Source organism: Variovorax sp. Sphag1AA (genome assembly GCF_014192575.1).
Classification (GTDB): Bacteria; Pseudomonadota; Gammaproteobacteria; order Burkholderiales; family Burkholderiaceae_C; genus Variovorax.
Genome location: NZ_JACHYC010000010.1, coordinates 1 through 55,155, shown reverse-complemented (window position 1 = coordinate 55,155; position 55,155 = coordinate 1). Strand labels below are relative to the sequence as shown.

Below are 55,155 nucleotides of genomic sequence, written 5' to 3'. Positions count from 1 at the left end.
GACGCCCGCGCCCAATCAACAGGTGTTGCTGTTGCTGCGCCTGCCGCCAGAGCACTACCGACCCGAGAACGCCTATTCGGGCGGCTACGGCGACGGCCCTGCGCATGGCGCACGTCGCCGCATGGCTGCCGCGCTGGCTCGCGATCACGGTCTCACCCTCGTCACCGACTGGGCCCTCCCCCTGCTGGGCGTGGATTGCTTCGTGATGATCGTGCCGGACGATCAATCGCCCGAGAACGTGGCCCGGGCCCTGTCGCAGGACCCGCGCGTCGCTTGGGCGCAGCCGATGAACGTGTTCCGCGCCCAGGGCCACGACGATCCCCTGTATCCGTTGCAGCCGGTGGCGCAGGCCTGGCACCTGCTCGACCTGCATGAGATGTCGACCGGGCGCGACGTGCGCGTCGCGGTCGTCGACAGCGGCGTCGATGCGCAGCACCCGGACCTCGCCGGTCAGGTCGCGCTGAAGGAGAACTTCGTCGACAACCACCGCGACGTCCCGGAAGACCACGGCACCGCCGTCGCGGGCATCATCGCCGCGCGCGCCGACAACGGCCTCGGCATCGTCGGGGTGGCGCCGAACGCCCGGCTGCTTGCGCTGCGCGCCTGCTGGCAGGAGAGCGCGCAGGCCACCCTGTGCACGAGCCTGAGCCTCGCCATGGCGCTGCACTTCGCGATCGCGCATGACGCCGCCATCATCAACCTGAGCCTGAGCGGGCCGCCCGACCGGCTGCTGGATAGGCTGCTCGACGTGGCACTGTCCCGCAACATCAGCGTCATCGCGGCCGTCGACCGAAAACTGCCCGACGGCGGATTTCCTGCGTCGCATGCCGGCGTCGTGGCCGTCGCCGACGACACCGGCGTGCCGGCCTTGCACGGTGCCTTGGTCGCGCCGGGCCGCGATGTGCCGACCACCCTGCCCGGCAGCCGATGGAACCTCGTCTCCGGCTCCTCCTATGCTGCGGCCCATGTGGCAGGTCTGTTCGCGTTGATGCGCGAAAGGTCGCCGGCCAACACGACCGCGCCTTCCGTTGCCAGCGTCGTCTCTTTTCCCGGTGGAGGAATCGACGCCTGTGCCACACTGGCACACGTCGCAGGCGATGACGCCTGCGTGCGAACCGTGACACGCTCGATGGCACCCTCCAACGTCCGTCAGTGACATGCCGACCGCCGGTTCGCGTGCGGCGCTTTGTCCCTCGTTGTTCTTCGTCTGCGGCATGGCGTGCGCGCAAGTCGGCGGGAACATCGCTTTCCTCTCGGACTACCGCTACCGCGGCATCTCGCTCAGCCAGGAAAAGCCGACGCTCCGGCTGGGTGCCGCCTACGACGATCCGAGTGGCTGGTTCGGCGGTGCATCGCTCACCGAGGTCATGCTCTACCGGCCCCGCTGGCAGGTGCAGGTGCTCGGCTACGCGGGCTACGCGGGCCGGCTCTCGGAACGCATCGGCTGGGAAGCGGGCGCCACGTTGGTTCACTTCGGCACGGACTCTTACTACGACTACCAGGAAGCGTTCGCCGCCCTGAGCGGCGAACACTGGAACACGCGGCTGCACTACTCGCCGGACTACTTCGGGAGCGGCATGCGCACCGCCTACGGCGAATTCAACGTCGGTCTGCCCATCTCGCCCATCGTGCGTGTGACTGCCCATGCCGGGGCGCTGATGCGGGTCGGCGGGACATCCACGGAAGGCAGCCGCGTGAGCCTCGACGGAAGCCTGGGAATCGCGGTTGCGCGCGATGCGTGGGAAGTGCAGCTCGCCTGGGTCGCGGGCGGCCGCAGCGCCGTCTATCCGACGGCCTATGGGCGCGCATCGCAAGGCGCGCTGCTGCTGAGCGCGTCGCTGTCGTTCTGACGCGCGAGCGCGTGAACCTTTGGGGCCCGGCTCGGAATACACCGAGCCCCGACCCGAAGGAGTTGCAATGAGAGCCAATCGCCTGAAGCTGTACGGGCTCGCGTGTGCGGGCACACTTTTCCTCGCTGCCTGCGGCGGCGGGGGCGGATACGGCGGGCGCAGTTCGGTCATGCCGGGCTTCGCCGCCCCGCCCGCCATGGGCAACGCCACAGGCATGAGCTTTGTCGCGACCAACCTGGTGTCCGACCTCCCTGTTGCAAGCAACCCCTACGGCAGCACCAGGAGCGACGCTCACCTCATCAATGCATGGGGCGTGGCTTTCAATCCGCAGGGGTTCGCCTGGGTCACGAACAACGGCACGTCGACCTCGACGCTCTACGACGGCAACGGCGTTCCGCAATCACTGGTCGTCGCGATCCCGCCGGGTGGCGCCGGCAGCGCGATGCCGACCGGCATCGTCTTCAACGGCCATCCGGACTTCAAGATCACGCAGGGCGGAGTTTCGGGTGCGAGCGCCTTCATCTTCGTCGGTCAACGCGGCACCCTGTCGGGCTGGTCTCCCGGTGTCAACGCGACCAATGCCGTCACCGTCTTCGACGGCGGCAGCGCGGGCACGGTCTACACCGGCCTTGCGATTGCAAGCCAGGGCGCGTCTGACTTCCTGTATGCGGCCGACTTCCGCCATGCGAGCGTCGACATGTTCGACTCGACCTTCCAGCCAGCGACCGTCGCCGGCAGCTTCCTCGATCCGGCCATTCCCACCGGCTACGCGCCGTTCGGCATCCAGGCGATCGGCGATCTGATCTACGTCAGCTATGCCAAGCGGGATGCGCAGGCCTCGGGCCCGCTCCCGGGCGCGGGCCTCGGCGCGGTCGACGCCTTCGACACGTCGGGCCACCTCGTGCGCAGGATCGTTCCGCCGGGCGGGGCGGTCAATGCGCCCCTGGGCATGGCAATGGCGCCGGCCGGCTTCGGCCCGTTCGGCGGTGCATTGCTCGTCGCCAACAGCGGCGACGGCACCATCGGCGCGTTCAACGCCGCCACCGGTGCATTCATGGGAACGCTGTCCACGTCGACTGGGAGTCCGATCGCGATCGATGGGCTGCACGGAATCGCCTTCGGGAACGGTCTCGACAACCAGCCCACGAGAACCCTCTTCTTCGCCGCAGGGCCCGGCGGAGGAACCCACGGGGTCTATGGCCGCATCGACGTCCGTTGATTTCGCTGCTACTGTCATCGAGGAGCACTCACCATGAAACATGCAATCGTGATGTTCATTTCCGGCGTGTCGCTTGCCTTCAGCCTGTCCGCACTGGCGGCTGGAGGCGGAGGAGGTGGTGGAGGCGGCGGTGGCGGTGGGGGCGGCGGCGGTGGAGGAGGCGGACCGGGCGACCTCATGGCGAATCCGGACCCCGACTTCAGGGCCGGCATGGACGCAGTCCGCAAGGGCGACTGGAAGCAGGTCGAAGCCCGCATGACCGTCTACGTCGCGCGCAGCCCCGGCGACGCCGACGCGTGGAACGAACTCGGCCACGCGCACCGAAAGCTGGGCAACATGGATGCGGCGTTGAGCGACTACGACAAGGCGCTGAAGATCGACCCGAAGCACAAGGGCGCGCACGAGTACCTCGGAGAGGCCTATCTGCAGATGGGCGACCTGCCCCGTGCCGAGCGGGAGCTGAAGGTGCTCGATTCGCTTTGCTTCTTTCCGTGCGAAGAGTTCACCGACCTGAAGGGCGAGATCGCAAAGTACCGGAGCAAGCAGTCGAAAACCGGCTTGTAATACCAGCCATGCGATGGTGTGCCGCGACCCTCATGCTTGCCGGAGCGCTATGCGCTCCGGCAGCCGCGAGCGTGCCGCAGGTCGAGATCCAGACCAACGGCCAGGGCGACGACATCACCGTGACCGCATCCGCCGAGATGCTGGTGGACCCGCACACGGCCTGGGCCGTCATCACCGACTACAACCACCTCGCCGAGTTCATCCCCTACATGCTCAGCTCCCGCGTCGTGCAGCGCGATGCCGACCGGGTCGTCATCGAGCAGACGGGCGTGTTCAGCTTTCTTTTCTACCGGCAGCCGGTGCAGGCGCAACTGTCTGTCGTCGAGTCCCCTCCGCGCCGCGTCATCGCACGCGCCGTCGGCGGAAACCTCCGCGAGATGGAGGGTCACTACACCCTCGAGAAACTGCCCACCGGCACAGTGCGCCTGAGCTATTCGGCGCGGTTGGTGCCCGACTTCGCGGTGCCGCCCGTCATCGGCAAGGTGGTGGTGCGCACGGTCCTGGCAAATCAGTTCAGCGCCATGGTCAAGGAGATCGAGCGCCGCGACGCCGAGAAGGGACGCTGATCGCTTCTATTGCAGCGCGACGCTGAATCCGACGGTCGTGATGCCCTCGGCGGAGCGCGCGAACACCGTGCCGTTGTGCATCACCGCCACCGCCTTCACGATCGACAGCCCCAGCCCGTGGTTCTCGCCGCTGTTGCGGCGCGATGTGTCGATGCGATAGAACCGGTCGAAGAGCCGCGCGAGCTGGTCGGGCGCGATCGGCGCGCTCGGGTTCGAGAAGCTCACCTCGGCCGCATGGTCATGGCTTCCGATGCGCACCAGCACCTCCGCACCGGGCCGTGAGTGCTGGATCGCGTTCTGCAGCAGGTTGGTGAGCGCACGGCGGAACAGCGATGTCTCGATCGGCGCGACCGCATCGCCTTCCACCTGCACCGTCATGCCGGCCTCGTCGAGCAGCAGGTCGAGGAACTCGACGGTCTTGCCGACCTCCTGCGCAATCGACGACGCCACCAGGCCGCGCGCACGCACGCCCTGCTCCGCACGCGCGAGGAACAGCATGTCGGCGACGATGGCGCGCAGGCGCTCCACCTCTTCCAGGTTCGATTGCAGCACCTCGCGCAGCTCGGGCGCGTTGCGGTCGCGCGCGAGCGCGACCTGCGTCTGGCCGATCAGGTTCGCAAGCGGGGTGCGCAGCTCGTGCGCCACGTCGTCGCTGAAGGTCGCGAGCTGCGCGTAGGCCGCATCGAGCCGGTCGAGCGCGGCGTTGAACGAGACACCGAGTCGCGCCAGCTCGCGCGGCAGCGCGGGGAGTTGCAGGCGCAACGCCCGGTTGTCCGGGCCGATCCGCTGCGCCTCTTCCGAAAGCCGCTCCACCGGCGCGAGCCCGATGCGCGCGATCCAGTAGCCCAGCGCCGCCGCCAATCCCGTGCCGGCCAAGGTCAGCAGCAGCAGTGCGGTCTCGAAGGTGCGCAGCGTGTCGCGGAAGGGCTGCGCATCGACGCCGGCCATGAAACGCACCGCCGGACGCGTCTCGGTCGCGGGCATCGTCTGGCCGTGCACGCGCATGCGGCGCGTCTTCGTGGAATCCGGTATCCGCACGACGGCCGTGTCCTGGCCCTCGTCGAGCGCTGCCATGACATCTGCAGCGTCATCGCCGAAGCGATAGGCCGGGTCCTCGCTCCACATCCAGGTGCGGGTGCGCGGGTCGGCACTGCCGAGGGTGTCGAGCTTCTCGCGGATGCGTTCGCCGAGGTTCGTTGCCCGGCCGTGCTGGAGCATGTACGAGATGTCCTCCAGGCGCGCATCGATCTGCGCATGCTGGTGACGCAGCAACTCGCCCGCGAGCACGTGGTGCAGCGCGAAGCCGAGCAGCGCAAAGCCCGCGAGTGCCGCGGCGGCGAACATCAGCGCCAGTCGGGTGGCGATCGAGTTCTTCATTCCGGCTCCGTACCGCCGCGGTCCTCCAGGACGTAGCCCATGCCCCGGATGGTGTGCAGCAGGCTGTGGCCGAAGGGTGCATCGATCTTGGTGCGCAGGCGCTTGATGGCGACTTCGACCACATTGGTGTTGCTGTCGAAATTCATGTCCCAGACCAGCTCGGCGATCACGGTCTTGGACAGGATCTCGCCCTGCCGCCTGGCAAGCACCGCGAGCAGCGCGAACTCCTTGGCCGTCAGGTCGATGCGCTGGTCCTGCCGCCAGGCCTTGCGGCTGATGAGGTCCACGCGCAGGTCGCCCACGCGCAGCAGGGTCGATTCATGGGTGCGTCCGCGCCGCGTGAGCGCCTGCAGCCGCGCGAGCAGTTCGAGAAACGAGAAAGGCTTGACGAGGTAGTCGTCCGCCCCCGCCTGCAGGCCCCGCACCCGGTCGGCGACGCCGTCGCGCGCGGTGAGCATGATGACCGGCGTGTTCTTCACGCTGCGCAGCGACTTCAGGATCGAGAAGCCGTCCAGCCCCGGCAGCATCACGTCGAGCACGATCACGTCGAAGTCGTAGTGCAGCGCCATGTGCTGTCCGTCGATGCCGTCGAAGGCGAGATCGACAGTGCAGCCCTGCTCGGTCAACCCCTGTGAGAGGTAGTCGGCGGTCTTGCGTTCGTCTTCGACGATCAGCACTTTCATTCGGCGATGGCTCCCACGGGTGCGTCGGGTGCGTTGGGCGCATCAGGCAGCCGGCGCTGCCGGCGGGCTTCCTTGCGGCGCACGTACCAGTGGTGCGCACGGTCGAGGTAGAGGTAGATCACGGGCGTGGTGAACAGCGTCAGCATCTGCGAAAGGATGAGCCCGCCGACCATCGCGTAGCCCAGCGGCCGGCGCAGCTCCGAGCCCGAACCGTGCCCGAGCATCAGCGGCAGGCCGCTGAGCAGCGCACACATGGTGGTCATCATGATCGGCCTGAAGCGCAACACGCAGGCCTCGAAGATGGCGTCGCGCGGCGACATGCCCCTGTCGCGCTCGGCGTGCAGGGCAAAGTCGACCATCATGATTCCGTTCTTCTTCACGATGCCGATCAGCAGAATGATCCCGATCAGCGCAATCACGCTCAGATCGTACCCGCCGGCCATCAGGATCAGCAACGCACCCACGCCCGCCGACGGCAGTGTCGAGAGGATCGTCAGCGGATGGATGTAGCTCTCGTACAGCAGCCCGAGCACGATGTAGACCGACACGAGCGCGGCCAGGATCAGGTAAGGCTGCGTGCGCAGCGAGTCACCGAAGGCCTGCGCGGTGCCCTGGAAGGTGCCGCTCAGCGTGGCTGGCACGCCCATCTGCGCCTGCGCGGCATTGATGGCGTCCACCGCCTGCCCCAGCGACGTACCCGGCCGCAGGTTGAACGACAGCGTCACCGCCGGGAACTGGCCCTGGTGGCTGATCGCGAGATAGCCCGTGTGGCTGGTGTCCAGCTTGACGAAGGTCGACAGCGGCACCTGCTGGCCGTTGATCGGCGAGGTCAGGTAGAGGTGATCGAACAGCGTCGGATCGCGCTGGAGTTCGGGCGTGACCTCCAGCACCACGTTGTAGCTGTTGAGCTGCGTGAAGTACTGCGCCACCTGGCGCTGGCCGACCGCGTCGTAGATCGTGGCATCGACCATGGCCGGCGTGATGCCGTAGCTCGATGCGCGCTGGCGGTCGATGGTCACCATCGCGGTCGGCGCGGCGTTCTGCTGGTCGGAGGTCACATCGGTGAGCCCCGGCAGTTGCCGCAGTTTCGCGAGCAGCTTCGGCGCCCACTGGTTGAGCTCGTCGAGGTTCGAGTCGGTCAGCGTGTACTGGTACTGCGTGCGCGACAGTCGGCCGCCCACGTTGATGTCCTGCCCGGCCTGCATGTAGAGCGTGATGCCCTGCACCGGCGCCAGCTTGGGCCGCAGCCTCGCGATGATCTCGTCGGCACTGGCGGTGCGCCCTTCGTCCTTGGGCCTGAGGCCGATGAAGAAGTTGCCCGAGTTGAAGGTGCTCGCGCCGGCCTGCATGCCGAAGCTGGTGATGTCCGGATCGTCGCGAATGATGTCGGCGAGCTTGAGCATGCGGTCATGCATCGCCTGCGACGACGAATCCTGTGCGGAGTCGGCCGAGCCGAAGATGAAGCCGGTGTCCTGCTGCGGGAAGAAGCCCTTGGGGATCGCGATGAAGAGCACCACCGTTGCAGCCACCGTCGCGATGAAGCTCATCAGCGTGATGAACGGATGCCGCAGCACCACGGCAAGACCACGTTTGTAGCCGTTCAGCATCGCGTCGAAGCCGTCCTCGAACCACTGGTAGAGCCGGCCATGCTTCTCGTGCTCCGAGTGCGGCTTGAGGAAGCGCGCGCACAGCATCGGCGTGAGCGTGAGCGAGATCAGCACCGACACCACGATGGTCAGCGTCACCGTCACCGCGAACTCGCGGAAGAGACGCCCGACGATGCCGCCCATCAGCAGCAGCGGAATGAACACCGCGATGAGCGACACAGAGATCGACACGATGGTGAAGCCGATCTCGCCCGCGCCCTTGAGCGCAGCCTCCATCGGCGGCATGCCCGCTTCGACGTGGCGGTAGATGTTCTCCAGCATCACGATCGCGTCATCCACCACGAAGCCGACCGCGATGGTCAGCGCCATGAGCGAGAGGTTGTCGAGGCTGTAGCCCACCACGTACATCACCGCGGCCGTCCCCAGCAGCGCGAGCGGGACCGTCACGCTCGGAATGATGGTCACCGTCAGGTTGCGCAGGAAGACGAAGATCACCGCCACCACCAGCGCGATCGACAGCAGCAGCGTGAACTCCACGTCCTTCACCGATGCACGGATGGTCTGCGTGCGGTCGATCAGCGTGTTGACCGTCACGCTCGGCGGGATCGAAGCCTTGAGCTTCGGCAGCGCGGCCTGGATGCGGTCCACCGTCTCGATCACGTTCGCGCCGGGTTGCTTGGTGATCGCCAGCATGATCGCGCGGCCATCGCTGATGTTGCTGTCCTCGCTCGCGCCTTTGCCGGCATAGCCCCAGGCGGAGACCTTGGCGTTCTCGGGCCCATCGACCGCCACGCCCACATCGCGCACGCGGATCGGCGCGCCGTTGCGCCACGCCAGCACCATGTCATTCCAAGGCGCGGCCTTGAGCAGCTGGTCGTTGGTGTAGACGTTGAACGCCTGCCGGTCGCCGTCGATGGTGCCGGTGGGCTGGCTCACGGTGGTGTTGGCGATCACGCCGCGCACGTCTTCCAGGCTCAGGCCGACCGCCTTGAGCTTGGCGGGATCGATCTGGATGCGCACCGCCGGCTTCTGCACGCCGAAGATGTTGACCAGCCCCACGCCCTGAATGCGCGAGATCTGCTGCGCCAGCACGTTGTCGGCGTAGTCGTTGACCTGGATCAGCGGCAGCACCTTCGACTGCACCCCCAGGATCAGCACCGCCGAATCGGCCGGGTTGATCTTGCGGAAGCTCGGAGGGCTGGGCAGGTTCTGCGGCAACTGGCCGCCGGCGGCGTTGATGGCGCTCTGCACGTCGAGCGCGGCGGCGTCGATGTTGCGGTCGAGGTCGAACTGCAAGGTGATCTGCGAGAGCCCGAGCGAGCTGCTCGAGGTCATCTGCGACAGCCCCGGGATCAGCGAGAACTGCCGCTCCAGCGGCTGCGCAACGCTCGCCGCCATCGTCTCCGGACTCGCGCCCGGTAATCGGCCCGTGACCTGGATCGTCGGGAAGTCGACCTGCGGCAGCGGTGCCACCGGCAGCAGCGGCCATGCGACGAGGCCGATCAGCAGCAGCGCCGCGGCGAGCAGCGACGTGCCGATCGGGCGCTTGATGAAGGCAGCGGAGATGCTCAACGCCTTTCTCCTTCGGCCTTGTCGGCCTTTGCGACCTCGGCCGGGCCGTTGATGCTGCCGCCCTGCTGCCGCTCGGTGATGCGCGCGCCAGGCGTCAGGCGGTACTGTCCGTCGGTCACGACGCGATCGCCGGCGGAGAGGCCCTTGGCGATCACTGTCTTGCCGCCGATCGTGTCGGCCACTTCGATCGGCTGCACGCTGACCTTTTCATCCGCACCCACGACGTAGACGAAGAAGCCGTCCTGGCTGCGCTGCACCGCAGCCGAAGGCATGGTGAGCGCATCGGCGCGCTCGCCGAGCACCAGCCGCGCATCGACCGACTGGCCAGGCCACAGCTTGTGCTCTGAGTTCGTGAACTGCGCCTTCATTGCGATGGTGCCCGTCGTGGTGTCGATCTGGTTGTTCAGCAGCACCAGCTTGCCGGTCGCGAGCACCTCGTGCGTATCGCGATCGATGGCGTCGACACGCAACGGCTCGTGCTGCGTGTTGAGTGCCTTGTTCACGGCCTGGAAGCTGCTCTCGGGCAGGGTGAACTGCACAGCGATCGGGTCGATCTGGTTGATGACCAGCAGCCCGTTGGCGTCAGCCGCGTGCACGATGTTGCCCGGATCGACCAGCCGCGCGCCGACGCGCCCGCCGAGCGGCGCGGTGATCGTCGTGTAGCCGAGCTGCACCTGCGCGAGATGGATCTGCGCATCGTCGCTCTTCACCGCCGCCTGCAGCTGGTTGACCAGCGCGCGTTGCGTGTCCAGCGTCTGCTGCGTGGTCGCGTCTTCCTTGATCAGGTCGCCATAGCGTTGAAGGTCGGCGCGCGCATTGGCGAGCTGGGCTTCATCCTTGGACTTCTGCGCAAGGCTCTGTTCGAGCTGCGCCTGGTAGGTGCGCGGATCGATGCGCGCGAGCACCTGCCCGGCCTTCACGTCCTGCCCTTCCTTGAACTCCACGCTGTCGAGCTGGCCGTCGATGCGCGTGCGCACCGTAACCGACGCAACCGTCATCACGGTGCCGACGCCGGTGCGCGCGATCGGCACGGTTTCGCTAGCCACGCGTGCCGTGCTCGCAGGCACGGGCGGCGGGCCTGCAGTCGGCGCAGCGTGCGGCCGCCACATGCGCCAGGCGCCCGCGGCAATGATCAGCACGGCCACCAGGGCGATCGTGCCGGAGAGCCACCGGCGCCGGGGCGGCTGGGCTTGGGGTGTAGGGGTATCCATGTCGTTCATTCGTTGGTCGAGGCCGCCGGGCCGGCTGCGGCGGAGGTGGCCCTCGGACTCGCGCCCGAGCTGGCCTGGAGCTGGCTCGCGTCCCAGCCGCCGCCGACGGCCTTGGTGAGCGCCACGCTGGCGGCGTATTGACGGCCCTGCAACTGCAGTGCGGTTCGTTCGTTGTTCAATGCGAGCGCCTGCGCGGTGATGACTGCGAGGTACGGCGCGGTGCCGGCGCGGTACTGGCTCAGGGTGACGCGCTCGGCATTGCGCGCCGAGCGCACTGCGCCGTCCTGCACCCCACGCTCTTGCGCGAGCAGGCTGAGCGCAGCGAGGTTGTCTTCGACTTCCTGGAAACCGGACAGCACGGTCTTGCGGTACGTCGCTGCGGACGCATCGAAGACCGCACGCGCCTGCTCGACCTGCGAGGCACGCAGGCCGCCGTCGAAGATCGTGCCAGCGAGCGCGGCGCCGAGCGCCCAGACCCGGTCGGGTGTCGCGAACCAGGGCCCGAAGCCCGAACCGCTGAAGCCGCCCGCCGCCGAGAGCCCGAGCGTCGGATACCGCGCGGCCTGCGCAACACCAATGCTCGCGTTTGCCGAAGCGACGCGGCGTTCCGCGGCGGAAATATCGGGCCGGCGCTCCAGCAGCTCCGAAGGCACCACGGCAGGCACCTGCGGCAGCGTGAGCGCAAAGCTCTCCGGCGCGATCGAGAAGCCGGCCGGCGTCCGGCCCAGCAGCACCGCGATGGCGTGCTCCGCTTGCCGGCGCGCGAGTTCGATGTCGATGGCTTGCGCCTGCGTCGATTGCAGCGTGGTGTTCGCGAGCTCGACATCGGCGCGCGAGGCGACGCCGCCGCGGTACTGGCTCTGCGTGATCTGCAGCGACTTCTGATAGGCCTCGACCGTGCGCGCGTAGAGCTGCTGCTGGGTGTCGGCCACGCGCAGCAGGATGTAGTCGTTGACGACCTCGGCCTGGACCGCCAGGCGCGCGGCGGCGAGATCGGCCTCGCTGGCCTGTGCGCTGTCGCTCGCGCCTTCGATCCCGCGTCGCACGCGACCCCAGAGATCGGCCTCCCAGCCGGCCTGGAGCGACCATGCGTGCGAATTGCCGAGTTTCGGGCCGAGCACCGTCTGGCTCTGCCCCCGACCCACTGAGGCATCGGCCTCCAGTGTCGGGAAGAGCGCCGAGCGCGCGTTCTGCACAAGCGCCTGCGCTTCGCGGTATTGCGCCTCGGCCACGCGCACATCCTGGTTGGCGCGATTGGCCTCGTCGACCAGGTCGTTCAGGCGGGTGTCGCCGAATGCCGTCCACCAAGGCTGGCCGGCATCGACGCTGCCGGGCGCTGCGGGCTTCCAGTCATCGCCCTCCTTAAAGGCGGGCGCCGAAACACCCTCTGGCAGAGAGGGGCGCTGGTAATCGGGTCCGACAGCGCAAGCCGTCAGTGATGCGGCCAGGGCCAGACACAGTATTCGCATGCGGCCACTCTAGGTGGCCACCCGGAACGCCAGGCTGACAGCGAAATGACAATCCTGTCAGATTGGGCCGGTGTCGTCGATCGCGCTGGTCGAGCGCACGCGCTCGCGCAGCACGAACTTCTGGATCTTCCCGGTGGAGGTCTTTGGCAGCTCGCCGAAAACGATGCGCTTGGGCAGCTTGAAGCGCGCCAGATGCGGCCGGCAGAAGTCGATGAGCTCTGCCTCGGTGACCGACACGCCCGCCTTGAGTTCCACGAAGGCACAGGGCACCTCGCCCCACTTGGCATCGGGCAGGGCCACCACTGCAGCGCTCAGCACGGCCGGGTGGTGGTGCAGTGCATCCTCGACCTCGATCGAGGAGATGTTCTCGCCGCCCGAGATGATCACGTCCTTGCTTCGATCGGTGATCTTCACGTAGCCATCGGGATGCAGCACGCCGAGGTCGCCGGTGTGGAACCAGCCGCCCGCGAAGGCCTCCTCGGTGGCACCCGGGTTCTTCAGGTAGCCCTTCATCACGGCATTGCCGCGGAACATGATCTCGCCGATGGTTTCGCCGTCGGCCGGCACCGGCTGCATGGTCTGCGGGTCCAGCACCGTCACCGCCTCCTGCAAGGGATAAGGCACGCCCTGCCGGCTGTTGAGCCGCGCACGCTCCATGACGGAAAGCGCCTTCCAGCCCGGCTGCTTGGCGCAGATGGCCGACGGGCCGTAGACCTCCGTCAGGCCGTAGACATGCGTGAGTTCGATGCCCGCCGCCTCGCAGCCCTCGATGATCGCGGCCGGTGGCGCCGCACCCGCGACCAGCCCCCGGATGGCGTGGCCGATGCCCTCGCGCAGCTCGGCCGGCGCGTTGATCATCATGCTGTAGACGATCGGCGCGCCGCACATGCGGGTCACGTGGTGCTCCCGGATGAGCGCATAGACCTGCGCGGGATCGATGCGGCGCAGGCACACGCTCGTGCCCGCGGAAAGCGCCAACGCCCACGGAAAGCACCAGCCGTTGCAATGGAACATCGGCAGGGTCCACAGATAGACCGATCCGTCGGGCATGTTCCAGGCAATGGCGTTGCTCGCGGCGTTCAGGTAGGCACCGCGATGGTGGGTGACCACGCCCTTTGGATTGCCAGTGGTGCCGGAGGTGTAGTTCAGCGCGATGGCGTCCCATTCGTCGGCCGGCAACTGCCATGCATAGTGCGGGTCGCCTTCGGCGAGGAAGCTCTCGTAGTCGATCTCGCCCAGGCGCTGGCCGGGTGGCGCGCCGTCGTCCTCGACCTCGATCACCAGCGGCCGGCGGTTGCCCAGCGAGGACAACGCCTGTGCGACCACGCCGGAGAACTCGCGGTCGGTCAGCAGCACCCTGGCCTCGCCGTGCTCCAGCATGAAGGCGATGGCCGAGGCATCCAGGCGCGTGTTCAGGGTGTTGAGCACCGCGCCGCTCATCGGCACGCCGAAGTGCGCCTCGAACATGGCCGGTGTGTTCGGCAGCATCACAGCGACCGTGTCCCCGGGGCCGATGCCGCGCGCGGCGAGCGCGCCGGCCAGCCGCCGGCAGCGCGCATAGGTCTCGGCCCAGCTGCGGCGCAGGCTGCCGTAGATGAGGGCCGTGCGCTGCGGATAGACGTGGGCGGCCCGCTCGATGAAGCTCAGCGGCGACAGCGCGACGAAGTTCGCCGCGTTCTTGTCCAACCCCAGCGCGTAGGGATTGATGTGCGTCATGGTCTCTCCTGTTGGCGTGGCATGTAGAGCTTCGCGGACAAAGTTTTCACCAGATCCAGCAAAAGGTGACGAATGTTTGCAAGGGGCCCCCACGAATTTCGTCATGCCCGGTTTGCCCAGAATCAGCTTCAGGCTTCGCGCACCCGTCCATAGCATTCGCCTCCATGTCGCATCGGGAAAACGTTCCCTGCGATGGACTCAACGGAGACGCGAATGGCGTTGCGCATCGTCGGTTTCAGCGGCAATCTCGCCCGCCCCTCCCGCACCCGTACCCTGGTGCAGGCGGTGCTGGACACGGCGAGCGCTCGCGGCCTCGGGCAGACGGCCATCTTCGACCTGATCGATGCGGGAGCGACGTTCGGCCAGACGAGCGAGCGCGCGAAGGCGCATCCGGAGGTCGAAGCGATCCTCGACGCCATCCAGAAGGCCGACGCACTGGTGGTCGGCACGGCCGTCTACAAGGGCGCCTACACCGGTCTGTTCAAGCACCTGTTCGACCTGTTCGACATGACGGCGCTGGCCCGCAAGCCGGTCATCGTGACGGCGACCGGCGCAGCCCCGCATCACGCCTCGGTGATCGACTACCACCTGCGGCCCCTGTTCCTCTTCTTCGACTGCAGTGTGGCAACGCGCGGCCTCTATGCGCTGCAGCCGGATTTCGAATCGCCCGAACGGCTGGTTCCGGCCTTCCAGGCGCGCATCGATCGCACGGTCGACGAACTCGCACAAATGCTGCAGCCCGCCCGCAGCGCTTCCTGAATCCGCACTTCCATCCACCTGCATCCAAGGAGACACGCCATGACCACCAACCTCGACGCATTCCGTGAAGCCGGCAACCCGATGTTCAACGACAACAAGTTCAAGCTGGGCATCTTCGGCTCGAACTGTTCGAACGCATGCGCGATGACGCTGGCAGAGACGAGCTTCGAGCCGACCTTCGAGAAGAACAAGGAAATCGCCGAGATTCTCGAGGCCGCAGGCTGGGAGTGCATGGTGCCGATCGCACGCTGGCGCGGCTTCGGCGGGCCGAGCAACTTCAACGGCAATTGCATGGAAACCTACACCTGGGCCGCTTCGCTGGCCGCGGTGACGAAGAAGATCTTCCTGTTCGCCACGTCGCACGTGCCGACCATCCACCCCATCGTGGCGGCCAAGATGGGCACCACGATCGATCGCATTTCCAAGGGCCGCTTCGGCATCAACATGGTGTGCGGCTGGTTCACGCCCGAGATGGAAATGTTCGGCCGCAAGATGATGGAGCACGACACCCGCTACGAATACGCCACCGAGTGGGTCGAGATCGTCGAGAAGCTCTGGACCGAGCAGTGGTTCGACTACGAAGGCCAGTTCCTGTCGGTAAAGCAGGGCTTCGCGGACCCCAAGCCCTTCCAGAAGCCACGCCCGGTGCTCATCAGCGCCGGTTCTTCAGGCAAGGGCCGTGAGTTCGCCGCCAAGTTCTGCGACATCAACTTCTCGGTCATCGAGGAAGAAGGCCTCGACAAGGCGGCCGCCTGGGTCAAGGAAATGAAGAAGCTCGCCTGGGACCAATACAAGCGTGAGATCGGCACCTTTACCTACAGCTACGCCGTCGCGCGCGACACCGAGAAAGAGGCCAAGGAGTACTACGACTACTACGTCAACCAGAAGGGTGACTGGGAAGCCGCCGACAACATCTGCAAGGTCTTCGGTGTGGAAAGCGGCTCGTACTCGCCCGACTACATGGACAAGTTCCGCCGCAACTTCATCGCCGGCTGGGGCGGCTACCCGCTCGTCGGCACGCCGGAGCAGATCGTCGACCGCATGCTGGAGATGTCGAAGACCGGCGTCGATGGCTCGCTGATCACCATGGTCGACTACAACCAGGAACTGCCCTACTGGAACGAGAAGGTGATGCCGCTGCTCGTGCAGGCCGGTCTGCGCAAGGCGCCTGCGGCAACGCCCGCAGCCGCGAGCGCCAGCCGCCAGCCCGCGCTCGCCTGAGAACGTCGCGCTGATTCGTCAAACCTCTCTGGAGTTCGCCATGACGACCTCTCTCGCCGACAGCGCCCAGGTGACGTCGGAGTTCAAGCGCGCCATGCGCCGGCTTGCGTCCACCGTGACGATCATCAGCACCGCCGACGTCAACGGCAATCGCTACGGCATGACGGCGACCGCTGTGAACTCGCTGACGATGGACCCGCCGTCGCTCCTGATCTGCGTCAACCACAGCGCGAGCATCCATCCCGCCTTGATGGGCCGCGGCCGCTTCTGCGTGAATGTGCTGACCACCGAGCACGAGGACCTGGTGTCCGCCTTCAGCGGCCGGCTCAAGGGCGACGCACGCTTCGAGGTCGGTGAATGGCGCACCGAAGACGGCGGCATGCCGTACCTCGAAGATGCGCAGAGCAATCTCTTCTGCGACATCGACAGCGTGGTGCCCTTCGGAACCCACTCGGTGGTGATCGGTCGCGTGAGCGCAGTGCGCGTCGACGAAGGCATTCGCCCGCTGATCTTTGCCGACGGCAAGCTCGGCGCGACGCAATCGCTCACGGGTCATGTGCGCATCGCATCCAATCTCTCGACGTTGACGCAGTTCTTGCCGAACGACCTGCAGAGCTTCCTGAAGAAGCACCCGCTCATCGACGTGCATCTGGAGGAAAAGGTGAGCACGGCCGTCCTGAGCGCCGTGCAGGAGAACGCCTGCGACATCGGGCTCATCGTGGAGGGACCCAAGGTCAGCGGCCTGGAAGTGATCCCCTATCGCGAGGACCGCCTCGTGCTGACAGTGCCGCAAGACCATTCGCTGGCCGACAAGGCTTCGGTGAAGTTCGCCGAGACGCTGAACTACGACTATGTCGGGCTGCACACCGGCAGCCAGATCAACCTGCAGATCCAGCGCGCCGCGGCGGAACTCGACAAGGCGTGGCGCTGCCGGATGCAGGTGCACACCTATGACGCGCTCGCCGCGATGGTGCAGGCGGGCCTGGGCATCGGCATGCTGCCGCAGAAGATGGCGCAGCTCTATGCGAGCGCGATGAACCTCAAGATCGTCGAGCTCGATGAGCCGTGGGCCCATCGGCGCCATGCGATCGTGATTCGCTCCTACGAATCGCTCCAGGCGGCAGGCAAGCGCCTGATCGACCACCTGAAGCGCTCTTCGCAGTGAGTTGACGATCAGCCCTGCAGGTGCAATGCCATCGCAGGGTCGCTCACGCCGGCCTTGCCTGTTTCGACACGGCCGGCGAAGCGGCGCTCGAAGTTGTCGGCGCTCACGGTGAAGTCGTACCAGTGGCCGCTGGCGTCGAGGTTCCAGTTGAGCTGGCCGGTGGCGCCAGCGCCCACGTCGAGCGTCCAGGGGCCGTCGGTGCGATATGCATTGGCCTGCACCGTCACACGGCCGGCCGCGCGGCCGGTGTTGTGGACCTTGAGGTAGATCGCGCCCGTCGCCGGCTCATAGCAGACCTGCACCTCGGGCTTGAAGTCGGCTGAGTTCCATGCAATGGCGTCGCCCTTGAAGGTGCGGACATAGCCGTTGGTGCCGTAGACCCACAGCTCGTACTTGCCGCTGTCGGTAGCGCCGGGGTTCCACGCGTCCTGCAGTTGCTTGGCGGCTTCCACCGTGTAACGGCGCGGGATGAGGTCGAGATGCAGCTTGTCGTAGACGTGGAACACCGAGCCTTGCTTGCCGGAGTTCGCGAAGATCAGCGACACGGTGCCATTGCTCTCGACGCGCGCGCTGGTGTGCAGTTCGTAGGGCAGCGCGCGAGAGAGGCGCGTGCCGGTCTCCTGGTAGAGCGGCTGCGGCGTGGCGGGCGCGGTGGTCACGGACGTCGTCGGCAGCAGCCTCTGCGCCGCATTGATCGCGGCGAAGTTGCTCATGTCGGGCAGCTTGGGGACGGTCGGGTCGTTCGGGCTCACGAAGTCGAAGCAGGAGGTGAGATCGCCGCAGACCGCGCGATGCCACGGGCTGATCGCGTCCACCGTGATGCCGAAGCGCTGCTCCAGGAAGCGGCCCATCGAGGTGTGGTCGAACACCTGCGAGTTGACCCAGCCGCCCTTGCTCCACGGCGACACCACGTACATCGGCACGCGCGAGCTCAGGCCCCACGGGCGCGTCTTGCCGCTGATGGTGTCGGCTGCGTTCAGGTAGCTGCCCACGGATGCATCGAAATACTCACCGTCCAGCGCCACAGTGGACTTGCCCATGAGCGCGCCACTCGCGTCATACGACGGCACCGCCGGCATCGCCAGGTGGTCGAAGAAGCCGTCGTTCTCGTCGAAGGTCACGAAGAGCGCCGTCTTGCTCCAGACCGCCGGATTGGACGTCAGTGCTTCGAGCACGTCCGAGATGAAGTCGGCCGCACCGGCAACACCTTCGCTGCTGCCGGGATGCTCGGCCAGCGCCTGCGTGGGCAGCACCCAGGAGACCTGCGGCAGCGTGCCGTTCATCACGTCCTGCTTGAGCTGCGCGAGGAAATTGATCGCGCCGTCGGCCGTCGCGGGACCGCCCGTCAGGCCATGCTCATAGATCGACGAACCCGGTTGCGCGGTACGGAAGCTCTGGAAGGCGAGGCAGCCGTGCATGGCGCCCGTCCAGTTGTTGTTCATGTTCTGGTAGATGTGCCAGGTGATGCCCGCCTTTTCGAGAACGTCCGGCAGCGTGTCCCACTTGAAGGCGGTGTTGACGTACTTGTAGTTGTAGGCACTCGTGCTCGGATCGATCTGGCCCGACCCGTCGGCCTGCTGCGCCCGGCCCGCGACCCAATTGGAAGGACTCGGCCAGCAGCGCGAGTTGACGGGCTCGCCGTCGGCGTCCGTGCTGTTGATGCCCTGCTTGCGCAGTTCCGGGTTGAAGTTGGAGCCCGACCAGAACACGATGCGGTTCGGATCGGTGCCGGTCAGGATCGAGCAGTGATAGCCGTCGCAGATGGTGAAGGCATCGGCCAGCGCGAACTGGAACGGAATGTCGTCGCGCAGGTAGTAGCCCATCGTCGCCTGGTTCTTGAACTGGATCCAGCGATCCATCTTTCCCTGCTGCCAAGCGCCCTGCATGTCGGGGAAGTTGTGCGGCGTGCCGGACCCGATCAGGGCATTGGCGATCCGTGAATCGCGACGAAAGGGCTGGATCTCCGCGCCGCCGGCGGGGTTGGGCTGGAAGAACACCGACTTGCCGTTGGCCAGCGGAATCGGGAAGCGGTCACCGAAGCCGCGTACGCCGCGCATCGTGCCGAAGTAGTGATCGAAGCTGCGGTTCTCCTGCATCAGGATCACGATGTGCTTGATGTCCTTGATGGTGCCTGTCTCGACCGCGGCATCGGCCGCAAGCGCGCGCCGGATCACCGGCGGAAGCATGCTCAGCGCAGAGGCAGCACCGATGGTGCCGGCGGATTTGCGCAGGAAGTCGCGGCGGGGAAGTGAGTTCGTCATGGTTTTCTATCGCTTGAATTGGAAGGAATGGCGAGGCGTTCGGAGCGTCCTGCTCTGCGCTCAGGGCGCACAGCTCAGCACCGGGGCGGCCGGCGTCTGCGGCGTGGACGATGTCGGGGTCTGCGTGCCGGGCGTTGATGGCGTGGTAACGCCCACGCCCGAGTTGCCGCTGCCGCCGCCACAGGCGGCCAGGGTGACGAGGATGAAAGCGGCCGCGAGGCCACGCAGTGAAAAGACGAGGTTCATGGGGAGCTTTCCTTTGCGGTCGGTGAGAGATGACAAATGAACGGCGCGTGCAACCCCCTGCCCTGCGGCAGGACTGCTCCGCAAGGCATGGAATGAACGAGCTGGGGAAGAACGGCAGCGAGCCGATGCGAGAACTCTAGGAAGCGCTCATGACAGGCAAATGAAACAAGTTCATTCTGTTGATTGAATTTAATTGAGACAAACTCAATAGAATGAACCGCCTTCTCTTTCCTCCATGACCTGCATCGATCTCCCCTCCGCCGACTTCAGGCCCCATCACGAACCGCAGCACCTGATCCTCGACCTCGACGGCACGCTCATCCGCGAGGACGAAGCCCTGCCCGGCGCGGCCGAGCTGCTCGCGCGCTACCGGGAGCGCTGCGTGATCGTGTCCAACAACTCCACGCACACCGCCTCGGGCGTCGCGCGACGACTTGCACGAATGGGGCTCGCGGTCGACCCTGCGCAGATCGTTCTTGCGGGCGAAGTCACGATCGCGTTCCTGCGGCGATCGCATGCCGATGCGCGCATCCTGCTGGCGTCCAGCGATGCCTTGCGGCGCCATGCAATCGCGCAGGGTTGCACGCTCGTGCGTGCCGATGCCGACCTGGTGGTGCTCGCGCTGGATCCGCGTTTCAGCACCCGGCGCCTCGCGCTGATGGCCAACGAACTGCGGCGCGGCGCGCGCCTGATCGCGACCAACGCCGACGACAACCATCCAGGCCCTGCCGGCAGTGTGGTGCCGGAGACCGGTGCGCTGCTTGCGGCACTGGTGGCGGCCAGCGGCGTCGCGCCGTTGTCGATCATCGGCAAGCCCGGGCCGCTACTGTTCGAAGAAGGCATGCGTCGGCTCGGCGCTGCGGCAACGCGCGCGAACACGGTGGTGATCGGCGACAACCCCGCGACCGATCTGCGGGGCGCAGCGGCATTCGGTCTGCGCGCATTGCTCGTGGGCCCGCGACCCCAAGCCCATGCGGCCACATTGATCGAATTGCTCGATCAGCTGGGTGGTCAATACCTCTTCAACGAAAGCACGTCGAAGGTCTGCCGTAGCGTCTTCACCGAAGTCTCGTAGTCGGCGAGCGCCAGGCACGCGATCAGCGCATCAATGATCGCGAGCTGCGCGAGCCGGCTGGTCATGGCCTCGGTGCGGAAGCTGGTCTCGCGCGCCATGGTGAACAGCAGCACATCGCAGAACGCCTGGATCGGCGATTTGCCGAAGTTGGTGATGCAGATGGTGGATGCGCCCGCTTCCTTGGCCAGGCGCGTGGCGGTCACCGTTTCGTGGGTGCTGCCCGAATGCGACACGGTGAGCACCGCCACGCCGGGCCCGGTCAGCGACGCGCTGATCGCCTGCACGTGGGAATCGACCACCACCTTGGCATTGAGGCCGATGCGCAGCATGCGGTAGTGCGCATCCTCGGCAATGGTGGCCGCGCTGCCGATGCCGTAGATCTCGATCCGGCTGGCCTTGCGCAGGATCTGCACGGCCTGCTCCATCGCCTTGACATCGAGCGCGCCCTGCGTGTCGTGGAGCGTCTGCACGTTGCTCTGGAAGATCTTGCGCACCGTGGTTTCGACCGGGTCGCCGGGTTCGAGGTCTTCGTGGATGAACTGCACCGGCCGCACCAGTTCCTGTGCGAGCGCGATCTTGATCTGCTGGAAGCCCGTCGCGCCGAGGTTCTTGCACAGCCCGACGATGCTGCCCTCGCTCGACCCCGTGCGCTCGGCCACTTCGCTGACAGACATGTGCACCACCTCTTGCGGGTTCTGCACGATGAAGGCCGCGATGCGCTGGCCGACCGGTCCGAGCGAACTCCACATGCTCTCGATCCGTGCGAGCACGGCCGAAGGTGCGGCGGGTGGCGGTGAAGACTTCGAGTGAGCGCGCGACTGCGGGGTTTTCATGCCGAGAGCTTAGCGAATAGCGCCGCTCAATAGCCGGCATGAAGATTCGCAAACCCGCGAGACCTCACCTGCTGGCACCATCGAGCGCATGAAGCTCCAGAAACTCATCGGTCTTGCCATCAGCGCCTCCGGCCTCGCCATCGTCGTCTCCGGAATCATTCACTGAGGGCAACGCTCGCGGGCGCGCTCAGATGTGCATTGCGGCCAGAGCACCAACGGCGAGGCCGACGCCGGCGACGGCGCGCATGCCCCACTCCAGCCACCTTCTTCTGGTCAGCAAAGCCATGGCGGCCAAGGCGATGGATACCTGCAGCGCAGTCGTCGCTTGCGCCCAGCGGTGATGCTGGTGCATCTGCGCCTCCGATTTTTGGTCCCAATCAGTCGCGTCCGCCTCGAGTTTCTGCGCGATGAGCATGATTTCCGCTTTCTCCTGCTCGTAGCGCGACACCTTCGTTTGCCAGTCCTGCTTGCGTCCGTCGGGTGACATGTCCCTCGCGAACTCGGCGAGCGACTGCTTCGTGCTCTTCGCTTGGTAGAAGCTCCATTGATTGGCCGCTTCGGTCTTCTTCATGCCGGCGTTGTTCTTGTAGAGGCCCGCGTTGGCTTGTGTGAGTCCCCCCATGTACGCGAACAACGCTCCTACCGTCGCGATCACAGCCGTCCATACGGCGATCTGACTGGTCATGCTGCTGTGGCCGGACTTTGCCGAGGCTGATTCGGCGTGGTCGTGCGCACCAGCGTGCTCGAGTTCATGGTCGTGCGGGCCGTGCACATGAAAACCGCTTCCTGACATGGATGTCCTTGTTGTCGTGGGGAGCCGAGTATGACGCGTTGCCCTCTCAATCAGCGAAGGGTGCGTTCGCAATCAAGTGCTTATCGAACATGTTCGATCTGCTCAGAATGCCGGCATGACATCCACAGATTCCATCGCAAAGTTCGATCTTTCCAGGTCCGCGGAATATGAGACGCAGAGCCGCATCGCACTCGCAGGCTACGACGCATGCCATGAACTCGCGGCCTGCCTTCTTTCGGCCCAACTGGGGAGCGATGAAAAGACCATCCTCGTCGCGGGTGCGGGCGGCACGGGCCAGGAGATCCTGATCGCCGGAAGACTGGAGCCTGCCTGGAAGTTCGTCGCCGCCGACCCGGCGCCCGCGATGCTGGAGCAGGCCATGGCACGAATCGATGCGGCGGGCTTGTCGAGTCGCACACAAGCCTTCGACGGTACGGTCGACGCGCTCCCGAGCAACGACCGCTTTGACGCAGCGACGCTCATCGGGGTGCTGCACCACATCCCCGAGCAGCACGACAAGGACGAGATCCTGAAAGAGCTGAGCAAGCGACTCAAGCCTGGGGCGCCGCTCATCGTGGCGTGCAACCGATGCCCCTACGAGTCCCAACCGCTGTTTCTCAAGGCCTGGGCGACGCGCTGGCGCATGGCAGGCGCCAGCGAGGCTGACGTGGTCGCCAAGCTGGGCAAGATCCGTCAAGGCGCGGTTCCACCTGCCTCGGAAGCCGATGTCGAAGCGATGCTCGGGAAAGCGGGCTTCGTCGGGCCCTTGCGCTTCTTCTCGAGCCTCTTCTGGAGCGCCTGGATCGCGTTCAAGGCGGCATAGCTTCGCGATCCTGCAGGCCTCGTTACCTACTGCTTGTGGACATGCACGACGCCGGTCATGAACGGGTGCACGGTGCAGTAGTAGCCGAAGTCGCCTTCCTTCTGAAACGCGATCTCGTACTGGTCGTCGGTATCGAGCGCCTTCGAGCCGATGACCTTTTCCTGCCCCTGCGTGCTGGCCACGGTATGCGGCACCTCGTCGTGGTTGATCCAGCGCACTCTGGTGCCGGGCGCGACGGTGATCTCCTTGGGTCCGAAGGCGAACTTGCTGACGTCGACAGTCGTCACGGCGTCGGCGGCAACACTGGCCGACGGGCCCGCCGCAACGCATGCGACCAGCGCGAGCGCCGCGCCCCAGGGTTTCAAGTGGTCTCGATGGAACATGGTGCTGCGCCTCCTCAGCCTTCGAGCGGCCGGTCGACCATGGCCAGCTCGCTCTTGCCGCGGACCAGACTGATCTGCCGGGTGCCGAGCAGCTTGCCAAGTTCGCCGGCTGGAACCTTCACGGGTCCGGGCTCACCGATCCCTGCCTGGCCCGGCGTGGGCAGCGGATAGGCCAGCGACATCGCGGTGTGCATCGCGACGCTGCCTTCCACCTTCTGCAGCACTTGGTGGATGTGCCCGTTGAGCACCGTGACCGATCCGTACGGACGCAGCATCGAGATGAGCTGGGCCGAATCGGCGGTGCCCCATCCCCACGGCTCCCAGACCGTCCAGAGCGGGATGTGCGCCATCACCACGACCGGCGTCGAGCGCGACACGCCGGCGAGATCGCTCTTGACCCAGGCCAGTTGCTCGTCGCCCAGCCCCGCCAGCATGCCGGCCTTGAAATTCAGCGTGTTGGTCAGTCCGATGAAGTGGACGCCGCCCTGGTCGAAGCTGTACCAGGCACGTCCCTTGCCGTCGTGGTCGAAGAACTTGAGATAGCCATTGACCCCATCGTCGATGGTGTCGTGCTCGCCCGGTACCGTATGGACGCGGTCGACGCGAAGCTCCGTGAGGATTTCCTTGGCACTGCCGAATTCCTCGGGTTTCGACAGGTGACTGACATCGCCCGTGTGCACGACGAATGCCGGCGCCCGCGGCAGTGCGTTGATGTCGGCGATGGCATGGCGCAGGCTGCCGACGACATCGGGATTGGCGTCCTTGCGAAAGCCGATGTGGGTGTCGCTGATCTGGACGAAGGTCAGCGCACCCCCTCCAGCCGCTGGCGGTGCGCCGCCACCGGTGGCACCCAGGGCGTGCGGTATGCCGCCGCTCACGGTCCAGACGACGGCTGCGCCGCTCCATGCGGACAGGCACCTGAGGGCTTCACGGCGGCCGGGATTGTGCGTATTCATCTGCTTGCTCCTTTCAACGGATTGAAGGTCGTTGCAAGCTGCAATACGCAGGCAGGCCAGGATTTATTCCCGCATCAAAGCCTTCCGAAACGCAGCACGATGCTGCTCGCGGTCTTGCCGTGACCGCCGCCAAGCCGCGCCTGGAGCTCCGGCCAGGTCAGGTCAGGCGGCAGCGCGCCCGGCTCATAGTCGGTGGCGATCGCGGTGAAGGTGTAGTGGTGCCAGCCCGAGTTCGGCGTGGCGCACGGCCCCATGTAGTAGGCCAGCTCCTGCGTACTCTTGCCCCCCGTGTACTTGGGCGACGGCTTTGTCACTTCGTTTTCGGCGAAGCCACCGATCGCGGGATCGATGCCATAGGCAATCCAGTGGTACACGCCAGTGCCGCCCCGGCCTTCGGGGTCGTGCATGACGATCGCGATGCTTTTCGTTCCCGGCGGCACGTTCTTCCACGCCAGGGCAGGCGACACGTTCTCGCCGACGCAGTTCGGGTTGGCCTTGATGTTGCCGGCGTGACGCTGCTCGAGGGGCGAGTTGTCAGGGAACTGCGGTGCGTACAGCGTGAACGCCTTGTCATGGACGGGAACGTTGCCAGTAGCGGCGCACGCGGCGAGCGCAAGGACCGCAAGCGGCGACAGATGGCGTGCAAGGGATGTGAAGTGCATCGTTGTCTCTTCGTTGTTGTGATATCGGTGAGTTTGCTTCAAGCGTGAGGAGCAGCCGTCGCGCTAGAGCGTGCCGAACAGCGCCTCACGCATCGCGCGAGTGTCTGCAGACTCTTCCGTGCCGTCGTTGCCGAAGAACATCAGTCGCCAGACTGATTCGTTCTTGCGAAGGACGGTTGCATGGATGCCGAGCGGCTTCTCGTTCTTGAGGACACCTTGCGTCTCCAATACGTGATGGCCCTTGGCGATCGTCTGGGTGCCGACCGGCTTGATCTCCATCTTTTCCCGCACGTTGTCGGACCACTCGACGAGGTACTGCTCAAGCGAGTACTGCCGGGGTACTGGCTCCGATGCAAACAGCGCCTCGACGCGCGTCTTGCGATTGATGAAGAAGTAGATGTCCGTGTTCGTTTCGGTGGATTTCTTGACGGACGTTGGGGTCCACCCGGTGGGCAAGGTGACCTTGACGCCGGTGGCCGGATTGATCCACGAGACGGGTGTGCTCGCGATTCGCTCTTGCTCGTTGCCAAGCCCGATGAGAGCAATCATCCCCGCCGTGATCGCCACGCTGACCAATGCGGCGATCGCCTTTCGCATCCCTCCGATGGGGCGCGCCTTGACATTGAAACGACCCGCGTCGTAGCTGGCGTTGTTGCCGGCCTTGACCCGGGAATGCTGGTGATTCATGGTGAAGAGCGTCACCAGCGGGATCCCCAGGCCGAGCCCTCCCCACCACACACCCAGCTGACGACGGAAATACTGGCCGAACGACGGCCGGGCACCTCCCAGCGTGATGACCTTCAAACCCAGCAGCCACTTCCCGAACGTCGACCCTGTCCAGCCAAAGATGATGGCCTCGACGAGAAGCGAGAACGGCACAGTCAGGAAGCCCCACAAGCGGTCCGAGCCGGGTGTGTTCAGGGCCGCTGCGAATCCGGGCCTGTAGTAGCTGGCGACGGCCACCAGAGGCACTCCAACCACGAGCAGGTAGAAGTAGAAGTCGATCATCTTTGCCCAGAAGCGTCGCCAGGGGCCCGCCAGTGGCAAGGCGAGCACCTCATCACGGCGGGGCGAATCCGTGGCCTCTGCCCTTGCTGGATCAATGCCTGATTGGGGCAAGGGCGGCATCGATTCAGGAATAGATCGAATCGAAGGAGAGCCGACCAGCTCTTGCTCATCCTGCAGCGGTATCCAGGCCTCACGGCCGGAAGGCCTCACCAGCGTGGAGCCGTCCAATGCTCCCATGCTCAGCAACGTGCGAATTTTTTCGGGCGGCAGAGGACCGAAGTTCTGCGAGCCGCGCGAGTACCACCACTCATCTTGCATAGGCACTCCTCATCTTCTCGTTCTTGAACGCGGATCTATGCAGCGCTTCTGAATATCGGACTGGGCACGGCGTCACTAGTCCAGGGGCTGAAGGGCAGCCGAAGCGGACTGCGGATGCTCATCGGAAGGCAACAGCTTCGCAGCAAACGTCTGAGCCTTGGCGATGAGCAGTACACCCAGCGCGAGCTGCGCAAATCCGATTGCTCCGTCGATGTGCCGTCCGGGTTCCATCGTCGAGATGGGTTGGCCATTGCCAATCCAGAGCGCACACACGGACAGATAGCCCATGACCGGCGCCAACGCACGAAACGCGATGACCGTCATGCCGAGCACCACACATGCCACCACCAGTGCCTGCTTTGCCGGCAGTCGCAAAGTGTCCTCAAACTTGGTGCGAGGCACGAGCTTGTGGGCGATGGCCATCGGGAAGACCCAGCAGAGTGCGGCTCCCAGCAGATAGATGCCACCCATGAGATACGGTACCCAAACGACGCTTGGGTTCATGCTGCCTTCCTTCAATGCGCTCGCGATGGCAACTGCCTGGAAGGCAGAGATGGCCAGCCATATTGCGAACAAGCGGGAGGCGGTGCCTACGATTTGTTGTGGGGTCATGAGTCAGGCGCAAGTGCGCTCGGGTTGAGAAAGCGAGTTCTTTGGATTGCCGGCTGGCGGCAGTCTGGATGCACCAGTTCAACGTGGAGCGAGCATCAGGAAGTCGACACCTTGCGACCGCACGGACTGCATGTCGAACTTCGACAAGCTGGCCTGGCCAAGAAGAGAGATGCACTCCGCGCATGCAATTGCCGGCACGTTCGTGAGCTCGAACGGCCCCACCTTCATGGACTCGAGCATGATCGACTTCGCGACCACTTTCCGGCCGTCAGCCGTCGTCATGCGCACCGCCGGGTCCAGCACCTTGTAGACCGCACGCGAATCGCGCAACAGGCTCTCCTTCATGCTGGTGAGGGTTGCGCCGGTATCGACCATGAATGGCTTCGGCTTGTCCGACCCGATGGAAACCGGGGCAAAGAAGTGGCCCCCATAGACCGGCAGACGGAGGGCCGTGCGCTCTCCCGTTTTCTCGCCGGCAGCCTGGTCGATGGCCGTCTCGATGGAGATGCGCTGCGCAACGAAGTACGCCTGCTGTCCGCGCGCCTCGAGTTGACTGTCGTAGCCCTGCAGGAGCGAGAGTGCCTCGTAAGGCCGCTGCGACCGCACCAGCAGCCCGGCGAGCTTCCGACGCACGTCCACCAGCGTGGGCACGACCGACAGCGCCTTGTACGACCACTCAATGGCCTCTGGCGTGTGACCGAGCTTCTCGTGACTGTCCGCCAGATAGGAGAACAGGTCGTACGTTCCCGCACCGAGTTCGAGCGAGCGCTTGAACTGGGCGACGGCTTCGTCATGCTTGCCACGTTGATTCAGCAGGATGCCGAGACGACCGGCACCGACGGCGTCATCGGGACGAAGTCGCACGAAATCACGCAGGTTCTCTTCCTGGCACTTCAAGTCGCCGATGCGCATGCACTTGCCGGCCTGCGCCAGGAAGTCTTCCGCCGTCAAATTGGAATAGTTCAACCAGCGCTGCGTGTAGCCGCGCTCCAGGAGCGTGCTGAAGGTCGACGTGGCCAAGACCGCCATGGCGCAGCCGACGAAGACCTTCACGCCCTTGCTTCGGCTCGGCCCATCGCCCCAGAGCGACGCAATGCCGACGCCGATGAGAGGAATGAGCAAGGCTCCGAACGCCACTCCGACTGCATAGGGGATGGCCGCGTTCTCGGGAAGATGGAACTTCAGCGCAGACCAGACAAGGGCCGCAGCAAGCACGAGCGCAACAAGCCACCAGACTGCGGAGACAGGCTTCTCGCGCCTGCGCGCGGTTCGCATGAACCCGACGTCATCGAGGGTGCGGCCCGACAGCCGGCCACGAGAGAGTTCCGGCACTTCGTGAACGGCCTTCCAGGCCATACGGCCCTCGCGCCAGACGAGCGTGTCGGCGTCGATGGTCCCTGCGCGCAGGAGGTCCTCGATCTGCTCGGACGATAGAGGTCCGCTTCGGGCCTCTCCGTTCGCATACCACCAGCCGTGCGTCACCGGCGCCGCCGCGTCGCGTGGTTCCATTGCAGGCGCGCCGGGCTCTTGCATCTGGTCAAGAAATACCGGCTCGCGGCGCCCCTCGAAAGCGTCCATCTGTTTCCCTCTCTCCTCGCTCGCGCGGAATGTTACGGCAGGTAACTAGACGAAGCAACGGCGGGCATCCACTGCTGACAGGACGTTGTCAGTTGTGCACGCCTACAGTCCAATGCACACCAAAACAGCAACAAGCACTGTCAGGAGATGGACTCATGAACAACTTCTGGATCGGCGTGGTTTCGAAGGCGCATGTGCAGAACGGCGTGCGTGGAGGCTTCATCCAGCTCAATCACGGCAAGAAGGCTGCGGTGCAGCGACTGAAGGCCGGCGACATGCTCGCGATGTATTCCCCGCGGACCGACTATCCCGACGGCGCGGCGCTGCAAGCCTTCACGGCCATCGGCACGGTGGCGTCTGGCGAGGTCTACCAGGTGGAGATGTCACCGGACTTCAAGCCCTTCCGCGTAGACGTGAAGTTTCATGAATGCCAGGATGCGCCGATCAAGCCCCTGATCGACCGGCTGTCGTTCATTCGGGACAAGACGCACTGGGGCGCAGCGTTCCGCTTCGGCTACCTGCGGGTGCCGGAGGCGGATTTCCAGCTCATTGCCCAGGCGATGGGTCGTGCGGCGTGACCGCTGCGGCGTTCAGATTCATCCGGATCGCTTCCAGAAGCCGCCTGGAAGCGACGGCCTTGCGCATGCCAGCGACGCTGCCGATGCAGATGCCAACGGATATGACGAACACGATCGCAGCAAAGATCGGGTTCGACCCTGCGAAGTGATAGGCCAGAAGGCTGCCCAACACGATCGGCCCGATGCCCGCGACGTTCGACCCGGCTCTGTAGCAGGCAATCTCACCCGTTTCGTGATTGACCCAACCGAGCAGGCTTCGCCAATCGCCGGGGCGGTCAAGCAGTGCCGTGACAGTCATGCCGTCCTCGATCCGGGGAGAACCGGGAACCGCCACGCGCTCCTGCTTCACGTCTCCCGCCTGGAATCCGAACTCCGTGCGCACCACGCGCTTTCGCTGCGAAGTGGGGACGATGTCGAAGACACGGTCGAAAGTGATGGTGACCTCATTCATGGGCTCGGATTTTGCCGCAGCCCAAGGAAGGACGGCACTCGCTACAACGACAGCAACCGATGCAGGAACGAACGATAGCGGCGCAAAGCCATTCGCAGATCCTCGGTCGAGATCGAGTCCGCCTGAGTGACCTGTGCCTCGAGGCGACCGCGTTCTCCCCTGAAGGTCTCGCTCAGGCTGTGCAGGACCCGGTTGACCAGCTCGTCGGCGTCCTTCACCGCTTTGCGGGGATCGTCGACGAACCCGATCTGCACGGCGTCCCAGCCGCGACGGAAATCGTCGGCAGCGTCTGTCGAGAAGAGTGGTTCGAGGTCATCGGCGTCGCTGCTGCGAAGCGCGGCATGGCCCGGGTCGATCCTGGCATTCATCCGTTCGACCGGCGGCGCCTCGGTCTGGTAGACCTCCTCATCGACACGCCGCATCGCACCCGGGGGTGATGCTTGCAGGTCGTCAGGCGCGACGGCTCTTCCCGCGCGCGGCGCCTCGGCGAGCGCTGTTGCTTCTTCCGCTTCGAGCTCGGCGCTCTGTCTGCGCTTGGAATCGAAAATCATGATCGCACCTCCACCGGCCGGCCCGGCCGTATCGATTGAATGGGCGTTGCGCCGACGCGTTGCCCGGTCACTTCAAGCAAGTCGTCGAAGAGCGCGCGGTAGTGAACCACTGCCCTACGCAACTCCTCCGTGTCGACGTCGCCATCCAGATTGCGCCGGCGAATGTCCTGCGCCGCGCGATAGTGGCTGACCACGCCGGGATGATCGACCGAAATATCGGCGGCCCGGTGTTCGAAATCGCCCAGCGGATAGCCGCGCTTGCCCAGCAACTCGCGCACGAGCGAATCGGCCTTGTCCACCGCATATTGCGGGTTGTCGACGAAGTCGGCCTGCAGCGCATTCCACGCCGCGCTGAAGCGCGCGGCGTCCTCGGGACTCAGCGGAACGATCGTCAGGCGCTCGACTCGCGCCTCCCGACGCTGCAATTCGGCTTCGGCCTTGGTCCGGCTGTCATGCGCCTCCACGGCGCGGTCGTACTCGGAACCGAAGCGCGCGCGCAGCCGATGCGACTGTCTGCTGCGATGAACGCTGTACGCGACCAGCGCAACGAGCGCAACGGCCGCGACGATCGCGACAAGGATCCAGGTCTGGGGGGTCATCGTGTCCATGCGTACTCCCGGCTAGTGAGACAGGCCACCGAACGCAACGGCAGTGCCATGCAGTGGCGAAGCCATGCTGCGCCCCAGCGCGCCGCAGATATCGCGGCCCGGGAGGAGTTTCTGGCGTGAGATAGGGCCTACAGACGCGGTGCACTGCAGAGCCACAGCAGATCGGCATCCGCGCCCACGTATTTCCGAGCACCGGGCCGCGAATGAAGACGATGACTAGTTCGCGCGTTCGATGGCCGTCACCACAAGCTTCCCGTCCTTCCTGTCGGCCGTGAACCGCACCTTGTCGCCTTCGTTCAGTCCGTCCAGAAACCTCGGATCGGAAACCGCAAACACCATCGTCATGGCCGGCATGTCGAGATTCGTGAGGGGTCCGTGCCGGAGCGTGAGCTTTCCCGACTCGCGATCGACCTTGCGCACCTCACCTTCGGACGGCAACGCTTGTGCAGCGTCAGCAGGCTGGGCGACCACATGGTGCGCGGCATGCTCTTCATCGGCGCGAGCGATTGCGCCTGCGGACAGAACGCCAAACGCAGCGGCGGACAAGACGATCTTGATGATGTTGGTTCTCATGGTTTCGCTTTCATTGGAATCAGTGGAAATCAGTGGCCCTCGTGCCCACCGGGACGGCGGACCTGGAGGTTGCTTGCAGCCGGTGGATCGACCCTTGAGCGCGTCGGCTCGGGGACTTCGCCGCGGTACTCGTGAGCGACGGTGCCAGGTGGGTGCCTGTAGTTGCGCGGGTCCTTGTAGTCGCCGGGTCGAACGTTGTCCCGGACCTTCACGACGCTGAACATGCCGCCCATGGCGACGGGGCCGAAGGGCCCTCTGCCCGACATCATCGGCAACGTGTTGTCCGGAAGCGGCATCTCCATCTCGGCCATGTCGTGCATGCCCTTGTCGCCCATGACCATGTAGTCGGGCACGAGCTTCGCAATGCGCTCGGCCAGGCCCCTCTGGTCGACGCCGACCATCGTCGGAACGTCATGCCCCATGGCATTCATGGTGTGGTGCGACTTGTGGCAATGGATGGCCCAGTCGCCGGCAACCGCATCGAACTCGAAGGCGCGAAGCTGGCCGACGCCGATGTCCGTTGTCACCTCCGGCCAGCGCGCGCCCTTGGGAACCCAGCCACCGTCCGTGCCAGTGACCTCGAAGCTCGGACCGTGCATGTGAATGGGATGGTTCGTCATCGTCAGGTTGCCGACGCGGATGCGAACGCGGTCGCCCGTGCGGGCCACCAGCGGGTCGATGCCCGGGAACACGCGGTTGTTCCAGGTCCACATGTTGAAGTCGGCCATGGTGCTCACCTTGGGCGTCATGGCCCCGGGCTCCACGTCATAGGAAGCCAGCATGAACATGAAGTCGCGGTCCACCTTCATGAAGTCCGGGTCTTTCGGGTGCACCACCAGGCAGCCGTACATGCCGAGGGCCAGCTGCAGTTGCTCGTCCAGGTGCGTGTGATAGAAGTGCGACCCCGAACGCACGAGGGTGAACTCGTACACGAAGGTCTTGCCGACTGGAATCGGCGGCTGCGTGAGGCCCGACACGCCATCCATGCCGGAAGGGACGAGCAATCCGTGCCAGTGAATGGCCGTGGGCTCCGGCAGCTTGTTGGTCACGAAGATGCGCACGCGGTCCCCTTCGACCGCCTCGATGGTCGGGCCCGGGCTCGAGCCGTTGAAGCCCCACATGTTGACCTTCATGCCCGGCGCGAATTCGCGGACCACCGGCTCGCAGACCAGGTGGAACTCCTTGACGCCGTTGCGCATGCGCCAGGGAAGCGACCAGCCATTCAGCGTCACGACAGGGTTGAAAGGCCGTCCGTTGGGTGGCGACGGCGGAGGCACAGTGGATGCGGATGACTGAACGGCTGCTTCCGGCAAGGACGCGGCACCTACCCGACTGACTGCTGTTGCACCAAGCGCAACAGCGCCTGCGGCTCTGAAGAAGTTGCGACGATTGGACATTGACTCAGGTTCCTTCTCAGTGAGCCGACGAGCCGCCGGTGAGCGCCGTCTGCAGATTGCTATCGGCCACCCAGAAGTCGCGCAATGCCTGCACGTATCCCGTGACGCCCGCGACTTGCTCCCGAGCGTCTGTCAGAAGCTCGAACACGCTGATCAGCATGCCGTTGTAGCGAAGCATGTTTTCTTCGGAGATGCGCTTGCGAAGCGGCACCACTTCATCGCGGTAGTGCTTGGCCAGCTCGTAGGCTGTCAGGTAGGCCGAGTACGACTCGCGGACTTCCGATCGTGCATTCACGGCGACTTCGGCAGTGCGATTCACGGCCTGCATGTAGATCGCTTCTGCACGGGCCGCACGTGTCGAGCCGAAGTCGAAGAGCGGCAGCTCCAGCTCGATTTCGTAGCCGTTCGAGCGGGGGCGACCGGTCTCGCTCTTGTTCTGGTATCCGACCTCGAGCACGTTCACGAATCGCGTTGCCTTGGTCAAGCCGAGTGACTTGGCAGTGGCCTCCGTATCGCGTCTGGCCATGAGCACGTCCAGACGCTTCTCCAAGGCAACGCGCTCTGCATCGACAGGTTCAGTGGGCTGCTTCGGAAGGTCCGGCAGGCGCTCTGGAAGACTGAAGTTCACTTGGTCGCCGAACAGCCCGAGGAACCGCGTCAGTCGCTCCCTGTCTGCGGTCGCCTGATGACGTGCGCGCGCGAACTGCGCGGTTGCATCGGCATAGAACGCCTGCTCCCGCATCTGCGTGAGCTTGTTGAAGTTGCCAGCCTGCAGCATGCGCCTGGCGAGCTCGTTCGACACATCGGCCGTCTCCTTGACCTGCCCGTAGTACTTGACCAGTTCCTGTGCAGAAACCGCATCGAAGTACGCACGACGCACGTCGGCGGCCAGTGCCACGGCGTCTGAAGCCGCCTGGTATTGCGCCTGTTCGAATCGTTGCTGGCCCACGTGCGATGCGATCGGCATCGTCAGCAGGCCGAGCACGTTGAACAGCACTGCGCGGTCGATTTCCACATCGCCCCCACCGGAGAGACGGCCGAAGCTCAATACCGGGTTGGGAAGCCGGCCGGCCCGCACGTAGTCGGCTTCACTGATGCCCAGCTCGCCGAACTTCGCTTGCAAGCCCCGGTTGTTCAGGAATGCGATTTCGACAGCGGAGTCGGCCGTGAGCGGCTGCTTGAGGAGTTCCGCGACCCGGTCTTGCGCAACCCGACGGTCACTATCGGCACGCTGCAGTGCCACAGGTTGGCCTGTGCGCTCCTTCGTGAGTGCCGAGACGTTGTTGAAGCCGCCGTCCTCCGAAAACGAGGCGCAGCCTGCGAGAAACACGGATGCCGCTGCGAGCGGCAAGAATTTGACTGTGATCAGCCGGATGGGTTTGTTTGTCACTTCCAAGGCAATCTGAACCGCCGACGGTCGTCGGCCGATACCCGTGCACGCGAACGTGCACGAGCGCCATCAGACCTCGCGCGGAGGCCTTAATGCGTCAGATGCTTCGGGGTGGACGCTCCTGCCTGCCGGAAAGAAATTCCGCGGCCTGTGCACTGTGGGAAGGGAGTTCCGCTGTCGCGGGCGGCGCCTGTGGCAGCACGAGCGTCGCGGCCATGGGTGCACCTGCGGAGCAGCAGAAAGCGCAGACGCTGCATTTGTCGCCCGCATCGTGCGTGTGGTGCGAGGCGTGCTCATGGGCCGCGTGCGAGTGCGACGCGCCGTGGCCCTCGTGATGGCCGTGGTCGTGAAGGTCAACGGAGACAACGGTCGCGTGACCGGGCCCTGACCCATTCGCGCCAAGCATGGCCGCGGCCATCGCACCCCGCATCGGGAGCGCGAACACCAGCAAGACCAGGAGCCAGACACGAAAGGACTTCACGGCGCGAATCCTAGACCTTCCCCCCATGGGAAGGTCAACGCGCGTCCAGCTAACGTTTGGATGCACTGAACTTGCGCTCCAATCCCTAATCCTGAGTGGGCACGGTCAAGAATCGACAATTCGATCCGCGACAATCTGCGTTCTGCCCCCTGAATACCCATGCATCCCAAGACTTTCTCCATCCTCCCGGTGGTCCTCGCAATCGCCGCAACCACCCTGGTTCCCACCTCCGCGTCTTTTGCGGCCTCCCACGTCGCCAAGAAAGCAGTCCAAAAGAAGCCCACTGCCGATGCGCCTGCAGCGGCAACCGTAGCCGGCGAGACCGCCGTGGCCGGCGGCGCGCCGGCGCTCGCCGCCAAGGCATGGCTGTTGATGGACTTCGACTCCGGCGAAGTGCTGGCCTCGGCCAATGCTGACGAACCGCTGCCCCCCGCATCGCTGACCAAGATGATGACCAGCTTCCTGGTCGAGCAGGCGCTTCGCTCGGGCAAGCTCAAGAAGGACGACCTCGTCACGACCAGCCAGAACGCCTGGTGCCGCGGTTCGAGCACCGAATCGTGCATGTACCTGCCGCTGAACAGCCAGGCCACGGTGATCGACATCCTGCGCGGGATCATCATCCAGTCCGGCAACGACGCTTCCAAGGCCATCGCCGAGCACATGGCCGGCTCCGAAGAGGGCTTCGCCAAGCTCATGAATGCCGAAGCCCAGCGCCTCGGCATGACGCACACGCATTTCGTCAATGCCACGGGCCTGCCCGACCCTGACCACAAGGCCTCTGCGCGAGACCTCGCGATCCTGGCTCGCGCCATCATCCGCGACAGCTCCGACTTCTATCCGATCTACGCCGAGCGCGAGTTCAAGTACAACGGCATCAAGCAGGGCAATCGCAATGCCCTGCTCTACACCGATCCCACTGTTGACGGCCTGAAGACCGGTCACACGCAGGAGGCGGGCTACTGTCTCGTCACCTCGTCCAAGCGCAACGGGATGCGCCTCATCACGGTCATCCTCAACACCAACAGCGCACAGGCGCGTGCCGACCAGACCCGCACGCTGCTCGGCTGGGGCTACAGCAACTTCGAGAAGGCCACGCCGATCCAGCCGAACGCTGTCGTCGCGACGGCCAAGGTCAACTTCGGCAAGGCCGACACGGTTGCAGCAGGCCTGGCGACGCCATGGACTGTGACCGTGCCGCGCGGCCAGCAAGTGCAGACCTCGGTGCAGATCAAGCCCGACCTGGAAGCGCCAGTGGCCAAGGGTGCGGTGATCGGCAAGGTCGTCGCGAACTCGAACGGCAAGCCGGTGGGCGAAGCACCGCTGATCGCGCAGGCTGATGTCGAACGCGCGGGCTTCATGCTGCGCTCGTGGCAGCGTGTGACCAAGCTGTTCGGCAAGTGATCGCCAGGGGCGTAGCGCCCTTGGGAGTTGTCGCAAGGGCTTGACGAGACAGCGGCCGCCCTCCGGATCGGAGGGTGCCGCTGCAAACGCTGTCGGCAACTTCGTCGCGCGCGAATGTAACTTCACGTCGCGATTTGTAAATACCTCCAAATGATGAGGACCGGCGGCAGTCCACAGGTACAGCCGCACCCGGAAAGTAGCGACAACGCGACATTTTCCAGAACCCTCCGCTCCGCTTGCTACATATGTTTGCATGCGTAACAGCAGCTCGCTATGCTGTTTTCGCATTGAGACCACGCGGCAGGCCAATGCATGAGGATTCAGGTTCGGAACATCGCCGCAGTACTCGCGGCCTCTTTGTGCACGCTGCTCGCCGCGTGCACGACTGTCTATCAGCCGCTCGGGCCAACGGGCGGCTATCGCGACACGAAGCTGAGCGACAACCGCTACTTCGTCGAGTTCTCCGGCAACGGCAACACCTCCAGGGAAGCAGTCTGGAACTACTGGATCTATCGGTGCGCCGACCTGACGCAGCAGAAGGGGTTCGCCTACTTCACCGTCTTGCCCAAAGCGAAGACAGGCGCAGCGGACGATGAGGCATCAACCCTTCGAATGGCCAGCGATGATTCTCTGAATCGCGATCTCGTCGAAATGAAGGGTGGAGGCGGAGGGGGCGGCGGCTTTGTCTACATCCCGGGCGGCGGCGGCCAGATCACGACCTGGCGCAGCAGCGCCACGATCGTGATGTTCAAGTCGCTCGATGAGCCCGAGGCGGCGTATTCACTCAAGGCCAGCGTTGTCCTCGAATCCCTCAAGAGCTTCATCACCACGCAGGGTCGCGAACGCACGATCGCCTCGGAAGACCTCATCCGGCGCGCGATGGCCGCATCGATTCCAGCCTCGAATTCGACGTCGGCGGTGCCGTGGTCGGGCGGCGCGGGCGGACACGTCGAGATGAAGGACCTCGGCGGGCTCATCCCCCAATAGAACGAGAGATCCCATGAGATCAGCTTTCAGCGCCCTGGCGGTTTCGGCGCTCCTCACGACGACGCTGCCGACGGTCGCTGTCGCAAGCACGCCCGAAGAGATCTTCCGCGATGCATCGCCCAGCGTCTGGGTGGTGCTTGCAAACGGTGCCGACAACCGTGTGCTGGCCAGCGGCAGCGGCGTAGTCGTGGCGGCCGGCCGCGTGGTCACGAACTGCCACGTCCTGCGCGGCGCTGCATCGATCACCTTGCGGCAGGAGCGGAAGGAAGTGCAGGCGAAGCTGGAGTTTCCGGACGCTGCGCGCGATCTCTGCCAACTCAAGGCCGACGATGTGCCCTCCCCTGCTGCCCCGATTCAGATCGCGCCTGCTTCCGCACTTCGCGTCGGGCAGAAGGTGTATGCGATCGGCGCACCACGCGGGCTGGAGCAATCGCTCAGCGACGGACTTGTTTCCGCGCTGCGGCGCGACAGTGCCGGCGAGATCGAGTTCATCCAGATGACAGCGCCGATATCGCCGGGATCCAGCGGCGGCGGGCTGTTCGACGAGCAGGGACGGCTTGTCGGCATCACCACTGCGGGAATGTCCGGCTCTGCGCAGAACCTCAACTTCGCGCGACCCGCGGAATGGATTGGCGAGATTCCGGCCCGTGGTGCCCAGGCAATTGCGGACTACAAGCGCGGCAAGACTGCGCCGCAGGCCACGACGCCGACGGCGGCACCAGCCTCCATGACGGTCGCACCGCGAGCGCCGACGCCTGCAGCGGGCTACCAGCCCCGACCCACCACGCCTGCGACTGCCACTGGCGGCAGGGACGCCTACAACGCGGAGCGTCTCGCCCGGTCAACGTCATGCGCGGCCGAGCCACGCGCGGCTCTGGTCGCAAAAGGACCTGGGTTCGAGACCTATTCCATCGCCTGCAGCAACGGTGATGCGCTCGCAGTGCGATGCGAGTTCGGCAACTGCCGTGAATTGAAATGAAGGCACGTGCGCTCGTTGCATGCGCACTGGTATGGGCTTTGCCGGCATCGTTCGCCATGGCTCAGGGCACGCCCGATGGCGGCCGCCATTCCGAAGCCGAACTGCGCGACGAATACATCCGGATCGGCGAACGCTGGTCTGCCGCCCACCAAGGTGAGTACGAATACAACGTCCGGCACGTCCTCGTGAAGACAAAGGAGCAGGCCGACATCGCACTGGCCCGCATCCGTAGCGGCGAAGCCTTTGAAAAGGTCGCCAAGGACATGTCGATGGACGAAGGCTCCGTCGACAAGGGTGGCGAACTCGGCTGGAACCTGAGCGGCAACTTCGTAGATGAGTTTGCCAACGCGATGCGCAAGCTGGGCCCGGCCGGCATGGTCGACGCACCCGTGCAGTCCCAGTTCGGTTGGCACGTCATCGAAGTGCGCGACATGCGTTCACCGACGATGCCGAGCTTTGAATCTTTGCGCGACAAGATCGAGCTTCGTCTGCGTGCGGCGAATGGTCGCTAGGAGCAACACCACGATGCACATCAGCTCTATTCGAATGATCGGCGCGGCGAGCGTTGCCGCATGCATTGCCATTGGCCTCGGCGGATGTGTCGCGCCTCCGCGCTCATCGACGTCGTCGACAAGCCAAGGCGCAGCGTTTGCTGCAGCGGTCTGGCCTGCACAAGGCCCGATCGTTGGCCGCTTCGACGGCGATCGCAACCGCGGCATCAACATCGCGGGCGAGGACGGCTCGCCGGTCGTCGCCGTCGCAGAGGGACGTGTCGTCTATGCCGGGTCGCAACTCAAAGGCTACGGCAACCTGATCATCGTCAAGCACAACAACGAGTACCTCACGGCGTATGCGCACAACCGCCGGATCCTGGTGCAGGAGAACGACGTTGTGCTCGCAGGGCAGCAGATCGCCGAGATGGGGAGCTCCGGAGCCAGCACGACCATGCTTCACTTCGAAGTGCGTCGCTCAGGCAAGGCTGTCGACCCCGAGATGTACCTCGTGGGTTCGGTCGGAAGCGGTCCGGCCTCGGTCTCGCCATCGCGGCGGGAGCCGTACACGGGGCGGACGGATATGGACGATCTCAAGGGCCTGATGCCGGCTCAATAGTACGACCGGAGTCAGGCGACAGCCACACATAGCTATCGTGATAAGAAGAGCTATCGCGATAGCAGCATCTGATCACACGGTGCCTGGCAACCTGAAGGGCTGCAATGCGCTGAACGACCGCCTCAGAGCGCGATCGATGTCCGGTGTGCGCCCATTGCGGTCACTCGCCGTGGCCGGGCTCTGTCACGGTGGGCGCTTCGTACAACCAGACGCTAAGGGCGATGCCCAAGGCGCCCAGCTCGGTTAGAACTTCAGGATCGATGCACAAGGACAGGGAGCGGCTCGCCGCTCTGCAGTCAAGGTAAGGCGCGTACCCGCCCTGCCGACCGAGGCGCGAACCCAACTCCTTTTTCCAGCACATGCACATCCCCAGCAAGGGGGGTGGAAATAGGTTGGAATATCTGCCCAACTACAAGTTGAGTCGATGAGCGTCTGATGCAGAAGTTCTTGTATGTCGTAGCCATCAACTTGCAACCAGTCGCGAGCACGTCGAGCGAAATCCGTTTGGCCGACTGTCGCTCAGTCAATCGACCGGGGACTGGTGGTCCGCCGGGGTGGCGTCATCTCCACACCGCAGTCGGAAGGCCAGCATGCTAGTGAGGGAGGTCGCACTGTTCCTGTGACGACAAAAGGAGCGCCTGTATGAAAGATGACCCAGAGGTCCTGCTCAGCTTTGAGCGCGTACGTTTGAGGGAGTGGGAACAGATTGACAAGGCGAGGTTCGCGACCGGTCAGGTCCTCCTCGGAGACGGCCTGACAGGGTTGGCGCTGTCTGGAGGCGGAATACGGTCTGCGACGTTCAGCCTCGGCGTGCTCCAAGCGCTAGCCCGTGCTGGAGCACTGCGTCGCCTCGACTACCTATCCACGGTATCTGGAGGAGGTTACGCGGGTGCCTGGCTCACGGCCTGGATAGCGAGAACGTCGCTCACCGATGTCAACCAGGATTTGGCCTCGCGTCAACCCCGGCCGGATGGCGCGCCCGAGGCACCTGAGGTGACGTGGCTTCGCCGATACAGCAACTACCTGGCTCCAAAGCTTGGCCTATTGTCGGCCGACTCCATCACGTTGCTCGCCACATGGCTCAGGAACGTCCTGCTGAACCTCATCATTTTTGTGTCCTTCCTGGCAGCTCTATTCCTGCTACCCAGGCTTCTCCTAGTGCCAGCGACCTTCGGGGCCATCCGTATGCCCACAGAGGTGGGATACGCCGCGGTGTGGCTCGCATTCTTCATCTTGCCAACAGGTATCGCTCTGAATTTCTCCAGATACTTCATGCAAGACGGGGGGCGGACCATCATCCTGATGAACGCTACTGCGGGCGTGTTCTACATCGTCATCCTCCCGGGGACACTGGCTGCGCTGCTCGGTAGCCTGGCTCTCTTTTACGGTCAGGGCCCAACGCACAAGGAGATACTCGGCGTTGCGTTCGTCGCCGCAATTCTGCTTTTGGTTGCTGGAGCAGCGACCTGGGTAATTTCGACCATCGCCCCACGCCGCTTTCGCCAGACGTTTGACTTCAAGGAGACCGTCGTCTTCCTAGTCGCATACACCGTCGCCATCGGAGTAGGCGCACTGATGGTCATCTATTTCGTCAAAGCGCTGCAATTGGGCAGCGAGTACCGCGTCGAGCGTGTTGCCCATCTGCTGACTTTCGGGCCGCCTGCGCTGCTGGTCACCTTGGGGGCCATGGGTTCGGTCATTGTCGGCCTGGTTGGAAGAACGTACTTCGAGCAGACCCGAGAGTGGTGGTCGCGCATGAACGCATGGTTCATCATCGTTGGTGTGGGTTGGCTGCTGCTGGTATCTCTATCCTTCTACGCCGCACCCGTTCTCTCCTGGGCCTATGCCAATCTCAGCGGTTGGGCTGCATCGCTGGCTGGAGCCGGCTGGGTCGCCAGCCTGCTTACGACGCTTCTTGTGAAGAAGCCGACAACCGCGGAGCGCGTGAGCACCAAGGTGAAATCATTCGTCCTGAACGCCGCGTTGGGAGTGACTGTCGCCGGTCTCCTCCTGTTCGTCGCCGGGGGCGTGGGTTCCACCCTGGAGGGTTTGGGAGGGGCGGACGAGTCCGCCGCGAACTTGACCAAGACCGCGATTCGACCGGTCGAACTGCAAGTCTCCGCTCTGCCCGGCAAGGACGCTGTTATCAAGTTGATTCCCACGAAAAAAGAGGCGCTCGATTTTGCGGCGCACCTGCAGGAGAGCTTCAAGCAGCAAGACCGGGTCCAGAAGAGTTGCATCGACTTCGGAGTGGGTGGCGGAATTCGCCAGGCAGACCCCAAGGGGTTGAACCTGCTCGATTGCCACTGGAAGGAGGGCAGCATCGACGTGACGTTGGTCGCGTTCCTCGGCTGCGTCGCAATCTGTTTGCTGTTTGGCAGCCGAGTTGACGTCAACAAGTTCTCCCTGCACAACATGTACAAGAACAGGCTCATCCGCTGCTACCTGGGAGCGAGCCGCCAAGGCAAACGACGCGCCCATCCGTTCACGGGCTTCGACGAGAAGGATGACATCGGGTTGACCAAGCTCGATGAGGTACCGGTCCCCTGGGCAGATGCCCGACCGCCGGTAAGGCCGTTTCATCTCGTCAACGCGGCCATCAACATCACCCAGGGCCGGCACTTGGCATGGCAGGAGCGGAAGGCAGCCTCGTTCACGTTCTCGCCCCTTCATTGTGGCTTCACACTGGGCCCGAGCGTCGGTGACGCCAAAGATGCGGCGCTATTGAGCTCGAGCGACGTCAAAGTGGGCGGCTATCGTTCGAGTGAGTTCTGGGCTGCTACTCGGGAGGAGCGCGGCCGGTTTTCCCTCGGGATGGCCATGGCCACCTCCGGGGCGGCGGTGAGTCCTCTCAGTGGCATGCATTCGACGCCCGCCATCGGCTTTCTTGCGACCTTGTTCAACCTTCGACTCGGCCGATGGTCTCCGAACCCATTGGCGCGTGGCGACGGCTGGCGGCAATCCAGTCCCAGATTTGGCCTCTACTACCTCCTGAGCGAGCTCTTTGGCTATGCGACGGAGACGAGCAACTACATCTACCTGTCCGACGGTGGGCATTTCGACAACACGGGAGTCTATGAGCTTGTGCGGCGGAGGTGCTCAACCATCCTCGTCGTTGACGCGGGTGCAGACCTGGCTCGCGGGTTCGACGACCTCGCGAATATGGTGCGCAAGTGCAGGGTCGATTTCGGAGTCGACATCGACTTCAAGTTCGACAAGCTGGGGACCTCGAACGAACCGGCCTCGCCAAGTAAGGGCTACGTAGTTGGGGACATCACGTACCCCGGCAGGGCGGAAAAGGGGAAGCTTGTCGTCATCAAGCCGACACTCATCAAGCTCTCGGCGCTCGGCGTAGACCTGTACTCCTACTCGCGCGGTAGCTCGGCCTTCCCGCAGCAAACGACAGTGGACCAATTCTTCTCAGAAAGCCAGTTCGAAAGCTACCGTGCGCTCGGCGAGCGGATTGCGAAGGACTGCTTAGCCGACCGAGCAGTTCGGATTTGATTCCACACCAAACCGGCACTGTTGGTCATGAGCATCATCATCCCCTTCACCTTCCCCCGCACGAGCTTCTGGACAACGGCGAGAGAAGCTCTCCGTACAAGCCAGATGCTCGGGGTTGCAGCCTGGCTTGCCGTTGTTGCGGCATTTCTCATCGTCGCCCTCGGCGTGGTCGACGTGCGCTGGGGCGGAAGTGTTCCCGCGCCGGGCACGGCCTGCGCGCGCGAGGCCTTTGGAAATCCTGGCTTCGTTGGCTTTCCTGAGTGCAGACAGGCCACGAAGGCGTACATCGACGCCGGTGTCGAGCGCCTGGCGCAAAGAAAGCAAGCGGGTGAGTTGGTGGTCACAACCGCACAGGTCCTGTACTGGGTTGACAACCTGCTGGTAGACATCTACACGACCGTATTCATCGTGACGGCCGCATGGGCCTATCAGCGCCGCACCGGGCTGCGAACGATGGAGATTCGTTGGTGGCGCAATGTGTTCATTGCGACAGTTGTGATTGCGGTGGCCACGGCCATCGCGGACCATGGTGAGAACTTCTGGGCGCTGGCAAAGTTACACAACAGCCTGCATCCTCCGCCGTTGAACGGAGGCGGCCCGATGCCCTTGTACACCGACGGGGAGCTTGACGCTCTCGCCGGTCTTTCAATCTGGAAGTTTCGTCTTTTTGCCTTGTCGGTTGCCCTTGCCCTGATATGGCTCATCATCGCCGTCCGGGAGGAGCGAGACTGGGTCGACGAGGCGAGGTACTACCGCGGGCTGTCGCCGCAGGATAAGCAACTGGCGTTCTTCTCTGCTCCCGCCACAGCCGCCGCTGGGCAGGTGTTCTGGGCTCATTTTCAAGCGCGTGAATGGCCTGCGTTGACTGCCCTCATCAACGAACGCAACGCTCCGCCACTGCTTTGCCACGCCAGCGTGTTTCTATTTTTCGTCTACGCCAAGCTTCCCAAGAACAATCGCGCACGTCGATATTTCTCAGCCTACGCGGTGCGCCGCTATGTGCAGGCCTGCTTCGACGTGGCCCCGTCTTCCCTCGCGGTGCCCAGTATCGACAAGGAAATCGAAGCCTATCTCCAGTTCCTTGCGAGCCGCGGCTACCTCGCGCCCGCCGGTCTGCGCTTCGAAGTCGTGTCGGACAAGTTGGTCATATGAAGGACTCTGCTGGTGCCACTCTGGGCGTGAACGCCGTCCCTTGATGGTCGCCGTACTCCGCAACTTAACTGGATTCCCTTTCCCGTCGGCGCGATACGCCCCGTGCGGAGCAAGGCGAAAGCCGCGGTGCAGCTCTCCGGTTGCTCGGAGTTCGTTCAATGCGATGCGGGTGCTCGACCGATGGATGCGGATGCTCACCAACCCCAACCATCCTCCGTGGCCAAAGATTACCTGGAGTTCAATGAATCGGGGCGCATGAAGCCTTCAGGCTCTTTGGGTGCCGTTTCTCTCCAAATCAGAGCGTGACGCCTTGGGCTCGGGCGACCAGCCGCAGCCGTTGCTGTCCACCTACTCGGTAGGCCCGATGCTTGCAGGAGCCGATGGGTGGAGGCGGTCAAGCCAACCCTCGAGCTGAGTCGCTACGGCAGTTCCTCAAAGCTGGGAGCCCACCGCTCGGGCGGGGCGCAAGGGACGGCACCACCCCAAATCCGCGCCGGTCACCCAGGCTTCGGCGGGCCGCGGTCCGTTCGGGCAACGCCATGTGGCGTTTCATCCTCATCGGTGACAAACAGGGATTCCCGGTCGGGTTTCAGTTGCGCGACGCGTTGCTGTCGACATCCCGCACAGGGTGAGGCGGGGCGCGTAGGCACGGTTATGGGCGGCAAGACTGCCCCTTTGGCGCATTTTTGGCTGCTTGGGGCCCCCATTCAAGCGCATTTAGCCGATTTTTCGCCCCTCCTGCAGGAGTGCGGCAGCGACTGGGCCCTCGGTCGGCCAATCGGCTGCTTGTTGCGGGGGGCAAAAGTGCTACAACCGCTCACATGTCGGTGCCCTATGCTTTCTCACGCGACTACTCGACGCCGAGTCGGCCCGAGTTCAGCAGTGGCTGGTCCCCCGCGAAGCCCGGCCAAGCGCGCACGAAGCACGAGACGCTCACTGTGCTCTACCGTGAAGCGGGAAGCGAGGTTATCTACGCCCTCGACGGCGAGCGTAACCGGTACTTCATCGACAAGGACACCAAGGTGGACTTCGAGCGCACCTCCGTCATGGAGGGCCAAGTCATCGAGGCCTTCGTAAACGACGAAGGCTATGTGCTCAGAGGCCACCTGAGCCAAGACTGAGGGGGAAGGGGTGAGCGTTCTCGACGCCCTTTCCATCAATCCTCATGTTTCCCTGCAGTCCCTGACCAATCGGCCGCTCGCGTGGCCGATGCGCTTTAAGCAAGGTCCTGATTTCAGTCTCTTCCATCCCGGCGACGTCATCCTTGTGAGCGCGACCAAGGACACGGTCGGCAATGTCATCACGGGCGTCCAAAATTCGATTCTTTCGTCAGCTCCCCCCAATGGCGACCCGCGCTGGAGCCGGGACTTGAAGCTGCGCCGGCTGGCGCGCCGTGGTGCAGAAATCACCTCCAAGGAAGGCGAGTCCGTCGTGCATGCAGCGACAGAGTACTTCGAGAAGAAGTATTCCTACTGGGCCATCGTGAAGCATCTGTTCAGCCAGACCTCACTCGCGAGTCCCGAATACTTCTTCTGCAGCTCCTTTGTGGCCCTGGCCTATCGCGACGGCCTCAAGTTCGCACTCGAGCGCCGAGTGTCCGATACGCCCCTGATGCCTGCGACGCTCGCGCTGCACTCGGATTTTGTCGACATCCCGCTGGAGTGGCACCCGTACATCTGACGGCGGCCGGTGACGTCTCGCCGGGATGCTTCCAACCCCCGCACTGCTGGGCGCCGACCCTGTGCCGTTTGGCTAGCTATTGCGGTTAGGCCCGTTACCGGCGTCGAGCCGTGTTGTTTTCCCGTCGTTCCAAACGCCTGCCGGCTCTTCGCCGGGCGGCGTCCTGGCGAGCTCTCGAATCCCTGGATGGCTGACGAATGCGACTCCAGAGGGCGCCGAGCACACCGAGGACGAGCAACCCCAGAAGGATGACGCCAACGTAGTAAGCGAGTTCGGGGAACGGGTCTTCGCCACTGCCCCCACCGTGACGCCCTCGACGAGCATGGGCCTCAGCGGTCAGGAACAAAGTAGCGACAAGTCCGGTGGTGACGCTCGCAAGCAAGTTCATGGGCCTAAGGGATGCCTGTTGAGTGAATTGTGCGGGTGCGCGACGACGGCTAGCGGGTTGCTCGGAAGTCGTCGGGGAGGATGTTGGCCGACGGCGTGGGCGAGCGGCCGAGTGGGCGCATTTCTCGGTCCGCTTCAATGATGGCGTGCTTCACGGCCAGCTTGATGATGAGGTACGTGACCCATAGCCAGAACGCCGTGATGAGGAGGCCGATTGCCCACATGCCCACTGCGACGGCGACTACTTGGTTCTGAATCGTGTTCATACCGCATTCTGTTGCAGAAATTGAGGCTCAATTTCGTACGAGCATCCATGCTGGGCGGCTACACCCGGCAGCCGACAGCTTCGGGCTCCGATTCTGCATGCACGTCAGCCGCCGACAGCGTCAGGGCGCTCGCCGCTCAAGCAAGTGCTTCAACGCAAACAGGTCTCGGCGTACATGTGCGACGTCTGCATCGAGGGCCTCTTGGCTCGCGCCTGCCGTTCGCAGGACAACGAAGGTCAGCAGGCTGCCATCGCCACAGGGTGTCACGCGGAACGAGTTGTGCACGCTGACGCCATTTGGGAGCGTGACATCGTGGTCGAGAACGCCGAATGAATTCTCGGGGGCCATCTCGACTATGACCTCGCCCATCGGCGAGTCGGCAATCCATTTGCCATCCCGTTGCTCGATGCCCTTGGCAAGGCCGGACGCCCAAAGTGGCAGCTTGTCCATCTGACTGGCGAAAGCGTAGACCGCCTCCGTCGACGCATCGACTGCCTGGCTAACCACCACTGCCTCAAGCGCTTTCATCACGCGATGTCCTTCGTTCTGGGAGCCAAAGCATGCACGACTGTTCCGGTCCCGACCTGCTACCCGCCCCTGCGATGCGCCTCGAATGTCTACTTGCGAGCGAATTGAGGGCCGTCGGCGAATGGCTGCTCCTGGCCGCATTCTGCCTGCCAGCAAGCGTGCCCCGTTTCTACGGTACGCGAGCCAAAGAGCCGTTGCCGAGAATCAAGGGCGAGTCGCCCTCTGGACTACCGGCCGAGATTTCTTCAACCACCCGCCATCGCAACTTGCCGTTCGAGAGCTTGGCGGTTCCCATTGCTATCGCACCGTTGCGTCCGCTCGTGACCACCAGTACAGCTGTGTTGCCGACGACGACGCCCTTCACAGGACCTCCTTCATTGAGGCGGCCGCAGCCCGCGACAGCCATCGAGTGGGTGCCGGTGATAGCCTGGCCAGCCTGTGTCAGAACGAATTCCGCTGTTCCACATTCCGTGCCGCGTTGTCGTTCAGCGGGCGTCCGAAAGGTCGACGGTCCAGCTCCCGGTGAACGGCTCTCCAGCGCTAGACGAACCGACGGAGCAGAGCAACCCAGTTACTAGGATGGTCGGCGAGAGAAGACGATTCATATGTCCGTTCTGAGTGTCCGGTGTTGGCCGGGTGTTGGCTCGAAGGCGCCAGTTCGCATAGCGCGCAGTTGCCAGCTATGCGCCGGGCCCGCGCTCCACGGCCACATCCTTTGCCTTCAACGCCGCGTTGCATTCGGAGCAGACCGTAACAGGGTCGAACAGATGACCGCATCCGACGTGCCTATGTAGCAGGGGCCTGCCGGCCTTCCCCGCCATATGCACGTCGCCCCAATGCACGATGGCCATCAAGACGGGGTGCAGGTCCAAGCCTTTTGGCGTCAGCTTGTACTCATAACGCGGTGGTGACTCCTGGTAGGCCACCTTCTTGAGAACGCCGGCATCGACCAGTTTCCCAAGCCGGTCCGCAAGCATAGGACGCGAAATGTCCAGCCGCTCCTGGAACTCGTCGAAACGACGCACACCCAGGAAGCAGTCTCTCAATACGAGCAAGGACCACCGGTCACCGATGACCGAGACCGTGCGCGCGACGGAGCAGTGCTCCTGTTCAAGGTCGTTCCACTTCATGTTCGACTTCGTGCTTGACGAGTTCAGATTTTAAACCTAACCTCCAGTCAGTTCAAAAACAGAACTAAGGAGACAAGCTTGATGCCGTCCACTCATCTGGACCCGATACCGCTGCTCGAGGCGCTGCCCCGACGAATGTCCCATGTCGTGCTCCCGTGGGCGCAGCGCTCGCCCGACGCACCCGCGCTGGTCGAAGGCACCCAGACGCTCACGTACGCAGAGCTTGCAAGCGCAATTTCAACAAGCCAGACGTGGCTAAAAGGGGCAGGCGTTCGTCCCGGTGACCGCGTCATGCTTTTGGGCGAGAACTCGATTGCGCTGGCGGTGCTGGTTCTCGCCATCGGCGGCATCGATGCTTGGCCTTTGGTGGCGAACGCCCGCATTAGCGAGCGCGAGATCGAGGCCATCGGTACCCATAGCGGCGCACGAGCGGTCATCTGCACCTGCACGACCTCAAGCGAGGCCGCCCGTCATGCCGAACGACTCGGACTTCACAACCAAACCATCCCCGGCCTTGGCTCCGTCGCAGTCAGCGCATTAGCGGCGGACGCAGTGGCCGAGCCCGTATCCGAGGAAGCGTCGCGCCAGGTAGGCGCACTCATCTACACGTCCGGAACGACCGGCACACCCAAGGGGGTGATGCTCAGCCACCGCAGTGTCATGTTCACCGCGGCCATCGGCGGCGTACTGCGAAGCTTCGAACCCGACGACCACGTGTATGGGGTCCTGCCCATGTCGCACATCGTGGGCTTCTCGTCGGTACTCGTGGGGACGCTGATGTTCGGCGCTTGCCTGGAACTGGTGCCACGTTTCACCGCAGAAGCCACACTGCAAGCCCTCAAGAGCGGGCGAGTCACTCGGCTGCAAGGCGTCCCGACCATGTACCAGCGCCTGCTCGCGGTTTCGAATGGCACGCTCGACTGTCCCAACCTGCGCAGCATCGGAGTCGCTGGCGCCCCGCTGGACCTGACGCTCAAGCAACAAACCGAAGCCGCATTTCGCCTGACGCTGCACAACGGATACGGCATCACGGAATGCTCGCCGACCATCTCGTTCACGCGCATGGACGACCCACGCCCTGACACAACGGTTGGCCCGGTCATTCCCGGTGTTGACGTGAAGCTCGTAGGTCAAGAAGACACGGAGGTGCAATCGGGCGGAGTGGGCGAGCTGCATGTCAAGGGCCCCAACGTCATGCTCGGCTACTACAGGGCGCCGGAGCTGACTGCAGCTGCTCTCGATGCGAATGGCTGGTTCAACACGGGAGACCTTGCTCGCTTCGACGGCGACTACTTGCACATCGCAGGTCGCACCAAGGAACTCATCATCCGCTCGGGCTTCAATGTCTATCCGCCAGAGGTGGAAGCCGTCTTGGCCACCCACCCGGCGGTTGCAGCATGCGCCGTCGTCGGACGCAAGGTACCCGGAAACGAAGAGGTCGTCGCGTTTGTGCAGTTGCGAGCAGGCGAACACGCGACTACCGAGCAGATTGTCGCGTACGTGGGCGAGCGACTTGCACCCTACAAGCGCCCTGCAGAAGTCCGAATCAAGGATGCGCTGCCGGCCACCGCGGCCGGAAAAATTCTGAAGCACGAACTCGCCAAGGAAGCCGAGGCTCCTTCGGTCTAGGCAACGGTCCGACGTGCATGCTGGCGTTGCCGCCAGCAACCATTCAATCAACTCAGGAGACTGTATGACTGACAAGAAGGCAATTCTTGTGATTGGCGCCGGAGATGCCACTGGCGGCGCCATCGCGCAGAGGTTCGCACGCGAGGGCTACGTCGCGTGCGTGACGCGGCGCAGTGTAGACAAGCTGCAACCGCTCGTTGAACAAATTCAAAGCGCTGGAGGTGAGGCGCACGCCTTCGGAAGCGACGCTCGCAAAGAAGAAGAGATGGTCGCGCTCGTCAACAAGATTGAAACCGAAATCGCACCGATTGAAGTTGCAGTCTTCAACATCGGCGCGAACGTCAGATTCGGCATCACTGAGACAACGGCTCGCGTGTACTACAAGGTCTGGGAGATGGCGTGCTTTGCCGGCTTCCTGATGGGGCGTGAGACCGCAAAGGTGATGCTCCCCCGCGGCCGCGGGACCATCATCTTTACTGGTGCCACGGCGAGCCTGCGAGGCCGCGACGGGTTTGCAGCCTTCGCGGGCGCGAAGCATGGCCTTCGCGCGCTCGCTCAGAGCATGGCGCGCGAGTTGTGGCCCAAGGGCATTCACGTGGCGCATCCCGTGATTGATGGCGCCATCGACACCGAGTTCATCCGAACCAATTTCCCGGACAGGTACGCCCTCAAGGACCGGGAAGGGATTGTCAATCCGGCGCGCATCGCCGACCTCTACTGGCATCTGCACAGCCAGCCTCGTGATGCGTGGACGCACGAGACAGAGGTTCGTCCGTGGCTGGAGCCTTGGTAATCGGCGGCCCGAATCCCTGATGTTGCACCCCTCAACGCGAAGGACATCCCATCAATGAGCAAACCAGCAATCCAGTTTCTGTTCGACTTCGGCAGCCCCAATGCCTACCTCAGTCACAAGGTGATTCCCGAGATTGAATCTCGGGCCGGCACCACGTTCGAGTACGTACCCGTCCTTCTGGGCGGCTTGTTCAAGCTTGCCAACAACCGGTCGCCAGCGGAATCCAATGCCGCGATTCCCCTGAAGCGAGCCTACGACAACCTGGAACTCAAACGGTTCGTCAACAAGCACCATTTGGTGGACTTTCGGTCGAATCCGCACTTCCCAGTGAACACGCTCCAAATCATGCGCGGCGCCGTAGCCGCCCAGGGCCTCGGCTGCTTTGAACGCTATGTCGACGTCGTGTTCGCGAGCATGTGGGAGCGCGAGAAGAAGATGGACGACCCCCTGGTGATTGCGTCCGAGCTCCAGGAGGCCGGACTCGCCCCTGAAGCACTTCTCGCCGCCAGCCAGACCCCGGAGGTCAAGGCAAGGCTGCTCGCGAATACCGAGGATGCGTTCCGTCGGGGTGCCTTCGGCTCTCCGACGTTCTTCGTCGGTACCGAAATGTTCTTTGGCAAGGACCGGCTGCGCGACGTCGAAGAAGAAGCTAGTCGCGCCTAGAAGCAATTCAACAGAGGAGACAACCTGCATGCTCAACACTCGTCGCGCCGCATGTGCGGCCATCGCGGCTTCGGCCATCCTGGGCGTTTCGGCCGCTGCTGATGTGGCCTATCCGACGCGCCCCATCAAAATCGTTATCGGGTTCGCGCCTGGCGGCTCGACGGATGCACCCATGCGTGTGCTCGCCGAGGCCGTTTCCAGGACTCTCAAACAGCCAGTCATCATCGAGAACAAGCCGGGAGCGGGAGGCACCATGCCCGGAGTGGTGCTGCAAAGCGCCGCCAACGACGGGTACACCCTGGGCATCGCATCGTTGGGAATCTATCGTCTTCCGTATACGACCGACATCAAGTGGGACCCCGCCAAGGACCTGACATACGTCATCGGGCTCACCGGCTACGCCTTCGGCATCGTGGTGCCGGCCTCGTCATCCATCAAGACCTGGGCGGAGTATGTGGCGGCCGCGAAAGCGCAGCCCGGCATGCTGACCTACGGAAGTCCAGGCGTGGCGACCACGAACCATTTGACGATGGAGCAGATTTCCCGCAAGGCAGGCATCCGGCTCAATCACATCCCGTACAAGGGCACTGGAGAGACCATGCAGGCACTCCTCGGCGGACAAATCGATTCTGCAGCTGAGACATCAGCCTGGGCGACCTTCGTCAAGGAAGGAAAGATGCGACTGCTCGTGACGTGGGGGGACAAGCGGATGGCAAGCTTTCCCGAAGTACCCACGCTTCGCGAAGTTGGGATACCTCTCACCCAGACCTCCTATTGGGGGCTGGTCGCTCCCAGGGGCACCGACCCGGCGATTGTGAGCAAGCTGCACGACGCGTTCAAGACTGCCATGCAGCAGCCGGAGTTCAAGCAAGTCCTCGCTCGCTACGACATGGAGCCCGACTACAAGAGCTCAGCGGACTTTCACAGGTTCGCGGTGGACACGATGAAGCAGGAGAAGGAAATTCTGGACCTGCTCGGCCTCAGTCGGAAATGAGGAACGGCATCAGCGGTTGCGCTGCATCGCGGCGCACCGCGTCGGGGCCACTGTTCCATCCTTGACGTCGCGGGCAATCCCTACCCCGTCCAAATTCACGAGGAAATGAATGCGCACACGAATCACCGAGCTCTTCAACATCAAGTACCCCATCGTTCAGGGCGGCATGCACTTTGTCGGCTTGGCTGAATTGGCCTCTGCCGTATCAAATGCGGGCGGCCTGGGCCTCATCACCGCCCTCACGCAACCTTCGCCGGCAGCTCTCGCAGATGAGATTGCAAAGTGCAAGACACTTACGAGCAATCCATTTGGCGTAAACCTGACGTTTCTTCCTGCCGTCAAGCCGCCCGACTACCCTGGCTACATTCGCGCGATTGCCGACGGCGGAATCAAGATTGTGGAAACTGCGGGAAACAATCCTGCCAAGTGGATGCCTGTACTCAAGGAGGCCGGCATCAAGGTCATTCACAAGTGCACGGCTGTCAGGCACGCGCTGAAGGCACAAAGCATTGGGTGCGATGCAGTGAGCGTGGATGGATTCGAGTGCGGGGGGCATCCCGGGGAAGACGATGTGCCCAACTTCATCCTGCTGCCTCGCGCCGCCGAAGAACTCGACATTCCCTTCGTGGCGTCGGGCGGGATGGCCGATGCCAGGTCATTGGTTGCGGCGCTCGCCCTGGGCGCCGACGGCATCAACATGGGAACGCGCTTCCTTGCGACGAAGGAAGCGCCTGTGCACGACAACGTCAAGCAAGCGATTCTCGACGCCTCGGAGTTGGACACCAGGTTGGTCATGCGTCCATTGAGAAACACCGAACGCGTACTGAACAACGCTGGTGTTGAGCGAATCCTCGAGAAGGAGAAGCAGATGGGCTCCAGCATCAGCTTTTCGGACATCGCTCCCGAAGTTGCTGGGGTGTACCCCAAGGTCATGCGCAGCGGCGAGATGGATGCAGGCGCGTGGTCGTGCGGCATGGTTGCGGGCTTGATTCACGACATTCCGACAGTCCAGCAACTCATTGAGCGAATAGTCAAAGATGCAGAGCGCCTCGTTTCAGAGCGGCTGGCTCGTCTCGTGTCGATGGCTCCTGTGGCTTGAAGGGCTTGCCATCGAGCACGCGCGGCGCCCGAGCCAGGTTGCTCCGAATGCGAAGCGAATGTCCGGGCGAATTGAAACCCAGCGACGAATGACGGGTCTTGGCCGGGTTCTGCCAGAGGACGTCAGCGCCGCAAGGCACAGCTCAACCCTCAGCATCCAACGTGCGGCGGCGCTCCACAAACCGGTTGGCCAAATCACGCAGCGTCTTCGGCAGGTCTGGCGCTTTCACGGCTTCCGCCAGCGCGGACATGTACTTGGAACGCTCCTGGCTTGAAAGGTGACCATTGAGAATCCGATTCGTCATCACGCGTCTAGGGGGTACATCTCAAAGATCGCGAAGATTGGCTCAATTAATCCATCGTTTCTCTCGGCCTCGGGCACAGCCTCCACGAGTTTGTCGACGCGCAGCACAAAGTCGGCGGCGGCAGGGTCGAGCCGCAGCAACTGTTGCTCAAATTTCTTGACGCTATTCAACATGCAGTAGGGGTTGAGACTTGTGTTGGAGCCACCGGCCGAGTGGCGGCTTGTGGCCGGCTTGTGTCGCTGATGGCGATGTTCTTGGCTCACTTCAATATGCTGTCGGCTATGAAGCCAACACCGCATGTATGGCAGTAAAACCCATGCACGAACTGCTCCAACGGAGCCTCCTCTAGCCACTCCGGACTACATTCGTCGATGGCCACTTGGTCACGTCGCAGGTAGCCGGCCCGTTCCTCTTCGGGAAACATCGCGCTTGGACTTGCCTTGCCGATGAGAAGGAGCTTTACCGTGACTCGTGCGTCGCTGTGACACCGAGGGCAAGCATTCGCCGATTGCTGTGAAGTAGTCATGGAACTCCGCGATTGACTGATAGCAGCGAGAGACCGCTTGTGGCCGGAGCTGGCCGGCCGCGGCGACACGAGCGGCATGAGTTATGGAGTTGCTGCGTTTGTAGCAGGAGCGCCCATCCCTCCAATAATCTTCCATCCCGCCATCGTGTTCTTCCAGGCGTGAATGAATCTTTCGTGCAGAGGGAATTCTTGCCCAGCCCTTGTGACGGCCTGCCCGTGGACCTCGAAATGAACGATGACGTCGTCATCCACTTTGTGGACCGAAACTCGCGTGAGCTCAGATGACCCGGAGCCTGGCTGCAGCATGGAGAGAATTCCAGCCATCAATGCCCTAAGGCCATCCTTGTTCAAGGGCTTCGGTTGATTGTTGGGCCATGCGACCACCGCCTCGTCAAAAAGCGACATGTAGCGTTCCAAGTCGCCCAACTTGAGGTAGTCCCACGATGCGAGCTCAAGGTTCCAAACTTGCTCTTCAGCAGACAGCGTAGTCATAGTCTCTCCTCGTCATGAGTAAAGCTACTCGCAGGGCGCATCTCAGCCGGTCCTGCGGTACGGTCGTGATTCTGGGGTAGTTCGCGGATGTCCGGTTGTGGCCCGATTGTCGACCTACGTCTTCCATCCAGGCACTGCTCTGGCCGCGCAAGACGGCGGTCGAAGTTGGCGGTGTTAGCGCGGCTGCACACCCAGGACCAGCCACGCTTCGTCGGCGAGTTACGCATTGAAACAAATGCCATAATGGCTGGGCCGCGGACATGGCGCCCGATGGCCCATGAACCCAACCCAATCTGGCGCTCGGCCTTCCATTCACAACGGTTTCGACGACCATAAAAATGAAAATCAACCACAAACTCATCGTTCTGACCTTCTCTGCCTTGGTGCTGACGGGCTGTGCCTCCGTCAATATGGCCGGCAAGGAGGAAGCCGACAAGGCTAAGCAGTTCGCAGCTCCAAATACCGGAAACTCAGGCCTCTATGTTTACCGCAACAGCTTTGTTGGGAAGGCATTGAAGAAGGACCTCTGGGTGGACGGTAAATGCCTTGGCGAGAGCGCATCCGACGTGTTCTTCTACACGCAGGTTGAAGGCGGCAAGAAACACAAAATCGAAACCGAATCGGAGTTCTCGCCCAACTCCCTGGAAGTGTTCATGGAAGCCGGCAAGAACTACTTCATTCGGCAGTTCATCAAGATGGGTGCATTCGTGGGCGGCGCGGACTTGGAACAGGTCCCAGAGGAGCAAGGCAAAGCCGATGTAGCCAAGTTGGGTCTGGCGCAGCCGGGGACGTGTAGCAAGTAAGCCATCCTCTTTGAGAACGGCAACGAAAACTCGATTGCCTTCTCCCTCCTCTTTTGCTTGCGATGGGTTGGTTGCGCTGACCTGCCCCCTCCCAGCCGTACCAGTCTCAACGTAGTGGAGTCCGTCAACTTGGAGAATGACGGGCATGAGAAAGAGCAGATTCACCGAAGAG

At 63.8% G+C, this 55,155-nt stretch carries 55 protein-coding genes and 1 pseudogene (1 of these 56 only partly in view); 27 read left to right on the top strand and 29 right to left on the bottom strand.

Annotated features, from left to right (window positions below; genetic code table 11):
* From FHW64_RS31085 to FHW64_RS31065, 5 genes are all read left to right on the top strand, one after another.
* A protein-coding gene (locus FHW64_RS31085) for a S8 family serine peptidase (protein WP_184532730.1) crosses the window boundary here: on the top strand, nucleotides 1-1,156 show its 3' portion. It extends 113 nt beyond the left edge of the window; 1,156 of the gene's 1,269 nt are visible here — the last part of the coding sequence; its start codon lies beyond the left edge, outside the window; its stop codon occupies nucleotides 1,154-1,156.
* 1 nt (nucleotide 1,157) lies between these two features.
* Complete coding sequence (locus FHW64_RS31080) at nucleotides 1,158-1,850, top strand: TorF family putative porin (RefSeq protein ID WP_184532728.1); 693 nt, start codon at nucleotides 1,158-1,160, stop codon at nucleotides 1,848-1,850.
* A 67-nt stretch (nucleotides 1,851-1,917) separates the two neighbouring features.
* Nucleotides 1,918-3,069, top strand: a complete 1,152-nt coding sequence (locus tag FHW64_RS31075) for a TIGR03118 family protein (protein ID WP_184532726.1) — start codon at nucleotides 1,918-1,920, stop codon at nucleotides 3,067-3,069.
* A 33-nt stretch (nucleotides 3,070-3,102) separates the two neighbouring features.
* Nucleotides 3,103-3,633, top strand: coding sequence for a tetratricopeptide repeat protein (locus tag FHW64_RS31070; RefSeq protein ID WP_184532724.1), 531 nt, complete (start codon nucleotides 3,103-3,105; stop codon nucleotides 3,631-3,633).
* Between the two features lie 32 nt (nucleotides 3,634-3,665).
* Complete coding sequence (locus FHW64_RS31065; RefSeq protein WP_184532721.1) at nucleotides 3,666-4,199, top strand: SRPBCC family protein; 534 nt, start codon at nucleotides 3,666-3,668, stop codon at nucleotides 4,197-4,199.
* A 6-nt stretch (nucleotides 4,200-4,205) separates the two neighbouring features.
* On the opposite strand, the gene FHW64_RS31060 is transcribed toward FHW64_RS31065, so the two are convergent.
* From FHW64_RS31060 to FHW64_RS31035, 6 genes are read right to left on the bottom strand one after another with little or no spacing between them, the layout of a single operon-like run.
* Nucleotides 4,206-5,576, bottom strand: a complete 1,371-nt coding sequence (locus tag FHW64_RS31060) for a heavy metal sensor histidine kinase (protein WP_184532719.1) — start codon at nucleotides 5,574-5,576, stop codon at nucleotides 4,206-4,208.
* Nucleotides 5,573-6,259 carry a heavy metal response regulator transcription factor gene (locus FHW64_RS31055; protein ID WP_184532717.1) on the bottom strand — a complete coding sequence of 229 codons (687 nt, stop codon included), beginning with the start codon at nucleotides 6,257-6,259 and terminating at the stop codon, nucleotides 5,573-5,575. The genes FHW64_RS31060 and FHW64_RS31055 overlap by 4 nt, the downstream gene beginning before the upstream one ends.
* The gene (locus FHW64_RS31050; RefSeq protein ID WP_184532715.1) at nucleotides 6,256-9,438 is read right to left on the bottom strand and encodes an efflux RND transporter permease subunit; all 3,183 of its coding nucleotides are present in this window, start codon (nucleotides 9,436-9,438) and stop codon (nucleotides 6,256-6,258) included. Before FHW64_RS31050 ends, FHW64_RS31055 begins: the two co-directional genes overlap by 4 nt.
* Nucleotides 9,435-10,649: an efflux RND transporter periplasmic adaptor subunit gene (locus FHW64_RS31045; RefSeq protein ID WP_184532713.1), complete on the bottom strand. Its 1,215-nt coding sequence runs from the start codon at nucleotides 10,647-10,649 to the stop codon at nucleotides 9,435-9,437. Before FHW64_RS31045 ends, FHW64_RS31050 begins: the two co-directional genes overlap by 4 nt.
* 5 nt (nucleotides 10,650-10,654) lie before the next feature.
* Nucleotides 10,655-12,118 carry an efflux transporter outer membrane subunit gene (locus FHW64_RS31040; RefSeq protein ID WP_184532711.1) on the bottom strand — a complete coding sequence of 488 codons (1,464 nt, stop codon included), beginning with the start codon at nucleotides 12,116-12,118 and terminating at the stop codon, nucleotides 10,655-10,657.
* A 57-nt stretch (nucleotides 12,119-12,175) separates the two neighbouring features.
* Nucleotides 12,176-13,834, bottom strand: a complete 1,659-nt coding sequence (locus FHW64_RS31035) for an acyl-CoA synthetase (protein ID WP_184532709.1) — start codon at nucleotides 13,832-13,834, stop codon at nucleotides 12,176-12,178.
* A gap of 213 nt (nucleotides 13,835-14,047) precedes the next feature.
* Here FHW64_RS31035 and FHW64_RS31030 point away from each other — a divergent pair, with 213 nt between their 5' ends.
* Genes FHW64_RS31030 through FHW64_RS31020 form a run of 3 tightly spaced genes read left to right on the top strand, consistent with a single transcriptional unit; the run spans nucleotide 14,048 to nucleotide 16,979 of the window.
* Nucleotides 14,048-14,593 (top strand): NAD(P)H-dependent oxidoreductase, encoded by a 546-nt coding sequence (locus tag FHW64_RS31030; RefSeq protein ID WP_184532707.1) that lies wholly within the window; start codon nucleotides 14,048-14,050, stop codon nucleotides 14,591-14,593.
* A 39-nt stretch (nucleotides 14,594-14,632) separates the two neighbouring features.
* Entirely contained in the window at nucleotides 14,633-15,814 is a 1,182-nt protein-coding gene (locus FHW64_RS31025; protein WP_184532705.1) for an LLM class flavin-dependent oxidoreductase, read from the top strand.
* 40 nt (nucleotides 15,815-15,854) lie between these two features.
* Complete coding sequence (locus FHW64_RS31020; protein WP_184532703.1) at nucleotides 15,855-16,979, top strand: flavin reductase; 1,125 nt, start codon at nucleotides 15,855-15,857, stop codon at nucleotides 16,977-16,979.
* Between the two features lie 8 nt (nucleotides 16,980-16,987).
* Here FHW64_RS31020 and FHW64_RS31015 read toward each other — a convergent pair whose 3' ends face one another.
* Nucleotides 16,988-19,240, bottom strand: coding sequence for a phosphocholine-specific phospholipase C (locus tag FHW64_RS31015; protein ID WP_184532696.1), 2,253 nt, complete (start codon nucleotides 19,238-19,240; stop codon nucleotides 16,988-16,990).
* A gap of 60 nt (nucleotides 19,241-19,300) precedes the next feature.
* Nucleotides 19,301-19,486, bottom strand: a complete 186-nt coding sequence (locus FHW64_RS31010) for a hypothetical protein (protein ID WP_184532687.1) — start codon at nucleotides 19,484-19,486, stop codon at nucleotides 19,301-19,303.
* A gap of 235 nt (nucleotides 19,487-19,721) precedes the next feature.
* On the opposite strand from FHW64_RS31010, the gene FHW64_RS31005 reads away from it, so the two are divergent.
* Entirely contained in the window at nucleotides 19,722-20,561 is an 840-nt protein-coding gene (locus tag FHW64_RS31005; RefSeq protein ID WP_184532685.1) for an HAD-IIA family hydrolase, read from the top strand.
* On the opposite strand, the gene FHW64_RS31000 is transcribed toward FHW64_RS31005, so the two are convergent.
* Nucleotides 20,498-21,331: a MurR/RpiR family transcriptional regulator gene (locus FHW64_RS31000; RefSeq protein WP_311733413.1), complete on the bottom strand. Its 834-nt coding sequence runs from the start codon at nucleotides 21,329-21,331 to the stop codon at nucleotides 20,498-20,500. The two genes, FHW64_RS31005 and FHW64_RS31000, sit on opposite strands and share 64 nt — an antisense overlap.
* A 250-nt stretch (nucleotides 21,332-21,581) precedes the next feature.
* Nucleotides 21,582-22,187, bottom strand: coding sequence for a DUF4337 domain-containing protein (locus tag FHW64_RS30995; RefSeq protein ID WP_184532920.1), 606 nt, complete (start codon nucleotides 22,185-22,187; stop codon nucleotides 21,582-21,584).
* 115 nt (nucleotides 22,188-22,302) lie between these two features.
* Here FHW64_RS30995 and FHW64_RS30990 point away from each other — a divergent pair, with 115 nt between their 5' ends.
* Complete coding sequence (locus tag FHW64_RS30990) at nucleotides 22,303-23,010, top strand: class I SAM-dependent methyltransferase (RefSeq protein WP_184532677.1); 708 nt, start codon at nucleotides 22,303-22,305, stop codon at nucleotides 23,008-23,010.
* 26 nt (nucleotides 23,011-23,036) lie between these two features.
* Here the strand turns inward: FHW64_RS30990 and FHW64_RS30985 are convergent, their stop codons facing one another.
* The 6 genes from FHW64_RS30985 to FHW64_RS30960 form a co-directional block, all read right to left on the bottom strand.
* Nucleotides 23,037-23,393 (bottom strand): plastocyanin/azurin family copper-binding protein, encoded by a 357-nt coding sequence (locus tag FHW64_RS30985; protein WP_184532675.1) that lies wholly within the window; start codon nucleotides 23,391-23,393, stop codon nucleotides 23,037-23,039.
* A gap of 14 nt (nucleotides 23,394-23,407) precedes the next feature.
* Nucleotides 23,408-24,349: a metallophosphoesterase gene (locus FHW64_RS30980; protein ID WP_184532673.1), complete on the bottom strand. Its 942-nt coding sequence runs from the start codon at nucleotides 24,347-24,349 to the stop codon at nucleotides 23,408-23,410.
* A 74-nt stretch (nucleotides 24,350-24,423) separates the two neighbouring features.
* Nucleotides 24,424-25,011, bottom strand: a complete 588-nt coding sequence (locus FHW64_RS30975) for a YbhB/YbcL family Raf kinase inhibitor-like protein (RefSeq protein WP_184532671.1) — start codon at nucleotides 25,009-25,011, stop codon at nucleotides 24,424-24,426.
* A gap of 63 nt (nucleotides 25,012-25,074) precedes the next feature.
* Entirely contained in the window at nucleotides 25,075-26,337 is a 1,263-nt protein-coding gene (locus tag FHW64_RS30970; RefSeq protein WP_184532669.1) for an RDD family protein, read from the bottom strand.
* Between the two features lie 75 nt (nucleotides 26,338-26,412).
* Nucleotides 26,413-26,841 carry a hypothetical protein gene (locus FHW64_RS30965; protein ID WP_260306506.1) on the bottom strand — a complete coding sequence of 143 codons (429 nt, stop codon included), beginning with the start codon at nucleotides 26,839-26,841 and terminating at the stop codon, nucleotides 26,413-26,415.
* A 186-nt stretch (nucleotides 26,842-27,027) separates the two neighbouring features.
* Nucleotides 27,028-28,527: a GYF domain-containing protein gene (locus FHW64_RS30960; RefSeq protein WP_184532665.1), complete on the bottom strand. Its 1,500-nt coding sequence runs from the start codon at nucleotides 28,525-28,527 to the stop codon at nucleotides 27,028-27,030.
* Between the two features lie 155 nt (nucleotides 28,528-28,682).
* Here FHW64_RS30960 and FHW64_RS30955 point away from each other — a divergent pair, with 155 nt between their 5' ends.
* A complete protein-coding gene (locus tag FHW64_RS30955) occupies nucleotides 28,683-29,105 on the top strand; it encodes an EVE domain-containing protein (RefSeq protein WP_184532657.1) in 423 nt (140 codons plus the stop codon).
* Here the strand turns inward: FHW64_RS30955 and FHW64_RS30950 are convergent.
* The 7 genes from FHW64_RS30950 to FHW64_RS30920 all read right to left on the bottom strand — a co-directional run bounded on the left by FHW64_RS30950 (nucleotide 29,074) and on the right by FHW64_RS30920 (nucleotide 34,556).
* Nucleotides 29,074-29,556, bottom strand: coding sequence for a hypothetical protein (locus FHW64_RS30950; RefSeq protein WP_184532655.1), 483 nt, complete (start codon nucleotides 29,554-29,556; stop codon nucleotides 29,074-29,076). The genes FHW64_RS30955 and FHW64_RS30950 overlap by 32 nt on opposite strands.
* 41 nt (nucleotides 29,557-29,597) lie before the next feature.
* A complete protein-coding gene (locus tag FHW64_RS30945; RefSeq protein ID WP_184532653.1) occupies nucleotides 29,598-30,107 on the bottom strand; it encodes a hypothetical protein in 510 nt (169 codons plus the stop codon).
* Nucleotides 30,104-30,715, bottom strand: a complete 612-nt coding sequence (locus FHW64_RS30940) for a hypothetical protein (protein WP_221210564.1) — start codon at nucleotides 30,713-30,715, stop codon at nucleotides 30,104-30,106. The genes FHW64_RS30945 and FHW64_RS30940 overlap by 4 nt, the downstream gene beginning before the upstream one ends.
* Nucleotides 30,716-30,931: 216 nt before the next feature.
* On the bottom strand, nucleotides 30,932-31,288 hold the full coding sequence (locus FHW64_RS30935) for a copper-binding protein (RefSeq protein ID WP_184532651.1): 357 nt from the start codon (nucleotides 31,286-31,288) through the stop codon (nucleotides 30,932-30,934).
* A gap of 29 nt (nucleotides 31,289-31,317) precedes the next feature.
* On the bottom strand, nucleotides 31,318-32,685 hold the full coding sequence (locus FHW64_RS30930) for a multicopper oxidase family protein (protein WP_184532649.1): 1,368 nt from the start codon (nucleotides 32,683-32,685) through the stop codon (nucleotides 31,318-31,320).
* A gap of 16 nt (nucleotides 32,686-32,701) precedes the next feature.
* Nucleotides 32,702-34,075: a TolC family protein gene (locus tag FHW64_RS30925; protein WP_311733409.1), complete on the bottom strand. Its 1,374-nt coding sequence runs from the start codon at nucleotides 34,073-34,075 to the stop codon at nucleotides 32,702-32,704.
* A gap of 97 nt (nucleotides 34,076-34,172) precedes the next feature.
* Nucleotides 34,173-34,556 (bottom strand): DUF2946 family protein, encoded by a 384-nt coding sequence (locus FHW64_RS30920; protein ID WP_184532646.1) that lies wholly within the window; start codon nucleotides 34,554-34,556, stop codon nucleotides 34,173-34,175.
* Nucleotides 34,557-34,715: 159 nt separating this feature from the next.
* Here FHW64_RS30920 and FHW64_RS30915 point away from each other — a divergent pair, with 159 nt between their 5' ends.
* From FHW64_RS30915 to FHW64_RS30875, 10 genes and pseudogenes are all read left to right on the top strand, one after another.
* Nucleotides 34,716-35,957 (top strand): D-alanyl-D-alanine carboxypeptidase family protein, encoded by a 1,242-nt coding sequence (locus FHW64_RS30915; RefSeq protein ID WP_184532644.1) that lies wholly within the window; start codon nucleotides 34,716-34,718, stop codon nucleotides 35,955-35,957.
* 312 nt (nucleotides 35,958-36,269) lie between these two features.
* Nucleotides 36,270-36,944 carry a CC0125/CC1285 family lipoprotein gene (locus tag FHW64_RS30910; protein ID WP_184532642.1) on the top strand — a complete coding sequence of 225 codons (675 nt, stop codon included), beginning with the start codon at nucleotides 36,270-36,272 and terminating at the stop codon, nucleotides 36,942-36,944.
* Nucleotides 36,945-36,957: 13 nt separating this feature from the next.
* Complete coding sequence (locus FHW64_RS30905) at nucleotides 36,958-37,923, top strand: S1C family serine protease (protein WP_184532640.1); 966 nt, start codon at nucleotides 36,958-36,960, stop codon at nucleotides 37,921-37,923.
* Complete coding sequence (locus FHW64_RS30900) at nucleotides 37,920-38,435, top strand: peptidylprolyl isomerase (protein WP_184532638.1); 516 nt, start codon at nucleotides 37,920-37,922, stop codon at nucleotides 38,433-38,435. Before FHW64_RS30905 ends, FHW64_RS30900 begins: the two co-directional genes overlap by 4 nt.
* A 13-nt stretch (nucleotides 38,436-38,448) precedes the next feature.
* Nucleotides 38,449-39,033, top strand: coding sequence for a murein hydrolase activator EnvC (locus tag FHW64_RS30895; RefSeq protein WP_260306504.1), 585 nt, complete (start codon nucleotides 38,449-38,451; stop codon nucleotides 39,031-39,033).
* A 642-nt stretch (nucleotides 39,034-39,675) separates the two neighbouring features.
* Nucleotides 39,676-42,537 (top strand): patatin-like phospholipase family protein, encoded by a 2,862-nt coding sequence (locus FHW64_RS30890; RefSeq protein WP_184532634.1) that lies wholly within the window; start codon nucleotides 39,676-39,678, stop codon nucleotides 42,535-42,537.
* Between the two features lie 27 nt (nucleotides 42,538-42,564).
* Nucleotides 42,565-43,689 carry a hypothetical protein gene (locus FHW64_RS30885; protein WP_184532631.1) on the top strand — a complete coding sequence of 375 codons (1,125 nt, stop codon included), beginning with the start codon at nucleotides 42,565-42,567 and terminating at the stop codon, nucleotides 43,687-43,689.
* A gap of 60 nt (nucleotides 43,690-43,749) precedes the next feature.
* Nucleotides 43,750-43,956, top strand: a pseudogene (locus FHW64_RS34605) (arsenical resistance protein ArsH); the annotation flags it as partial.
* 554 nt (nucleotides 43,957-44,510) lie between these two features.
* Nucleotides 44,511-44,810, top strand: coding sequence for a hypothetical protein (locus FHW64_RS30880; RefSeq protein WP_184532629.1), 300 nt, complete (start codon nucleotides 44,511-44,513; stop codon nucleotides 44,808-44,810).
* 10 nt (nucleotides 44,811-44,820) lie between these two features.
* Nucleotides 44,821-45,369, top strand: coding sequence for a hypothetical protein (locus tag FHW64_RS30875; RefSeq protein WP_184532627.1), 549 nt, complete (start codon nucleotides 44,821-44,823; stop codon nucleotides 45,367-45,369).
* 437 nt (nucleotides 45,370-45,806) lie between these two features.
* On the opposite strand, the gene FHW64_RS30870 is transcribed toward FHW64_RS30875, so the two are convergent.
* From FHW64_RS30870 to FHW64_RS30855, 4 genes are all read right to left on the bottom strand, one after another.
* Nucleotides 45,807-46,022, bottom strand: coding sequence for a hypothetical protein (locus tag FHW64_RS30870; RefSeq protein WP_184532625.1), 216 nt, complete (start codon nucleotides 46,020-46,022; stop codon nucleotides 45,807-45,809).
* A 120-nt stretch (nucleotides 46,023-46,142) separates the two neighbouring features.
* Nucleotides 46,143-46,550: an SRPBCC family protein gene (locus FHW64_RS30865; RefSeq protein ID WP_184532623.1), complete on the bottom strand. Its 408-nt coding sequence runs from the start codon at nucleotides 46,548-46,550 to the stop codon at nucleotides 46,143-46,145.
* Nucleotides 46,551-46,719: 169 nt separating this feature from the next.
* A complete protein-coding gene (locus FHW64_RS30860; RefSeq protein ID WP_184532621.1) occupies nucleotides 46,720-46,914 on the bottom strand; it encodes a hypothetical protein in 195 nt (64 codons plus the stop codon).
* Nucleotides 46,915-47,230: 316 nt separating this feature from the next.
* Nucleotides 47,231-47,680, bottom strand: a complete 450-nt coding sequence (locus tag FHW64_RS30855; protein ID WP_184532619.1) for a helix-turn-helix domain-containing protein — start codon at nucleotides 47,678-47,680, stop codon at nucleotides 47,231-47,233.
* Between the two features lie 81 nt (nucleotides 47,681-47,761).
* Here FHW64_RS30855 and FHW64_RS30850 point away from each other — a divergent pair, with 81 nt between their 5' ends.
* The 5 genes from FHW64_RS30850 (at nucleotide 47,762) to FHW64_RS30830 (ending at nucleotide 52,858) form a co-directional block, all read left to right on the top strand.
* Nucleotides 47,762-49,309 (top strand): class I adenylate-forming enzyme family protein, encoded by a 1,548-nt coding sequence (locus FHW64_RS30850; RefSeq protein WP_184532916.1) that lies wholly within the window; start codon nucleotides 47,762-47,764, stop codon nucleotides 49,307-49,309.
* Nucleotides 49,310-49,373: 64 nt separating this feature from the next.
* The gene (locus FHW64_RS30845) at nucleotides 49,374-50,102 is read left to right on the top strand and encodes an SDR family oxidoreductase (protein ID WP_184532617.1); all 729 of its coding nucleotides are present in this window, start codon (nucleotides 49,374-49,376) and stop codon (nucleotides 50,100-50,102) included.
* Between the two features lie 54 nt (nucleotides 50,103-50,156).
* Complete coding sequence (locus FHW64_RS30840) at nucleotides 50,157-50,765, top strand: 2-hydroxychromene-2-carboxylate isomerase (protein WP_184532615.1); 609 nt, start codon at nucleotides 50,157-50,159, stop codon at nucleotides 50,763-50,765.
* A 28-nt stretch (nucleotides 50,766-50,793) separates the two neighbouring features.
* Complete coding sequence (locus tag FHW64_RS30835) at nucleotides 50,794-51,759, top strand: tripartite tricarboxylate transporter substrate binding protein (RefSeq protein ID WP_184532613.1); 966 nt, start codon at nucleotides 50,794-50,796, stop codon at nucleotides 51,757-51,759.
* A gap of 109 nt (nucleotides 51,760-51,868) precedes the next feature.
* A complete protein-coding gene (locus FHW64_RS30830; protein ID WP_184532611.1) occupies nucleotides 51,869-52,858 on the top strand; it encodes a nitronate monooxygenase family protein in 990 nt (329 codons plus the stop codon).
* A 303-nt stretch (nucleotides 52,859-53,161) separates the two neighbouring features.
* Here the strand turns inward: FHW64_RS30830 and FHW64_RS30825 are convergent, their stop codons facing one another.
* Both FHW64_RS30825 and FHW64_RS30820 read right to left on the bottom strand, forming a co-directional pair.
* Nucleotides 53,162-53,425 carry a hypothetical protein gene (locus FHW64_RS30825; protein ID WP_184532609.1) on the bottom strand — a complete coding sequence of 88 codons (264 nt, stop codon included), beginning with the start codon at nucleotides 53,423-53,425 and terminating at the stop codon, nucleotides 53,162-53,164.
* 344 nt (nucleotides 53,426-53,769) lie between these two features.
* A complete protein-coding gene (locus FHW64_RS30820; protein WP_184532607.1) occupies nucleotides 53,770-54,180 on the bottom strand; it encodes a DUF4440 domain-containing protein in 411 nt (136 codons plus the stop codon).
* A gap of 338 nt (nucleotides 54,181-54,518) precedes the next feature.
* On the opposite strand from FHW64_RS30820, the gene FHW64_RS30815 reads away from it, so the two are divergent.
* On the top strand, nucleotides 54,519-54,983 hold the full coding sequence (locus FHW64_RS30815) for a DUF2846 domain-containing protein (RefSeq protein WP_184532605.1): 465 nt from the start codon (nucleotides 54,519-54,521) through the stop codon (nucleotides 54,981-54,983).
* The last annotated feature ends 172 nt before the right edge of the window (nucleotides 54,984-55,155 follow it).

What these genes read in the sequence shown, in the direction of transcription:
- FHW64_RS30845 (WP_184532617.1), top strand. Translation starts at nt 49,374, where the DNA reads ATGACTGACAAGAAGGCAATTCTTGTGATTGGCGCCGGAGATGCCACT.
- FHW64_RS30900 (WP_184532638.1), top strand. Translation starts at nt 37,920, where the DNA reads ATGAAGGCACGTGCGCTCGTTGCATGCGCACTGGTATGGGCTTTGCCG.
- FHW64_RS30865 (WP_184532623.1), bottom strand. Translation starts at nt 46,550, where the DNA reads ATGAAAGCGCTTGAGGCAGTGGTGGTTAGCCAGGCAGTCGATGCGTCG.
- FHW64_RS31065 (WP_184532721.1), top strand. Translation starts at nt 3,666, where the DNA reads ATGCTTGCCGGAGCGCTATGCGCTCCGGCAGCCGCGAGCGTGCCGCAG.
- FHW64_RS31080 (WP_184532728.1), top strand. Translation starts at nt 1,158, where the DNA reads ATGCCGACCGCCGGTTCGCGTGCGGCGCTTTGTCCCTCGTTGTTCTTC.
- FHW64_RS30965 (WP_260306506.1), bottom strand. Translation starts at nt 26,841, where the DNA reads ATGAACCCAAGCGTCGTTTGGGTACCGTATCTCATGGGTGGCATCTAT.
- FHW64_RS30985 (WP_184532675.1), bottom strand. Translation starts at nt 23,393, where the DNA reads ATGTTCCATCGAGACCACTTGAAACCCTGGGGCGCGGCGCTCGCGCTG.
- FHW64_RS31055 (WP_184532717.1), bottom strand. Translation starts at nt 6,259, where the DNA reads ATGAAAGTGCTGATCGTCGAAGACGAACGCAAGACCGCCGACTACCTC.
- FHW64_RS31045 (WP_184532713.1), bottom strand. Translation starts at nt 10,649, where the DNA reads ATGGATACCCCTACACCCCAAGCCCAGCCGCCCCGGCGCCGGTGGCTC.
- FHW64_RS31015 (WP_184532696.1), bottom strand. Translation starts at nt 19,240, where the DNA reads ATGACGAACTCACTTCCCCGCCGCGACTTCCTGCGCAAATCCGCCGGC.
- FHW64_RS30830 (WP_184532611.1), top strand. Translation starts at nt 51,869, where the DNA reads ATGCGCACACGAATCACCGAGCTCTTCAACATCAAGTACCCCATCGTT.
- FHW64_RS31040 (WP_184532711.1), bottom strand. Translation starts at nt 12,118, where the DNA reads ATGCGAATACTGTGTCTGGCCCTGGCCGCATCACTGACGGCTTGCGCT.
- FHW64_RS30945 (WP_184532653.1), bottom strand. Translation starts at nt 30,107, where the DNA reads ATGATTTTCGATTCCAAGCGCAGACAGAGCGCCGAGCTCGAAGCGGAA.
- FHW64_RS30930 (WP_184532649.1), bottom strand. Translation starts at nt 32,685, where the DNA reads ATGTCCAATCGTCGCAACTTCTTCAGAGCCGCAGGCGCTGTTGCGCTT.
- FHW64_RS30855 (WP_184532619.1), bottom strand. Translation starts at nt 47,680, where the DNA reads ATGAAGTGGAACGACCTTGAACAGGAGCACTGCTCCGTCGCGCGCACG.
- FHW64_RS30910 (WP_184532642.1), top strand. Translation starts at nt 36,270, where the DNA reads ATGAGGATTCAGGTTCGGAACATCGCCGCAGTACTCGCGGCCTCTTTG.
- FHW64_RS31010 (WP_184532687.1), bottom strand. Translation starts at nt 19,486, where the DNA reads ATGAACCTCGTCTTTTCACTGCGTGGCCTCGCGGCCGCTTTCATCCTC.
- FHW64_RS30955 (WP_184532657.1), top strand. Translation starts at nt 28,683, where the DNA reads ATGAACAACTTCTGGATCGGCGTGGTTTCGAAGGCGCATGTGCAGAAC.
- FHW64_RS31020 (WP_184532703.1), top strand. Translation starts at nt 15,855, where the DNA reads ATGACGACCTCTCTCGCCGACAGCGCCCAGGTGACGTCGGAGTTCAAG.
- FHW64_RS31030 (WP_184532707.1), top strand. Translation starts at nt 14,048, where the DNA reads ATGGCGTTGCGCATCGTCGGTTTCAGCGGCAATCTCGCCCGCCCCTCC.
- FHW64_RS30915 (WP_184532644.1), top strand. Translation starts at nt 34,716, where the DNA reads ATGCATCCCAAGACTTTCTCCATCCTCCCGGTGGTCCTCGCAATCGCC.
- FHW64_RS31060 (WP_184532719.1), bottom strand. Translation starts at nt 5,576, where the DNA reads ATGAAGAACTCGATCGCCACCCGACTGGCGCTGATGTTCGCCGCCGCG.
- FHW64_RS30815 (WP_184532605.1), top strand. Translation starts at nt 54,519, where the DNA reads ATGAAAATCAACCACAAACTCATCGTTCTGACCTTCTCTGCCTTGGTG.
- FHW64_RS30960 (WP_184532665.1), bottom strand. Translation starts at nt 28,527, where the DNA reads ATGGACGCTTTCGAGGGGCGCCGCGAGCCGGTATTTCTTGACCAGATG.
- FHW64_RS31070 (WP_184532724.1), top strand. Translation starts at nt 3,103, where the DNA reads ATGAAACATGCAATCGTGATGTTCATTTCCGGCGTGTCGCTTGCCTTC.
- FHW64_RS30905 (WP_184532640.1), top strand. Translation starts at nt 36,958, where the DNA reads ATGAGATCAGCTTTCAGCGCCCTGGCGGTTTCGGCGCTCCTCACGACG.
- FHW64_RS31035 (WP_184532709.1), bottom strand. Translation starts at nt 13,834, where the DNA reads ATGACGCACATCAATCCCTACGCGCTGGGGTTGGACAAGAACGCGGCG.
- FHW64_RS30835 (WP_184532613.1), top strand. Translation starts at nt 50,794, where the DNA reads ATGCTCAACACTCGTCGCGCCGCATGTGCGGCCATCGCGGCTTCGGCC.
- FHW64_RS30935 (WP_184532651.1), bottom strand. Translation starts at nt 31,288, where the DNA reads ATGAGAACCAACATCATCAAGATCGTCTTGTCCGCCGCTGCGTTTGGC.
- FHW64_RS30940 (WP_221210564.1), bottom strand. Translation starts at nt 30,715, where the DNA reads ATGGACACGATGACCCCCCAGACCTGGATCCTTGTCGCGATCGTCGCG.
- FHW64_RS31025 (WP_184532705.1), top strand. Translation starts at nt 14,633, where the DNA reads ATGACCACCAACCTCGACGCATTCCGTGAAGCCGGCAACCCGATGTTC.
- FHW64_RS31005 (WP_184532685.1), top strand. Translation starts at nt 19,722, where the DNA reads ATGACCTGCATCGATCTCCCCTCCGCCGACTTCAGGCCCCATCACGAA.
- FHW64_RS30990 (WP_184532677.1), top strand. Translation starts at nt 22,303, where the DNA reads ATGACATCCACAGATTCCATCGCAAAGTTCGATCTTTCCAGGTCCGCG.
- FHW64_RS31075 (WP_184532726.1), top strand. Translation starts at nt 1,918, where the DNA reads ATGAGAGCCAATCGCCTGAAGCTGTACGGGCTCGCGTGTGCGGGCACA.
- FHW64_RS30970 (WP_184532669.1), bottom strand. Translation starts at nt 26,337, where the DNA reads ATGCAAGATGAGTGGTGGTACTCGCGCGGCTCGCAGAACTTCGGTCCT.
- FHW64_RS30870 (WP_184532625.1), bottom strand. Translation starts at nt 46,022, where the DNA reads ATGAACACGATTCAGAACCAAGTAGTCGCCGTCGCAGTGGGCATGTGG.
- FHW64_RS30850 (WP_184532916.1), top strand. Translation starts at nt 47,762, where the DNA reads ATGCCGTCCACTCATCTGGACCCGATACCGCTGCTCGAGGCGCTGCCC.
- FHW64_RS30895 (WP_260306504.1), top strand. Translation starts at nt 38,449, where the DNA reads ATGCACATCAGCTCTATTCGAATGATCGGCGCGGCGAGCGTTGCCGCA.
- FHW64_RS30840 (WP_184532615.1), top strand. Translation starts at nt 50,157, where the DNA reads ATGAGCAAACCAGCAATCCAGTTTCTGTTCGACTTCGGCAGCCCCAAT.
- FHW64_RS30820 (WP_184532607.1), bottom strand. Translation starts at nt 54,180, where the DNA reads ATGACTACGCTGTCTGCTGAAGAGCAAGTTTGGAACCTTGAGCTCGCA.
- FHW64_RS30890 (WP_184532634.1), top strand. Translation starts at nt 39,676, where the DNA reads ATGAAAGATGACCCAGAGGTCCTGCTCAGCTTTGAGCGCGTACGTTTG.
- FHW64_RS30975 (WP_184532671.1), bottom strand. Translation starts at nt 25,011, where the DNA reads ATGCACTTCACATCCCTTGCACGCCATCTGTCGCCGCTTGCGGTCCTT.
- FHW64_RS30950 (WP_184532655.1), bottom strand. Translation starts at nt 29,556, where the DNA reads ATGAATGAGGTCACCATCACTTTCGACCGTGTCTTCGACATCGTCCCC.
- FHW64_RS30880 (WP_184532629.1), top strand. Translation starts at nt 44,511, where the DNA reads ATGTCGGTGCCCTATGCTTTCTCACGCGACTACTCGACGCCGAGTCGG.
- FHW64_RS30885 (WP_184532631.1), top strand. Translation starts at nt 42,565, where the DNA reads ATGAGCATCATCATCCCCTTCACCTTCCCCCGCACGAGCTTCTGGACA.
- FHW64_RS30980 (WP_184532673.1), bottom strand. Translation starts at nt 24,349, where the DNA reads ATGAATACGCACAATCCCGGCCGCCGTGAAGCCCTCAGGTGCCTGTCC.
- FHW64_RS30995 (WP_184532920.1), bottom strand. Translation starts at nt 22,187, where the DNA reads ATGTCAGGAAGCGGTTTTCATGTGCACGGCCCGCACGACCATGAACTC.